The 46,678-nt window shown below is 69.3% G+C and carries 45 protein-coding genes and 1 pseudogene (1 of these 46 only partly in view); 33 read left to right on the forward strand and 13 right to left on the reverse strand.

Annotated elements, in window-relative coordinates; genetic code table 11:
• The 4 genes in view from ACWDEX_RS17535 to ACWDEX_RS17550 are tightly spaced (each overlapping or abutting the next) and all read left to right on the forward strand, a layout consistent with a single transcriptional unit that may run on beyond the window.
• Positions 1-74, forward strand: partial view of an ABC transporter permease gene (locus ACWDEX_RS17535; protein WP_450464367.1) — the final stretch only. It extends 892 nt beyond the left edge of the window; the window shows 74 of its 966 coding nt (coding positions 893-966); the start codon falls outside the window, past its left edge; its stop codon occupies positions 72-74.
• A complete protein-coding gene (locus tag ACWDEX_RS17540; RefSeq protein ID WP_450464368.1) occupies positions 71-949 on the forward strand; it encodes an ABC transporter permease in 879 nt (292 codons plus the stop codon). The genes ACWDEX_RS17535 and ACWDEX_RS17540 overlap by 4 nt, the downstream gene beginning before the upstream one ends.
• A complete protein-coding gene (locus ACWDEX_RS17545; RefSeq protein WP_450464369.1) occupies positions 946-1,746 on the forward strand; it encodes an ATP-binding cassette domain-containing protein in 801 nt (266 codons plus the stop codon). The genes ACWDEX_RS17540 and ACWDEX_RS17545 overlap by 4 nt, the downstream gene beginning before the upstream one ends.
• Positions 1,743-2,507, forward strand: coding sequence for an ABC transporter ATP-binding protein (locus tag ACWDEX_RS17550; protein WP_450464371.1), 765 nt, complete (start codon positions 1,743-1,745; stop codon positions 2,505-2,507). The genes ACWDEX_RS17545 and ACWDEX_RS17550 overlap by 4 nt, the downstream gene beginning before the upstream one ends.
• A gap of 72 nt (positions 2,508-2,579) precedes the next feature.
• Here ACWDEX_RS17550 and ACWDEX_RS17555 read toward each other — a convergent pair whose 3' ends face one another.
• From ACWDEX_RS17555 to ACWDEX_RS17565, 3 genes are read right to left on the reverse strand one after another with little or no spacing between them, the layout of a single operon-like run.
• A complete protein-coding gene (locus tag ACWDEX_RS17555) occupies positions 2,580-3,350 on the reverse strand; it encodes a polysaccharide deacetylase family protein (protein ID WP_450464373.1) in 771 nt (256 codons plus the stop codon).
• Positions 3,351-3,390: 40 nt separating this feature from the next.
• Complete coding sequence (locus tag ACWDEX_RS17560) at positions 3,391-4,317, reverse strand: DMT family transporter (RefSeq protein WP_450464374.1); 927 nt, start codon at positions 4,315-4,317, stop codon at positions 3,391-3,393.
• 7 nt (positions 4,318-4,324) lie between these two features.
• Positions 4,325-5,179 (reverse strand): SDR family NAD(P)-dependent oxidoreductase, encoded by an 855-nt coding sequence (locus tag ACWDEX_RS17565; protein WP_450464375.1) that lies wholly within the window; start codon positions 5,177-5,179, stop codon positions 4,325-4,327.
• 383 nt (positions 5,180-5,562) lie between these two features.
• On the opposite strand from ACWDEX_RS17565, the gene ACWDEX_RS17570 reads away from it, so the two are divergent.
• On the forward strand, positions 5,563-6,627 hold the full coding sequence (locus tag ACWDEX_RS17570) for an MGDG synthase family glycosyltransferase (protein WP_450464376.1): 1,065 nt from the start codon (positions 5,563-5,565) through the stop codon (positions 6,625-6,627).
• Between the two features lie 144 nt (positions 6,628-6,771).
• Here the strand turns inward: ACWDEX_RS17570 and ACWDEX_RS17575 are convergent, their stop codons facing one another.
• Positions 6,772-7,200: an SPW repeat protein gene (locus ACWDEX_RS17575; RefSeq protein WP_450464377.1), complete on the reverse strand. Its 429-nt coding sequence runs from the start codon at positions 7,198-7,200 to the stop codon at positions 6,772-6,774.
• 324 nt (positions 7,201-7,524) lie between these two features.
• Positions 7,525-7,989 carry a hypothetical protein gene (locus tag ACWDEX_RS17580; protein ID WP_450464379.1) on the reverse strand — a complete coding sequence of 155 codons (465 nt, stop codon included), beginning with the start codon at positions 7,987-7,989 and terminating at the stop codon, positions 7,525-7,527.
• Positions 7,990-8,252: 263 nt separating this feature from the next.
• Here ACWDEX_RS17580 and ACWDEX_RS17585 point away from each other — a divergent pair.
• Positions 8,253-8,572 (forward strand): annotated as a pseudogene (locus tag ACWDEX_RS17585) (LysE family translocator); the annotation flags it as partial.
• Positions 8,573-8,926: 354 nt separating this feature from the next.
• Positions 8,927-9,136: a hypothetical protein gene (locus ACWDEX_RS17590; RefSeq protein WP_450464381.1), complete on the forward strand. Its 210-nt coding sequence runs from the start codon at positions 8,927-8,929 to the stop codon at positions 9,134-9,136.
• Between the two features lie 212 nt (positions 9,137-9,348).
• On the opposite strand, the gene ACWDEX_RS17595 is transcribed toward ACWDEX_RS17590, so the two are convergent.
• From ACWDEX_RS17595 to ACWDEX_RS17605, 3 genes are all read right to left on the reverse strand, one after another.
• The gene (locus ACWDEX_RS17595) at positions 9,349-10,143 is read right to left on the reverse strand and encodes a maleylpyruvate isomerase family mycothiol-dependent enzyme (RefSeq protein WP_450464382.1); all 795 of its coding nucleotides are present in this window, start codon (positions 10,141-10,143) and stop codon (positions 9,349-9,351) included.
• Positions 10,100-10,771 carry a TetR/AcrR family transcriptional regulator gene (locus ACWDEX_RS17600; protein WP_450464383.1) on the reverse strand — a complete coding sequence of 224 codons (672 nt, stop codon included), beginning with the start codon at positions 10,769-10,771 and terminating at the stop codon, positions 10,100-10,102. The genes ACWDEX_RS17595 and ACWDEX_RS17600 overlap by 44 nt, the downstream gene beginning before the upstream one ends.
• Before the next feature lie 1,016 nt (positions 10,772-11,787).
• On the reverse strand, positions 11,788-12,960 hold the full coding sequence (locus ACWDEX_RS17605) for an alpha/beta hydrolase (RefSeq protein ID WP_450464384.1): 1,173 nt from the start codon (positions 12,958-12,960) through the stop codon (positions 11,788-11,790).
• Positions 12,961-13,504: 544 nt separating this feature from the next.
• Here ACWDEX_RS17605 and ACWDEX_RS17610 point away from each other — a divergent pair.
• The 9 genes from ACWDEX_RS17610 (at position 13,505) to ACWDEX_RS17650 (ending at position 24,129) form a co-directional block, all read left to right on the forward strand.
• Positions 13,505-14,053: an RNA polymerase sigma factor gene (locus ACWDEX_RS17610; protein WP_450464385.1), complete on the forward strand. Its 549-nt coding sequence runs from the start codon at positions 13,505-13,507 to the stop codon at positions 14,051-14,053.
• Complete coding sequence (locus ACWDEX_RS17615; protein ID WP_450464386.1) at positions 14,053-14,949, forward strand: hypothetical protein; 897 nt, start codon at positions 14,053-14,055, stop codon at positions 14,947-14,949. The genes ACWDEX_RS17610 and ACWDEX_RS17615 overlap by 1 nt, the downstream gene beginning before the upstream one ends.
• 99 nt (positions 14,950-15,048) lie before the next feature.
• Positions 15,049-15,762, forward strand: coding sequence for a hypothetical protein (locus ACWDEX_RS17620; protein ID WP_450464388.1), 714 nt, complete (start codon positions 15,049-15,051; stop codon positions 15,760-15,762).
• Between the two features lie 390 nt (positions 15,763-16,152).
• Positions 16,153-19,242 (forward strand): DUF7507 domain-containing protein, encoded by a 3,090-nt coding sequence (locus ACWDEX_RS17625; RefSeq protein WP_450464389.1) that lies wholly within the window; start codon positions 16,153-16,155, stop codon positions 19,240-19,242.
• Positions 19,243-19,474: 232 nt separating this feature from the next.
• A complete protein-coding gene (gene ypfJ / locus ACWDEX_RS17630) occupies positions 19,475-20,356 on the forward strand; it encodes a KPN_02809 family neutral zinc metallopeptidase (protein ID WP_450464390.1) in 882 nt (293 codons plus the stop codon).
• A 284-nt stretch (positions 20,357-20,640) separates the two neighbouring features.
• A complete protein-coding gene (locus tag ACWDEX_RS17635; protein ID WP_450464391.1) occupies positions 20,641-22,086 on the forward strand; it encodes a glyceraldehyde-3-phosphate dehydrogenase in 1,446 nt (481 codons plus the stop codon).
• A 176-nt stretch (positions 22,087-22,262) separates the two neighbouring features.
• Positions 22,263-23,006, forward strand: a complete 744-nt coding sequence (locus ACWDEX_RS17640; RefSeq protein ID WP_450464393.1) for an SOS response-associated peptidase — start codon at positions 22,263-22,265, stop codon at positions 23,004-23,006.
• Between the two features lie 102 nt (positions 23,007-23,108).
• Positions 23,109-23,588, forward strand: coding sequence for an HIT family protein (locus ACWDEX_RS17645; protein WP_450464394.1), 480 nt, complete (start codon positions 23,109-23,111; stop codon positions 23,586-23,588).
• Between the two features lie 178 nt (positions 23,589-23,766).
• Complete coding sequence (locus ACWDEX_RS17650) at positions 23,767-24,129, forward strand: GNAT family N-acetyltransferase (RefSeq protein WP_450464426.1); 363 nt, start codon at positions 23,767-23,769, stop codon at positions 24,127-24,129.
• Between the two features lie 66 nt (positions 24,130-24,195).
• Here the strand turns inward: ACWDEX_RS17650 and ACWDEX_RS17655 are convergent, their stop codons facing one another.
• The 3 genes from ACWDEX_RS17655 to ACWDEX_RS17665 form a co-directional block, all read right to left on the reverse strand.
• Complete coding sequence (locus ACWDEX_RS17655) at positions 24,196-24,615, reverse strand: TetR/AcrR family transcriptional regulator C-terminal domain-containing protein (RefSeq protein WP_450464395.1); 420 nt, start codon at positions 24,613-24,615, stop codon at positions 24,196-24,198.
• 65 nt (positions 24,616-24,680) lie between these two features.
• Positions 24,681-24,851, reverse strand: a complete 171-nt coding sequence (locus tag ACWDEX_RS17660) for a hypothetical protein (protein ID WP_450464396.1) — start codon at positions 24,849-24,851, stop codon at positions 24,681-24,683.
• Between the two features lie 96 nt (positions 24,852-24,947).
• The gene (locus tag ACWDEX_RS17665) at positions 24,948-25,451 is read right to left on the reverse strand and encodes a MarR family winged helix-turn-helix transcriptional regulator (protein ID WP_450464397.1); all 504 of its coding nucleotides are present in this window, start codon (positions 25,449-25,451) and stop codon (positions 24,948-24,950) included.
• A gap of 78 nt (positions 25,452-25,529) precedes the next feature.
• Between ACWDEX_RS17665 and ACWDEX_RS17670 the strand changes: the two genes are divergently transcribed.
• From ACWDEX_RS17670 to ACWDEX_RS17710, 9 genes are all read left to right on the forward strand, one after another.
• Positions 25,530-26,795: an MFS transporter gene (locus ACWDEX_RS17670; protein ID WP_450464398.1), complete on the forward strand. Its 1,266-nt coding sequence runs from the start codon at positions 25,530-25,532 to the stop codon at positions 26,793-26,795.
• Positions 26,796-27,147: 352 nt separating this feature from the next.
• Positions 27,148-28,497, forward strand: coding sequence for a M20/M25/M40 family metallo-hydrolase (locus ACWDEX_RS17675; RefSeq protein WP_450464400.1), 1,350 nt, complete (start codon positions 27,148-27,150; stop codon positions 28,495-28,497).
• A gap of 45 nt (positions 28,498-28,542) precedes the next feature.
• Positions 28,543-30,402 (forward strand): ABC transporter substrate-binding protein, encoded by a 1,860-nt coding sequence (locus tag ACWDEX_RS17680; RefSeq protein WP_450464401.1) that lies wholly within the window; start codon positions 28,543-28,545, stop codon positions 30,400-30,402.
• On the forward strand, positions 30,395-31,465 hold the full coding sequence (locus ACWDEX_RS17685; RefSeq protein WP_450464403.1) for an ABC transporter permease: 1,071 nt from the start codon (positions 30,395-30,397) through the stop codon (positions 31,463-31,465). The genes ACWDEX_RS17680 and ACWDEX_RS17685 overlap by 8 nt, the downstream gene beginning before the upstream one ends.
• The gene (locus tag ACWDEX_RS17690; protein ID WP_450464404.1) at positions 31,462-32,355 is read left to right on the forward strand and encodes an ABC transporter permease; all 894 of its coding nucleotides are present in this window, start codon (positions 31,462-31,464) and stop codon (positions 32,353-32,355) included. Before ACWDEX_RS17685 ends, ACWDEX_RS17690 begins: the two co-directional genes overlap by 4 nt.
• The gene (locus ACWDEX_RS17695) at positions 32,355-33,404 is read left to right on the forward strand and encodes an ABC transporter ATP-binding protein (RefSeq protein WP_450464405.1); all 1,050 of its coding nucleotides are present in this window, start codon (positions 32,355-32,357) and stop codon (positions 33,402-33,404) included. The genes ACWDEX_RS17690 and ACWDEX_RS17695 overlap by 1 nt, the downstream gene beginning before the upstream one ends.
• Positions 33,401-34,405 carry an ABC transporter ATP-binding protein gene (locus ACWDEX_RS17700; RefSeq protein WP_450464407.1) on the forward strand — a complete coding sequence of 335 codons (1,005 nt, stop codon included), beginning with the start codon at positions 33,401-33,403 and terminating at the stop codon, positions 34,403-34,405. The genes ACWDEX_RS17695 and ACWDEX_RS17700 overlap by 4 nt, the downstream gene beginning before the upstream one ends.
• Entirely contained in the window at positions 34,402-35,346 is a 945-nt protein-coding gene (locus ACWDEX_RS17705; protein ID WP_450464408.1) for a S66 peptidase family protein, read from the forward strand. Before ACWDEX_RS17700 ends, ACWDEX_RS17705 begins: the two co-directional genes overlap by 4 nt.
• A 305-nt stretch (positions 35,347-35,651) precedes the next feature.
• The gene (locus ACWDEX_RS17710; protein WP_450464409.1) at positions 35,652-37,280 is read left to right on the forward strand and encodes an IS200/IS605 family accessory protein TnpB-related protein; all 1,629 of its coding nucleotides are present in this window, start codon (positions 35,652-35,654) and stop codon (positions 37,278-37,280) included.
• Here ACWDEX_RS17710 and lysA read toward each other — a convergent pair.
• On the reverse strand, positions 37,277-38,551 hold the full coding sequence (gene lysA, locus ACWDEX_RS17715; RefSeq protein WP_450464410.1) for a diaminopimelate decarboxylase: 1,275 nt from the start codon (positions 38,549-38,551) through the stop codon (positions 37,277-37,279). The genes ACWDEX_RS17710 and lysA overlap by 4 nt on opposite strands.
• Positions 38,552-38,711: 160 nt before the next feature.
• Between lysA and ACWDEX_RS17720 the strand changes: the two genes are divergently transcribed.
• The 3 genes from ACWDEX_RS17720 to ACWDEX_RS17730 are packed head-to-tail and all read left to right on the forward strand — an operon-like array spanning position 38,712 to position 41,253.
• A complete protein-coding gene (locus tag ACWDEX_RS17720) occupies positions 38,712-38,957 on the forward strand; it encodes a hypothetical protein (protein ID WP_450464412.1) in 246 nt (81 codons plus the stop codon).
• The gene (locus tag ACWDEX_RS17725) at positions 38,954-40,486 is read left to right on the forward strand and encodes an N-acyl-D-amino-acid deacylase family protein (protein ID WP_450464413.1); all 1,533 of its coding nucleotides are present in this window, start codon (positions 38,954-38,956) and stop codon (positions 40,484-40,486) included. The genes ACWDEX_RS17720 and ACWDEX_RS17725 overlap by 4 nt, the downstream gene beginning before the upstream one ends.
• Entirely contained in the window at positions 40,480-41,253 is a 774-nt protein-coding gene (locus ACWDEX_RS17730) for a serine hydrolase (RefSeq protein WP_450464415.1), read from the forward strand. The genes ACWDEX_RS17725 and ACWDEX_RS17730 overlap by 7 nt, the downstream gene beginning before the upstream one ends.
• A gap of 21 nt (positions 41,254-41,274) precedes the next feature.
• Here ACWDEX_RS17730 and ACWDEX_RS17735 read toward each other — a convergent pair whose 3' ends face one another.
• Positions 41,275-42,219, reverse strand: a complete 945-nt coding sequence (locus tag ACWDEX_RS17735; protein ID WP_450464417.1) for a LysR family transcriptional regulator — start codon at positions 42,217-42,219, stop codon at positions 41,275-41,277.
• A 195-nt stretch (positions 42,220-42,414) separates the two neighbouring features.
• Between ACWDEX_RS17735 and ACWDEX_RS17740 the strand changes: the two genes are divergently transcribed.
• From ACWDEX_RS17740 to ACWDEX_RS17760, 5 genes are all read left to right on the forward strand, one after another.
• Complete coding sequence (locus ACWDEX_RS17740; protein ID WP_450464428.1) at positions 42,415-42,888, forward strand: carboxymuconolactone decarboxylase family protein; 474 nt, start codon at positions 42,415-42,417, stop codon at positions 42,886-42,888.
• Positions 42,889-42,938: 50 nt separating this feature from the next.
• Positions 42,939-43,322, forward strand: a complete 384-nt coding sequence (locus tag ACWDEX_RS17745) for a DoxX family protein (RefSeq protein WP_450464419.1) — start codon at positions 42,939-42,941, stop codon at positions 43,320-43,322.
• A 61-nt stretch (positions 43,323-43,383) separates the two neighbouring features.
• Entirely contained in the window at positions 43,384-44,319 is a 936-nt protein-coding gene (locus tag ACWDEX_RS17750) for an RNA polymerase sigma-70 factor (protein WP_450464421.1), read from the forward strand.
• A 177-nt stretch (positions 44,320-44,496) separates the two neighbouring features.
• Positions 44,497-45,210 (forward strand): TetR/AcrR family transcriptional regulator, encoded by a 714-nt coding sequence (locus ACWDEX_RS17755; RefSeq protein ID WP_450464422.1) that lies wholly within the window; start codon positions 44,497-44,499, stop codon positions 45,208-45,210.
• A gap of 420 nt (positions 45,211-45,630) precedes the next feature.
• On the forward strand, positions 45,631-46,678 hold a 1,048-nt coding region (locus ACWDEX_RS17760), incomplete at its 3' end, for an RNA-guided endonuclease InsQ/TnpB family protein (protein WP_450464423.1).

Below are 46,678 nucleotides of genomic sequence, written 5' to 3' on the forward strand. Positions count from 1 at the left end.
GCTTCGGCGCCGACCTGGCCCAGCGGATCATCGACCCGCGGCTGCGCGGCCGGCTCTCCGGAGGTGCCCGATGACCCAGGCAGACGTGCTCAAGCCCGTGCGACCGGCGAAGACGTCGGCGGGCACACGCCGGCCCCGGCGCTCGGCCACGCTCGTCGTCGGCTGCGTCCTGGCCGGTCTCATCGCGCTGCTCGCCCTGGTCTCCCTGGTCTGGCTGCCCTACCCCACCGACGACACCTCCGGGGGACGGCTGGCCGGTCCCGGGAGCGGACATCTGCTGGGCACCGACAAGCTCGGGCGTGACCTGTTCACCCAGGTGATGACCGGCTCGCGGATCGCTGTCGAGGCGGGCCTGGGGTCGGTGCTCATCGCCGCCACCATCGGGGTCACCCTGGGTGTGCTCGCCGCGTTCGCACAAGGCTGGCTCGACGACACGGTCTCGGCGTTCCTCGACATCCTGATCGCCTTCCCGACGCTGCTGCTCGCGATGCTCATCGTCGCCGCACGCTCGGCGACCCTCGGCTCGGCCGTCCTCGCGATCGGCCTGGCGCAGAGCGCCGTCGTCGCCCGACTGGTGCGCATCCTGGTCAAGCGGGTCCTGGCACAGGACTTCATCACTGCCGCCCGTACCTCCGGCACGTCCTGGCCCCGGACAGTGGTGGGCCACGTGCTGCCCAACATCTGGCCCACCCTCGTGGTCAACCTCGCCCTGCAGTTCGGACTCGCGGTGCTGGCCGAGGCCGGACTGTCCTACCTCGGGCTCGGCGCGCCCCCGCCGAACGCCTCATGGGGCCGGATGCTCCAGGAGGCCCAGGCCACCTTCACCACAGCCCCGGTGGGCGCGCTCGCCCCCGGCATCCTGCTCGTCCTGCTCGTCATCGGCGTCAACCTCATCGCCGACGGCCTGCGCGACACCCTCGACCCGGCCACCCGCCGGAGGCGCGCATGACCCTCCTCGACGTACGCGGGCTGACCGTCCGCACCGCCGACGGCCGCACCCTGGTGGACGACCTTTCCTTCACCCTGGCGGGCGGCGAACGGCTCGGCCTCATCGGTGAGTCCGGTTCCGGCAAGTCCCTGACCACGCTCGCCGTGCTCGGCCTGCTGCCCGACGGCATGACCGCCACCGGCAGCGTCGAACTGGCGGGCACTCAGATCGTCGGCGCCCCCGAGAAGCGGCTCACCGCCTTCCGCGGCCGGGACACGGCCGTCGTCTTCCAGGAGCCGCTCACCGCACTCGACCCGCTGATGCGCGTGGGCCGCCAGATCGCCGAACCCCTGCGCAGACGCACCGGCCTGAAGGGCAACGACCTCAAACGGGCCGTGGCACACGCGCTCGACCAGGTACGGCTGCCCGACCCCGAGCGCATCACCCGTGCCTTCCCGCACGAGATCTCCGGCGGCCAGCGCCAGCGCGTGGCCCTCGCCATGGCGCTGGCCTGCGACCCGAAACTGCTCATCGCGGACGAGCCGACCACCGCCCTGGACGTGTCCGTGCAGGCCGAGATGCTCGAACTCATCGACACCCTGGTCCGAGAACGGGAGATGGCCGTGCTGTTCGTCAGCCACGACCTCGCCGTCGTCGCCAAGGTGACCGACCGCGCCCTGGTGATGAAGGACGGACGGGCCGTCGAAGAGGGCGCGGTCCACACCATCGTCGGCGCGCCCCGCGAGGAGTACACCAAGGCCCTGGTGGCCAGCGCCCGGCGACTGGAGGCCGCACTGGACCTGAGGAGCCCGCGATGACCCCCCTACTCGAACTGGCCGATGTCGCGCTGCGCTACCGGGGCAGCGCGGGCAACGTCGTCGAGGACGTCTCCCTCGCGGTCGAGGCCGGACACAGCCTCGCGCTCGTCGGAGAGTCGGGTGCCGGCAAGACCACGCTGCTGCGCCTGCTGTTGGGGCTCGCCCGCCCCACCTCCGGCCGCGTCCGCTTCGACGGCTCCGACCTGTCCCTGCGCGACCTGGAGCAGATGCGCCGCTTCCGTCGTAGCGTGCAGTGCGTCTTCCAGGACCCCTACTCCTCGCTCGACCCGCGCCGTCGGGTGGGCGCCACCGTGGCGGAGCCACTTCGCTCCCTGGGTATCGACACCCGTGCCACGGCCGGGCCGAAAGTGGCCGCGGCTCTGGAGCGGGTCGGCCTGCCGGCCGATGCCGCGGACCGCTATCCGCACGAGTTCTCCGGCGGACAGCGCCAGCGGATCGCCATCGCCCGCGCCACGGTCTGCACCCCGCGTGTCCTGCTGGCTGACGAACCCGTGAGCGCGCTCGACGTCACCACCCGTGTGAAGGTCGTCGACCTGCTGGCCGAACTCAAACAGGAGCAGGGGCTGACGCTCGTGATGGTCTCCCACGACCTGTCGGTCGTCGCCTCCCTGTGCGAGCGAACCGCGGTCCTGGAACGCGGCCGTGTGGTCGAACAGGGTGACACCGGTCAGGTGCTGGGCCGGCCCGCGCACCCGTACACCCGCCGCCTGATCGGCAGCGTGCCGCGTCTGCCCGCCTGAGCCACTGCAGTTCTGGTCCGCGTCACCATGAAGGACACCGACCGGACCCGTGTCGTCACGCGGCCGGGCGGTTCAGCCGATGCCCGGTAGCGGGACGTCCGCTGCCCCCGTACCGTGCTCGGCGAGCGGGCCCACGGACAGTCCCGCCGCATGACAACTGTCGACGATGCCGGGCAGTGCTCCGAGAGTGGAACGCCAGCAACCGGGAGCCGAGAGCCGGTCGGAGTCGTGCAGCAGGAGGGTGCCTCCGCCACGCAGGCCGGCTTCGACCGTCGTCCGTACGGAGGCGGGCGTGGCGTCGGCAGTCCAGTCTCTGCCCCAGGCGGTCCACAGCACCGGCCGCAGTCCGACCCTGCGGGTGGCTGCCCAGCGTCCGGACGTCAGGATCCCGTACGGAGGGCGGTACCAATGCGGCTGACGGCCCGTGACCTGCCATACCGTGTGGACCGCACGCGCCAGGTCCGCCGTGTCGCGTGCGGGAGAAGGCAGCCAGGGCTGGTTGTGGGTCCAGCCGTGCACGGCGAGCTCGTGCCCCCGCTCGGCGGTTTCGAGGGCCAGCGCCGGGTACCGCTCGACACTCTCGCCGAGCACGAAGAAGGTCGCCCGCACACCGAGGCCTTCCAGCGCGTCGAGGAAGTGCGGGGTGGACGTCGGATCGGGGCCGTCGTCGAACGTGAGAGCGACATGGTCGGGGCGGCCGGCACCGGCGAGCCGGGGGAAGAAACGGCGCCGCAGGCTGGGCAGCCAGGTGGCGGCCGGGCCGATGTGCGCGGCCGCGGCCACGGCGACCGGTGCCAGCGCGGTCGCCGCACGCCGGGCGGTGGAATCGGCGGGAAAGGACATCGCTCCTGCGCTCCTTGTCGTCATGCGCCCCGCACCCGGTTCATGACCTCCGCGGTGCCCGCTCCTGCAAGCCGGGGCCCGGTCCGTTTCGCCCTTGGGGCGCTACATCCCAGGAACCGCTGACCGACAGGGCTCTCGTCAGTCCGATGCTGCCCGCCCCGATGAGCGCCACGCCGGTCACCTCGGGCACCACCCACGCCCCGAGAGCGATCTGCTCGTCGAACAGCGCCCACCCCAGCACCACGCTGACCAGGGCGTCTCCCAGAGTGAGAACTGGCTGGGACGCCGCCAGGGTCCCAGCACGGAACGCGCTCTGCAACAGCAGGAAGGCGACCAGACCGGCGGCGACGGTGACGTACGGCGGCCATTGCGCGAGCACGGCGACCGGGCCCTGCGCGAGTCGTCCCATGACCTCCTTGATCAGAGCAGCGGTGGCGGCGAAGGACACGGCGGACGCCAGCCCGAGCAGCGCCGCGCGCGGGGCGCCTCTCACCGGGCGGGCCGCCGCGAGGAGTACGGCGACGACGCATGCCAGCGTGGTACCCGCCACGGGCCAGCGCCCCGGTAGGGCGGTGGGCCTGCCCGGGGAAGGCGAGGCCATGCCGAGGAAGAGCGCGAGGCCGACGGCCAGGGCGGCGAACGCCAGCCAGGTACGCCGGTCCGGGCGGCGGTGGAAGACCAGGCTGCCGACGGCCAGGGTGAACAACAGTTCACTGGCCAGCAGGGGCTGAACGACGGACAGGCTGCCCACGGCCAACGCGGCCGCCTGCAGGACGGTCGACAGCATGAGCAGGCCGGCACCCGCCAGCCAGTGCGGCCGCCGCAACACACGGGCGAGCCACCGCGCCGCATGACGCGGACCGTGACGGTGGTCGTGTTCGTCTGTCGCGGCCCGCCGCTGCAGGACGGAGGCTGATGCGTTGGAGAGCGCCGCGAGCAGGGCGAGCACGACGGTGAGGGCACTCACCCGCCGCTCATCCGAACCGGGCCGCCAGCCGCCGGTACAGCGCCGGCGCCGCGCCGTGCACCCGGGCGGGCAGACGCAGCCAGCCGGGAACGTAGACCTCGTCCCGTCCCCGTGAGATGGCGCACCAGACGGCCTCCGCGACGCGCTCGGGTGGCACCGGCTTCGGTCTGGACCGCCGGTACGGTACGCCACGGCGTTCGAAGAACGGGGTGTCCACCACACCGGGGACCACATGGCTGACCCCCACGCCGGTACCCCGCAGTTCGTAGCGCAAGGCGTCGGCGAACGTGGCCAGCGCCGCCTTGGCCGCGGAATAGACGGCCTCACCGCGCACGCCGACGGTGCCCGCGATGGATCCGATGATCACCACACGCCCCGAGCCGACTTCGACCATGGAGGGAAGCAGGTGCCGCACCAGGCGCATCGTGGCGATCAGATCGACGTCGACCACTTCGTCGATGGCGTCCACGGGCATGTTCCTGAACTCGCCGGCCCAGCCGATCCCTGCGCAGGCCACCACAAGGTCCATCCGGCCGGCGCGGCCGAGGGCGAACTCGGCCAGCTGCCGTTCGGCACCCGGATGGGTGAGATTCGTGGGGAAGACAGTGGCCGACGTCTGGGCGGCGACGTGCGCGAGGCGTGTGGTGTCACGCCCGTTCAGCACCAGGTGCCAGCTGCCCGCCGTGGCCAGTCGGCGGGCAACGGCGGCTCCGATGCCGGAGGAAGCGCCGGTGACGAGCGCCGTCCCCTGTTGATCCCCCTGGTGGTCGCCGCCGGACGGACGCATGGCACCGACGGCCCAGGGCGGCGTGTCCACGGGCAACGCGGGGGCGGACCGGTAGCGGGAGGGAGGGTGTGACATGGCGGCTGACCTCGTCTGCGACGGCGAACACCGGACTCGCGGGCGGGATACGACATCTCTTGGAGGGGCGGGTGGACGAAGCGGACGGAGAGTATCCCGCCCGCCACATTCCGAAACTCGGAAACACGAGGACGCGTTTGGACAGCACAGCAGGAGGCAATCGGTAACGATATGCGCATTTTCTCCCGGTCCTTGGCGACAGGCGACGCGAGCGGCCGGAACCCCTCGCATCGAACGGCCGACGACCGACGCGGCTCCACCCGTGGGACCGGTGTCGCGCGCTTCTCCCGCACCCACTCCTGCGGGTGATGGCCGCCTCCGGCGCTCGCGCCGTGCGGTCCGCGCGGGGGCCTCGTCGTCGGATCCTGATCGTCAGCGCGAGCATGGGGGCCGGGCATGACACGGTGGCAACCGAACTCGCGCGCCGCGCCCGGGAGAGCGGCCATGAAGCGCACATCGTGGACGTTCTCGGCCTGCTGCCCTACGGCATGGGCGCGGGGCTGCGCCGGTCCTACCGGTCGGCCGTACGGCACGTCCCATGGGCGTACGGACTCCTGTACGACACGTTTCTGCGTCGTGGAACCGGCCGCCGCCCCAGCGGGGTCCCGCTGGCCCGACTGGCGGGCGACCGTCTGACGGAGCTCGCGGACCGCACGGCGGCCGACGTGGTCGTCGCTGTCTTCCATCTCGCCGCGCAGTTGACGGGACACCTCAGGTCCCGGGAGCAGCTGAGGGTGCCGAGCACCGTCTTCCTGATCGACTTCGCCGTTCACCGACAGTGGCTCCATCCGGGCAACGACAGGTACCTCTGTCTCACGGAGGAAGCCGCGTACCAGGTGCGCCAGGACATCGCCGTACCCGCTGAGACGACCGGCCCGGTCGTGGCGCCCGGGTTCTTCACCGCCAAGCCCTCGGCGGCACTGTGGTCCCCGAGCCTGACTCGGCTCGCTTCCGGGCGTCCGCCGGTCGTTCTCGCCGCGGGCGCATGGGGGGCCGGTTCTCGCCTTGTCGCCACCGCCGGGCTGCTGGCCGCGCGCGGTTTCCTGCCCGTCGTGCTGTGCGGCCGCAACGAGCGGCTCCGCAGCAGCCTGTCCGTGGTTCCGGGCGTCCTCGCGCTGGGCTGGGTCGCCGACATGCCCGGCCTGATGCAAGCTGCCAGGGCCCTGGTCGACAACGCCGCTGGGCAGACCGCCGTGCAGGCGCTTGCCGCGGGGCTTCCCGTGGTGGGGTACCGCCCCCTGCCGGGCCACGGCGCGGACGGCGTGCGACGGATGGCCGCGCTGGGCCTCTCGGACGTTGCCGAGGACGAGGCCGACCTGATCGTCTCGCTGGGTCGGCTCACGGCTGACGGCCCCGACCGCGAGCGCCGAATCGCTCAGGGTCGCGCGCTCTTCCGGCACGACGTCCTGGGGCGGGTGGTGGAGCTGCTCGACACCGCCGTCATGTGAGCCGCGAACTGCCGCGGGTCTGGGCCTTCCGGTCGACGCCGTCGGTTCGGCCGCCCATGACGAGGGCCCCGCCCGGATGCGTACGTCCGGTCGGGGCCTGCCGTGTATGGGCACGGTGTTGGGGTGCCCTGCCCTGTGGACTCATCAGTGGGTGGTGCGCCGTCGAGCGAGGCCGACGGTCAGGCCCATGGCGGCGAGCCCCAGGAGGAACGTCACCGCGCCCACGAGGCAGTTGCTCCAGATGATGCCGGCCCGTGCGCCGTGTGCGGCGGTGACCACCCACGGGGAGATGATGAGCCACAAGCCGAGCGGCGCGACCATCCACGCCACACGGAGCATGCGGTCCGGGGCCAGGGTCAGAGCGAATCCGATCAGCGCGACGGTGATGCCGACGATCAGGTTGTTGGCCGTGAGGTTGGGCTCAGCCGCTGAGAAGTGGATGACCCAGGGCGATATCGCGGCGTAGACGCCCGCAAGGAGGATCAGGCCCTCGACGGCGATCGCCGAGTTGCTGCTGGAGCCCGTGCGTTCGAGCCACTCCCGCATCTCCGCCAATTCGGGATGGAGACCCATTGCGCCGGGATGATGCGTGCCCATTTCGGGGTGGTGCGTGCCCGTTCCGGTGGACTGCTGCGGATGCATTCCACTGGGTTGCTGCGGTTGCGCCATCGCTCTAGCTCCCCTCCGTGAGGGCTTAGACGTTCTTTATATTCAATTTTCCCCTGATTGGGGGGTTTATGCACCTTTCGTCCCGTCATTACTCGGGGTTCGCGGGGCTGTCTGCGTAGGAGTGTCGTGAGAAGGGATCCAGTAGCGTGGCCGCATCTCCCTCGTGATCGTCCGTGCGCGCCCGTGACTGCTGTCGCCTTTTGCGGACAGGGCGGACCTTGGTACGCGTCAGCTCCACAGCGGATAGGTGACCACCTGTGCGAAGCCCTCCGGTTTCGCATTGGTGTAGACCAGGCTCATCTGGGTGTAGTGCCGCAGCTGCGGGTGCGTCTTCCAGGGCTGCGGGTGGTCGAGCCGAACGACGACCGGGTACGAGTGGAACGTGCCTGCCGCGCAGTACGGCTTGCAGTCGTTCACCACGTTGAAGCCTTCACCCACCGCCGAGTTCGAGTCCCAGCGCGACCAGTGGAGCGAGGTGAGACGGCTGTTGCCGTCACCGCAGGCGATCATGAAGTCGCTGGGGTGTACTTGGGGGTGCCAGAAGCAGTCGACGAGGACGGTGTTCCCTGTCTGCTGTCGCGCGACGGGCGGGGCCGGTGGTGACGCCGGGGCGGCGGAAGCCGATCCCATGCCTGCTACGAGTGATGCAGCGGCACAGACTGTGACCGCCGTACTGATCCTGTGAGTGCGCATGTCCGCTCCCCGGCCGCGTGTCTAGGGACCCGTGGCCCCATGTCTGTACTTCTGGTCTGCCCGCCGGGCGATGTTCACCTGCGGGGGCGGGCGCCGGACCGCTGTGCCGTCCGTTTCGCCTGCCATTGTGTCTGTAATGACGCTAGGGCCGTGGGAGGGGATGCACCAGTCGGCCATTCGTGCCGCGCTGCGAGTGAGGTTGACGACCCGGTGGCACTTCCTTGGCGCGTGTGTTCGAGTACCGCGTGCGTCAATGCGTGGCGGCGGCGCAGGGCGGCCTGCGCACGCTGTGGGAGGGGTTCGCGGTGGGTGTGGCCAACCCCAGACCATCGTGTTCTTCGCCGCCGTACTGCCGCAGTTCGTCGATCGCGGCCAGGGTCACGCCGCGATGCAGATGCTGGTGCTCGGGCTTGTCTTCAACCTCATCGCGGTGGCTTCCGACAGCGTGTGGGGGCTGGTCGCGTCCACCGCACGGGACTGGTTCGCCCGCTCTCCGCGCCGACTCTCCCTGGTCGGTGGCGTCGGCGGGCTCGCGATGATCGGTCTTGGTGTCACCGTCGCCGCGGCGGGCCGCAAGGACTGAGTGCGGGGGAAGGCACCGGTGGTGGCGCCGGTGACCACGTCGGGCAGTTCCCTGTTGGGTCGGTGAGTGCGTGAAGTGCTGGAAGCATGCGCCGACGCGCGGGATTTGCATCACTCCCCGCCAACCGCGATGTCCGTCAGGCCGGGGGACGCGGCGTCGGTGCGCCGGGGCGGCCCATGCGCCAGGCCAGGCGTGGCCCACTGGCCGTGCGCATATGACGCGCGTGCGATAAGCGTAGAAACTGGGATGTATCAGAGCGATGAGGCTGTCATGAGGCGGCCGGCACCTCAGCAGGCTCTCTCCTGGGCGAATCAAGGAGGCCCCGGACCCTTACCACCCCCCGAGGAGACACGCATGACTCGGCAACCCTCCCCCGAACCCGACGCCGCACCCGGGCTGGAAACCCGGCTGAGTCGACTGGAGGCGCAGGTGGCGACCCTCGCCGACGCTATCCGAGCACTCGCCCGTGGCCTGGAGAACATCCCGTCGCAGGACCCTCCGCCCGAGGAAACGGCCCGGGGCGCGCGACTCGCCCATGAGCTTCTGCTGTCCAAGGACCTGTAAGACCCGTCGTCGGGCCGGAAGAGGTGCGGCGGCCCTGGTCGACTCGTACGCCGAGCCGACCTCTGCGGTGGCCGGGGCGTCGTCGGTCCACCACGAGGGGAAGCCTCCGGTGACTCACGCCTTCGGCCGTCCGCGTCGCTCACCCACCTCCCTGGCCGTCAGTGACGTGGGCCTCCTTCGCTCTGCCGGTGCCCGTAGGCAGGCCGCGGAATTCAGAAAACGATTCTGGCCTCGCGGGCGGCTGCGAGTGCGGGATCCGCTCCTGACACCAGTTCCAGCGTCACATCGCGATCACGGCCGGCCAGGGCGCGCATGTACGCCACCGCGTCGGCCCGGACGACCGCCACCGGCTCTCCCGAGCCGATCAGCCAAGCGCCGCCTGCCGGCCCGGTGAGTTCCAGTGCCATCGGGGCCTCGGACCAACCCAGGGCCAGGTCACGAACGACCTCCTCGACGATCTGCCGGTCGTGGTCGCCCACAGTGACGGACTGCCCCGTTGCCCGGGCCAGGTCGACGCGATGCATCCACAGGTCGCGGTTGTAGATGGTGTCGAGCAGGTAGCCGATGGACATCCGCGGCGCCCCGGGCATGCCACTGTCGATCCTGGCGCGTCGCATCAGTCCCGGTCGGCGCCGGCGGGCTCGTACCGCGCGGGGCCACAGCAGTGCGAACCGTTCGACCAACGCGGGCCCCGACGCGGAAGCATGCTCGTCGACCTGGGCCGCCATGTGGGCATCCACCGAGCCCTTGCCGGGGTGGCGCCGCCTTCCTGTGATCTCCCGGCGCAGCATCGTGGCCAGGCTGATGTTGTCCTCACACTGGGCGACGAGGTGGGAAACCAGCGTGCGCACGTCCCATTTGACGCAGTCGGTGGGGCGGTGCCAGTCCTCGTCGCGGAGCGCTTCGAGTACTTCGAGTGCCGCTCGGCCTTCTGCCTCGGCGAGCACGGCCGAACGGTCGCGGTCAGTCTGCGGCAGTCGCGCGGCCTCCATGAAGGTCTGATCCATCGGACTCGCCCTCCTCTGGGGCGTAGAAGCGGAAGAACATGTCCACTGCCGTCTGCGTGAGTCGGGCGAAGCGGCCCGTTTCGACCTGCGCGGACGGTTCGTTGGCGAGTTGCTGGCTGATCACACCCGACATCAGCGCCGTATACAGGTTCACCCCCTCCTCGTCGGCGGCGGCGGGCGACAACTGTCCGGCGTGCACGGCCGCCCGTAGCGCTGCCCGCAACAGTTCCAGTTGCTGGAGCGCCGGCTCGAAAGCCCGTGGGGTCGGTTCGAATCCGGGCACCGGCCGCCAGTACAGAAGCTGTGCCAGCACCGGATGGGTCATCGCCCAGGCGACGCTGGCCCGTTGACCCTCCGTGATCGCCGTTCGCGGATCGTCGATGAGTCGGGCCTGGTACGGCGTCAGGATGTCGACCGCCTCGCGCATTCCCCGCTCGAACAGGGCGTCGTAGACAGCCAGCTTCGACGGGAAGTACTGGTAGAGCGAGGGCGGACGTATCCCCACCCGTCGAGCGACCTCCGCCATGCTCAGCGCGGCCACACCCTCCTCGGCCATTACTTCGATCGCGGTGTCGAGGATCTCCCGCACCGTCTCGTCGCGCCGCCGAAGCCTCCGATCGCCCCTCATGCCATTAAGAAAACCTAACGGCCGTAGGGAAGTCAACACCCCTTCGTCATCAGGGAGTTGGGTGAAGAAATCCTTCCGGGATCTCGTCCGCGTACAGCGGGCCGAAGCGCACCCTGGAGAATGCGACCCTGCCGATCAACGACGCTTCTTCCTTCGGGTACGTGCCTTCGCGCCTGGTCAGTCGGCGCCGGGGCGTCGCCCCGGCGCCCCGGCAGCCAAAGGCGCGCCCTCGGCACGCTCTGTAGACGCCTGCTGGTCGGATCCTCGCCCGGCTGGAGCCGAGGGAAAGTGTCGTAATCACCCGCGGATCAAGGGCCTCACCCAAACCACGAGAACGTACAGCGATAAGATCAAGAGCTCATGTGAATCATCAGTAAGTTTTGGGGGTGAACTGGCAGTACGTCACCAGACCACAGCACAGAAACAGGTGTCCGCGCACCGTAGTTCCTGTGAACGGTGATGTCCGTGCCTGCCCCCACAGTCGGCAGCCGCCGCGCCGCGGAGTGAAACCGCCGACAGGAAGGTCTCGTTGTTACATGTTCCAAGACGCCCCCATCTATCACCAGCTCGTCGCCGAGCGCGGTGACGTACCGGCACAGGTACGCGACGCGGCGGAAATGATACGTCGCCAACTTCAGGGGGTGATCAGACTGGAGCAGCCTCCCAGTGGTTTCGAGCCCGGCCCGTACGCCGGCCACGCGAGAGCGCAACAACGCTCCGCACTTCCCCCCGGCCCGCAACTAGGCTGACGACGCCGGTGACGGTCTGTGGTGCCGGAGGGGCAGGGCACAGGACGGTGGCGCCACGGGCAACGCCGTAGCCGAGAGCCCCGACCCAAGCTTCGGTTCCACGCCATACCCGGCCAGGGTGTCGAGCCCGGCGACCCGGGTGTTCTCCGCCCGCTCTCGCCGGGCACCGTGCGACACGGCCTCGATGGGGGAGGGGCCGCGCCGTGGCCCGGAGGGTCATATCCGCGCGTTCCGGGTGCGCCCGCTACCAGCGCGATGCTGTTGTCGTCACGAGGTCGCGACGTCGGGGGCGGCCTCGGCAAGGACGGGGTTGATGCGCGGGGCCTGCAACTGCCGACCCAGCCACGGCAGCGCCTGGGGAAGTTCGCGACTCCAGGTCGCGAAGTTGTGACCGCCGGACGGAAGGATGATGGACGCCGTCTTCAGCGGCGGCTTGGCAGCGGCCAGGAAGTCCTGCGTGGCCTGGTAGTCGGATTCCCCGCGTCGGCTGGTGGTGACCAGGACGGAAACGTCGGGGGCGGGCAGGTGCCGCAGGCGCCACATGAGGTCGTTCTCACGCCGGAGTTGCCTGCTACCGCCGAACAAGTCGCCGGTGGTGGCGTCGACTTCAGGCTTGTAATAGCCGGAGAGAGCAACGGCTGCGGTGTACGTGCCAGAGTGGCGCATGGCGAACTTCAGCGCGCAGTAGCCGCCCGTGGAGTTGCCGATGACCCCGCGGTACGCGGCGCTGTCACCGATGCGGTAAACAGTCCCCAATGCGGTCGGCAGGTCCTGGGTGAAGAAGGATTCCACCTGCGGGCCGCCTGGGATGTCCATGCACTCGGTGTCCCTCGGCGGTGCCAGCGTGGGCCGCATGAGCACCACGATGGTGGGCGGCATCTCCTTGTGCGCGATGGCTCTGTCGGCCAACTCGGGGTATTTGAGACGGGTGATGAGATTCTCGGTGGTGCCGGGGTAGCCGGTGAGCGCGACGATCAACGGGAACTGCACCTGTGCGTAACGAGGTTGACCGTACTGCGGGGGCAGGTAGACATACGCCTTGGTGCTCAGGTGGGACTTGGCCCCCCTGATCTCCACCGTCTCCAGGCTGCCGCCCGCCGTCGCGGTCGTACCCTTGGGCGCGGGCAATTTCTGGTGACGCAGAACACGGACCGCGTTGCTGTGGCTGACCGCCGCAGTACCATCGGCGATGGTCGCGGTGCCGTCCTCGCCGGTGCCCAGCAGGTCGTTCCAGGAGCCGTAGAAACCGAAGTAGTTGTTGACTGCCAGGGCGAGCGCGGCCAGGCAGGCGAGCTGGATGCCAAGCAGTACCCCGATACGACCCAGCACCGAACGCCAGGTATGCCGGCTCAGGTATGGCCACAGCCACACCGCGACGCCGAAGGCCGCCGAGGTCAGGCTGACAGTCAGCACGAGCAGGGTCTGACTGGTGATTCCCACGATCTGGTGATACTTCCTGTGCGTTTACGGTGGCCGCATCGCCGTACGGCAGGCAGAGGTGCCGGATGTTCGGCAGTACAGGCGATACACCAACGCTGGATGAACGTCGGTGAAAGAATGGCGCTCCACAGGGTGAATACCTTAACGGGCCGGTACGCAAGGGGTTGTACTGGGCTCGACTCGGTAGCGGTTTCGAGCCATCGGTGAAACGAGTGAGCGGCACTCCGCGGCCGACTCCACACCGGACACCGCGGCTTCGCTGATCGTGCACGTGCCGACGGTGATGCTCGCGCACCCACCGCCGTGGACCGCGCCCGCCCATGGCAATCCGCGCTGAGCCGGAGGAGAACACCGCGGCTCGATCACTTCACCCGGGCGTGGGCCGGCGGAAACGTACTACCGCATCCACTCCCTGTTCTCGGGGGTCCTCACTGGTCGGGGAGCTGTCCGGAACTGGTCGGGAACAGGTGGGAACCGATCTGCCTTCGGCGGTGTAGACAGGTGTGGGAACGCGGGAGGGGACCGCATCGTCGATGAGGCCGCAGTGATCGCTCGCGTGCGCGCCGGAGAGCCGGAGGCGTACGCCGAACTGGTGCGGGCTCATACGCGCATCGCACTGCGGGCGGCCGCCGCGCTCGGGGCGGGTGCGGATGCGGAGGACGTGGTGCAGCAGGCCTTCGTGAAGGCGTACTGCGCGCTGGGGCGGTTCAAGGACGGTTCGGCGTTCAAACCGTGGTTGCTTGCGATCGTCGCCAACGAGACGCGGAACACGGTGCGCGCGACGGCCCGGCAGCGCACACTCGTCGGTCGCGAAGCGGCCTTCGCGCAGGCGGAACCGCTGATACCGGACTCGCGGGACCCGGCCGTGGCGACGCTGGAGACCGAGCGCCGCGCAGCCCTGCTCGCTGCGCTGGAGAAGCTGAGCGAGGAACATCGCCTGGTCGTCACCTATCGCTATCTCCTCGAGATGGACGAGTCCGAGACCGCTCAGGCCCTCGGCTGGCCCCGCGGCACGGTGAAGTCCCGCCTCAACCGCGCGCTGCGGAAGCTTGGCCGCCTGCTGCCGGATCTTCAGCCACCGGAAAGGAGGTGATGAGCGTGAGTGAGTCCCATGACGGTGTGGGCGCTGGTCGCAGTCGGCGCACGACGGCGGCACGACTGTCCGAGGAGTTGTCGGCGCTCGGGCGGTCGCTGGACTCGGCGTCGGCCGGTGGTTCCGAGCCGATGGCCGAGCGGGTCATGGCGCAGATACGCGGCGAGCGTCTGCCGGTTCCGGTGGCCGAGCCGCCGGGTGCCGGTGAGCGGCTGCGAGCGGTCCGGCACTGGACGCGGACGCGGTGGCGTTCGCTGACGGCGGCGCTGTGCGGCCTGCTGATGGTGCTCGCGCTCACGTCTCCGGTGCGGGCGGCGGTCCTCGACTGGTTCGAATTCGGTGGGGTCCAAGTGCGTCACAGCCCGTCGACGAGGCCGTCGCCCGGTGCCGAGGTGCCCGGCTGCGGCCGATCGGTGTCGCTCGCGCAGGCACGGCACCAGGCCGGCTTCGCACCGGTGGTGCCGGACGCGCTCGGGCCGCCCGACACGGTGACGGTGACCGGCGAGCCGCACCGACGGTTCCTGGTGAGCCTGTGCTGGCGCGAGCACGGGCACACGATCCGGTTGGACGAGTATCCGGCGCAACTGGACGTCGGCTTCGCCAAAACGGTGAGCGAGCCGCCGGAGTGGATCCTGCCGGACGACAACACCTCCGACCCGGACATGCCCCATCCCCTCCTGTGGTTCCCGCGGCCCCATCTGCTCAGCTTCTGGCTGGTGGACGCGGACGGGAAACGCTACACACGCAAGGAGCGGACAGCGGGGCCGACGCTGCTGTGGACCCATCAGACACCAGGACGGGAGGTGACGTTGCGTTTGGAGGGAGTGGCATCGAAGAGCCGAGCTGTGGACATCGCGAGGTCCCTCGCCAAGAAATCCGGCGCGTCCTCGAAGTAGGGCGCGAAGAGTGGGAACCCCGAACCATCGAGCGGTGTACCGGAAGTGACACGCGGCTCAGGCAAGAGCCGCCCGGGAATCGGCCGACTTGGGGGTCGAATGCTCAGGTGCAAAGGCGGTATTCGTGAATGGGGCGCGCTGCTGGGCGCGTTGACCATGATGCTGGCACTCACGGTGTGGGGCGCGTCCTCGGCCGCGGCAGGCGGGCCGACGAGCGTACTCGTGGTCTCGCCGACGAGCGGGGAGGCCACCGGGCTGTACTACTCCGACAAGAAGTACGACGAGCTTCAGCAGTTGCTCGACCGACCGGCCACCGAAACCGGCGACAATCCGCCGGAGACCAACCTGGCCGGCACCCGGCAGATCACCGTCACCTGGCTTGTGCACGACATCACACCATGGCGACTCGACCAGGTCCTGGATACCGGCAGCGACGGCGTCTGGATCCACACCGCGGCGAACACGCCCGAATCGACGAAAGGCTACTGGCACCGCGCCGCGGATCCCACCCGACTGCGCACCCTTCTCAAGAAGCTCGGAGTAATGGGCAGAGCCTCCGACTCGGGATATGCCGGCCTCATTCCGGTTCCCTGGCAGTCGAGCAGCGCGGCTACGCCGGACGCGGCCACGGGGACCACACCCCCGCTGGTCGCCGCGTCGGCGAGTGGCGGCACCGACTGGTGGTGGACGATACCGGGAGCGGTGGCCGGTGCCGTGCTGGCGCTGGTGCTGCGTTCCCTCGTCGCGAGGGCGCCGGGCCACTTGCGCCGTAAGCACGAGCCAGGGCCCAGGCAGGAATTGCGGGACGTATGAGGTGGTGCGGCGCGGGCAGGACAACAGGGCGTGGGGATCGACCCCTGGAGTATGAAGTGGAAGGCATGTTTGCCATTGTGATGATCATCATCGATGTCACACCCGCAACGCGCCGCCAGTGCCGGGCGGTCCGCTCCGGTGCCCAAGCCCCTCCCATGCGCCCGCACCGATTAACCCCTGACGGCTCGTCATCATTTCGGAAATGACATGCCGTAGAGTTTGCAGGTCAAACCATGAGTGCCGGACGGTGTGTCAGTATGGTGTTGCGTGATGCTGCGCGGCGGTGAGCTACGAAAGTGCGTGTGTGTCTGCGGCTGACCGGGTTCTTGGAGATGAAAAGCGGCTTGTCATCAAGTTGCAACAGCAACGTGACTGCTATCAATGCTGCGCATGAAACGAAGGCAATCGTTGTCCGGCCTGCAGGCACGGACTTCCCGACTAGCCGCGGCAGCACTGAGCCTGGTCGTCAGTGCTGGCGCAACGCTGGCGCTGAACGCCGGCGACATCGCTCAGGCGCAGCCACGCCAAGGTGTGGGTAGCACCTTGGTCAACGAGACGTTTACGCACGCCACCGCCCCGGAGTTCATCGGGGTGGGGGATGCCTGCCTTACCGGAGCACCGGCCACCACCACGCCTCCTCCTCTGGGAGACCACCCACTCGGTGGTTGCAACCCTGGTGTCAATTCGCCTCCCCCCAACGCCGACCCGCACGGTTACCTTCGGCTGACTGATGCGTCCAACGACAAGTCCGGGGCGGCCCTCTACAACCAGGCGATTCCCGCCTCCCACGGTCTCGACGTCACGTTCGACCAGTGGCAGTACGGAAGCACCACCCCGAACACCCCCGCCGACGGTATTTCGTTCTTCCTGGTGAACGGCGACGTCTCACTGACCCAGCCGGGCGCTTTCGGCGGCAGCCTCGGGTACGCGCAGAAGCAGGAGACCGGCGCCTTCCCGTTCCTGCCCGGTGTGGAGGGTGGCTATCTGGGCATCGGCCTTGACGTTCTCGGGAACTTCTTCGGTGACTGGGAACGCCGCGGCAACGGCTGCCCCCCGGGCCAGCGCTCGCCCGCAGGGACGACGATCCACGTTCCCGCGCCCGGGGAAAACATGGTCACGGTACGCGGCCCCGGCCAGGGGACCGAGGGCTACTGCTTCCTGACCGCCACCACCAGCAACTTCACCACCACCGGACCTTGGCCGTCGACCCTCCCGGGGAACCTGCAGGGGCCGCTGGCAACGCTTCCTCCGGGTCTTACCCCGCAGGCGGCCGAGGCCCTGCTCGAGCCGTCGCGTCGCCGGGTGCACGTGGTGCTCACCCCGGTGCCGAACCCGCAGTTGACCGTGTCCATCGACTTCAACGATGGCAAGGGCTTCCAGCAGGTGCTCAGCACGGCGGCTCCGACGCCGGTTCCCGCCACCTACAAGTTCGGTTTCGCGGGTTCCACCGGTCTGTTCACCGACGTGCACCTCATCCGCAACGTGGTCGTCGCCACTGAAACGCCGCTCCCGCAGTTGGAGCTCGTCAAACAGGCCAGGCAGCCGCTGCCCGGTGAGCTGACGGTCGGTGATCTGATTCCCTACGACTTCGTGGTGACCAACTCCGGTGCAACGAACATCACGGGCATCACCGTCACCGATCCGAAGGTCGGTCCGGTGAACTGTCCGCAGACGACCCTGGCGCCAGGTGAGACGGTCACCTGTAGTGCCGTCTATCGCGTCACCGCCGAAGACGTGGCCCACGGCTCCGTCGACAACACCGCTACGGCGTCGGGCACCTCGAACGGCGAGACAGTCAATTCACCACCCTCCTCGGAGAGAGTGCCGGTCGTCCAGCCACCCAGCCTGGAGATCGAGAAGGATGTGCAGACGCCCGGCCCCTACTTCGTGGGGCAAACGGTCACCTTCTCCTACCGCGTCCGTAACACGGGCGGGCTGACGATCAACAACGTCAGGGTGAACGATGACCGAGTCAGCAACGTCACCTGCCAGACGACCACGCTGACACCGTTCGAGAGCCCCGGCGACACCACCACCTGTACCGGTACGTACACCTTCACCGCGGCCGACGGTCAGGAGGGTTTCGCCACCAATACCGCTACGGCGACCGGTACGGCGTCGAACGGCACGGAGGTCACCTCCGAGCCGTCCGTGCTGACCCTGCCGGTCGGAGTGCCGCACCTCGACCTGGAGAAGAGGGTGGTCTCGCAGGGACCGTTCCAGATCGGGTCCCCGGTGGAGTACTCCTACACCGTCACCAACACCGGCCCCGTTCCCCTGACCAACGTAGTGATCCATGACGACCGAGTCGCCGACGTCACCTGTCAGACAACCACGCTCGGTCCCGGTGCGAGCACCACCTGCACCGGTACCCACACGATCACCCAGGCCGACGTCACCCCCTGCCACCCGCCCACCGCACGCGGCGCGAACAAGGGCAGGGTCAAGGAGAACACCAGGCAGATCACGCTCTGCGAGGTCACCAACATCGCGCGCGCGGGCGGCAACCCCCCGCAGGGCCCCCAGATTGTCAGCGACCAGGCTGCGGCCACCATCATCGTCGAGGTACAGCAGGCGGTCGAGCTCTCCCTGGCGAAGCGGGTGGTCTCGTCGGGTCCGTTCCATGTGGGGTCGCAGGTTGAGTACGAGTACACGGTCACCAACACAGGCAGCACCGCGCTGCACAACGTGGCGGTGAGCGACAACCTGGTCGCCAATGTCACCTGTCAGGCGACGACGCTGGCGCCCGGTGCGAGTACCACCTGTACCGGTACGCACACGATCACCCAGGCCGATGTCACTCCCTGTCACACTCCCTCCGTGCGCGGTGGGGGCAAGGGCAAGGGCAAGCAGCAGGTTGTGCGTTGTGAGGTCACCAACACGGCGCAGGCGACGGCCGTCGACCAGCAGGGCAACCAGGTCGCCAGCAACCAGGCCAGGGCCACCATCATCGTGGAGGTGCAGCAGGTGGTCGAGCTCGCTCTGAAGAAGCGGGTGGTCTCCAAGGGGCCGTTCCGTGTCGGGGACACCGTCAAGTACGCCTACACCGTGACCAACACGGGCAGCGTCGCGCTGAACAACCTGGTGGTCACTGACAACCTGGTCGCCAACGTCACCTGTAAGGCGGCCACGCTGGCCCCCGGTGCGAGCACCACTTGCACCGGCACCCATCGGATCACCAAGGCCGACGTCACTCCGTGCAAGCAGGTCAAGGAGCGCGGCGGGGACCACGGCAAGAACAAGAACAAGGTGATGCGCTGCGAGGTCACCAACACGGCGCAGGCGACGGCGACCGACCCGCAGGGCAACAAGGTGACCAGCAACAAGGCCACGGCCACCATCACAGTGAAGGTGGAGAAGAAGAAGGAGAAGGAAAAGGAGCACTGCCGCAAGCATCACAGCGGTCACGGGAAGGCGTACGGCGGAGACCGCTGCGACGAGCACGACGGTCATCACCGCCGGGTAGCCCAGGAGGCGTAAGGGGCACGCTGCACAGATCGCTGTTCCGCGCCCCGCCCCGGACCTTCCGGAGCGGGGCGCAAGGCTTGTCCGGGCTGGACAGAACGACCTCCGAGGCATCCGGCCTGTCCTGCACGCCGCCCATGCCCTTCCCGCAACGCCCGGCAGGGGGAGGAGTACTGCGCGACGGCATGTGGCGTTCCGGGCCGGGGCACAATGAAGCCAAGATCAACTCCCAGAAGACTGAGGACCGATGGAATTCCGTGACGATGTGGACCTTGATGCCTCCCAGGTGGAGGACCGCGGCAGCGGGGGCGGCTTCCCCGGAGGCGGGCTCGCCATCGGTGGTGGTGTCGTAGGGATCGTCGCCTTGGTCGTGGCCTTGCTCCTGGGTGTCAATCCCGCCACCCTGCTCGACGGGGGTGACCACTCGCGTTCCGCCGCGACGCGGGGTTCAGACCTGGGTGCGCAGTGCCGCAAGGGCAGCGACGCCAACCAGTCGGAGAAGTGCCGTGTGGTGGGCGTCGTCAACAGCATCCAGGGCTACTGGCGGGCCACGTTCACCCAGCGGGGCGAACAGTCGTACGACGCCGCTCGGACCGTGCTGTTCTCAGGCGGTGTGAACACCAGGTGCGGGCAGGCCAGTTCGGCGGTGGGCCCGTTCTACTGTCCGGCCGACCACCAGGTCTACCTCGATCTCGGTTTCTTCAGCGAGTTGGAGAGCCGGTTCGGAGCCCGAGGCGGCCCGTTCGCCCAGGCATACGTGATCGCCCACGAGTACGGCCACCACGTGCAGAACCTGCTGGGTACCACGAACCGCGTCGGACGGGATCGTAAGGGGGCGAAAAGCGCCTCGGTTCGGCTGGAACTGCAGGCCGACTGCTACGCAGGGGTCTGGACCAAGAACGCCGTTGACACCGGCTTCTACAGCAAGCCGTTCACCGAAGGCGACATCCGCGAAGCCCTCGACGCCGCCGCGGCGGTCGGTGACGACCGTATCCAGGAGCGCACCCAGGGCCGGGTCAACCCGGACGGCTGGACCCACGGCAGCGCACAGCAACGGGTGAACTGGTTCACCACCGGGTACACCACGGGCGCCCCCTCCCGCTGCGACACCTTCTCCGGGGCCATCTGACGCCGTCGGCAAACCGGAGCGGCACCAGAAGAGATGTGAGCCCCGCCTCACTCGGATCCGTGCGGCGTGTGGCCTGTGGCGTACTTCACAAGTGCGCCAGGTCGGCGCCCTCACCGCCGCGACGACCCTTCGCCGGCCTGCCCGGAGGCCGGTCCGGGCGCGAGGTGGCGGCGGTGCGAAGGCGTTGATCTCGGCGTCCCGATCGGGTCGGGGGGCACCGTTTGGATGATCATAAGGAGAGGGGGGTTAGCATATGAGCGCCGCCTAGCTCGAAAGATAAATCTGTGACTGTCAATGAGGACTCGTTCACTAACTGGAAGAAGCGCGAGGAGATCGCGGAGTCGATGATCCCGGTCATCGGGAAGCTGCACCGTGAGCGGGACGTCAACGTCCTGCTGCACAGCCGCTCCCTGGTGAACAAGTCGGTCGTCAGCATCCTCAAGACCCACCGCTTCGCCCGGCAGATCGCCGGTGAGGAACTCTCCGTCACTGAGACGCTGCCGTTCCTGCAGGCTCTCACCACGCTCGATCTCGGCCCTTCCCAGATCGACATCGGCATGCTCGCCGCGATGTACCGGACCGACGACCGCGGTCTGTCGGTGGAGGAGTTCACCGCCGAGGCCGTCGCCGGTGCCACGGGTGCCGAGAAGATCGAGCGCCGCGAGGGACGCGACGTCGTCCTCTACGGCTTCGGTCGCATCGGCCGTCTCGTGGCCCGCCTGCTGATCGAGAAGGCCGGCTCCGGTAACGGCCTGCGGCTGCGCGCCATCGTCGTCCGCCAGGGCGGCGACCAGGACATCGTCAAGCGTGCTTCGCTGCTGCGCCGCGACTCCATCCACGGCCAGTTCCAGGGCACGATAACCGTCGACGAGGCGAACAGCACGATCATCGCCAACGGCAACGAGATCAAGGTGATCTACGCCAACGACCCGTCGGAGGTCGACTACACGGCGTACGGCATCAAGGACGCCATCCTCATCGACAACACCGGCAAGTGGCGTGACCGCGAGGGCCTGTCGAAGCACCTGCGTCCCGGCATCGACAAGGTCGTCCTGACCGCGCCGGGCAAGGGCGACGTCCCCAACATCGTCCACGGTGTCAACCACGACACCATCAAGCCAGACGAGCAGATCCTGTCCTGCGCGTCCTGCACCACCAACGCGATCGTTCCGCCGCTGAAGGCGATGGAGGACGAGTACGGCGTTCTGCGTGGCCACGTGGAGACCGTCCACTCGTTCACCAACGACCAGAACCTTCTGGACAATTACCACAAGTCCGAGCGTCGGGGTCGCTCTGCGCCGCTCAACATGGTGATCACCGAGACCGGTGCCGCCTCCGCAGTCTCCAAGGCGCTGCCCGACCTCAAGGCCAAGATCACCGGCAGCTCGATCCGCGTCCCGGTGCCGGACGTCTCGATCGCCATCCTCAACCTGCAGCTCGCGCGTGAGACCACCCGCGAAGAGGTCCTCGACTACCTCCGTAACGTGTCGCTGACCTCGCCGCTCAAGCGTCAGATCGACTTCATCAGCGCCCCCGACGCGGTCTCCAGTGACTTCATCGGCTCGCGCCACGCTTCGATCGTCGACGCCGGTGCCACCAAGGTCGAGGGCGACAACGCGATCCTCTACCTGTGGTACGACAACGAGTTCGGCTACTCCTGCCAGGTCATCCGCGTCGTCCAGCACGTCTCCGGGGCGGAGTACCCGACCTACCCCGCTCCGATGGCCTGATCTCGGCGTAATGTCCGTGTCCGGCAGGTAGGCCGGCGGTGGGCGGCAACCGGTTCCGATCGATATCCGGTTGCTCTCCCGCCGCCACCCGCCTGCCGGCACGCAGGGCCGACGCGTCTCCCGACACGACCGCCGGCCGTTGCCCTGGCCGACGCCGCCGGTGGCACAGTGGCTGCATGTGTGGCCGCTACGTCTCCACCCGCAGCACCGACGACCTGGTCCAGCTCTTCCGGGTCACTGACTGGCCTGCAGCGGACGCGCCGGCACCGAGCTGGAACGTCGCTCCGACCGACGACGTGTGGGCCGTCCTCGAACGCACGCCACGTGACAAGGACGCCGTCGCGCCAGTCCGGAGGGAGTTGCGGCCGCTGCGCTGGGGCCTGGTTCCGTCCTGGGCGAAGGATGCGAAGATCGGCGCCCGGATGATCAACGCGCGCGTGGAGACCCTGCACGAGAAGCCCGCCTTCCGCCGCGCGTTCGTCAAGCGCCGCTGCCTACTGCCGGCCGATGGCTTCTACGAGTGGCAGCAGACCAAGGGCCCGGGCGCGGGCAAGACCCGTAAGCAGCCGTATTTCGTCCATCCCGAGGACGGCCAGGTGATGGCGCTCGCCGGCCTGTACGAGTATTGGCGCGACCCGTCGGTCAAACAGGACGACGACCCCGCCGCCTGGTTGATGACCTGCACAATCATCACCACTGACGCCACCGATGCGGCCGGTCGCATTCACCCTCGCATGCCGCTGGCGCTCACCCCGGACCGCTACGACACCTGGCTCGCTCCGGCGCACCAAGCCCCCGACGAGCTGCGTGCGCTCCTGACCCGGCCCGCAGGCGGCCACCTGGCCGCACGGCCGGTCTCCACGGCCGTCAACAACGTCCGGAACAACGGCCCCCAACTCCTCGAAGAAGTAACCCCGTAGTCGCAGCCGTAGCGGGTGATCGGCGGCCGTGAGGAGTGGGGTCCCAGGTCGCAAGTGGGGAACGAAGAGCGGGCCTTGATCACCCGCGGGTAAGTTCGGGTCATGACGAATGACTGGCGGACGGATCGGATCGGGGCGGCTCTGCGGGGCGAGAACCCGACTGTGCTGCGGCGGCTCGAGTCGGGTTTCGCGGTGATCGGCGATGTTCAGTTCTTGCCGGGCTACTCGGTTCTCCTCGTTGACGAACCCGGCGTTCAGCGGTTGTCCGACCTACCGAAGGGCAAGCGGCTGTCGTTCCTGTCCGACATGGACCAACTCGGAGAGGCGGTCGAGCGGGCCTGCCGGCGCCTTGACCCCGAGTTCCGCCGGGTCAACCTGGAGATCCTGGGGAACACCGACCCGTTCTTGCATGCCCACGTCTGGCCGCGGTTCGAATGGGAGCCGACCGAGCTGGTGGGCAAGCCGGTGTGGCTGTATCCGCGGGACCGGTGGAGCGACGAGAGGTTCAGGCTCGGTCCCCGGCATGACGGGCTGCGGGATGCGATCGCGTGCGAACTGGATCGGCTGCGTTCGATGGCCTGACGGCGTGACCCGTCGACGCTTGGGCACGGGGAGCTCGACTGAAACCGGGGAGTTTCGCTGTGGCCGGCGAACCAGAGGAAGCCGATCTGAAAGGGCGAACTGGTGTCCGGTCGGCGTTGCTGGCAGAGTGAACGAAGTGATCTCTTACACATGGCGTGACCCCATCACGGACGACGAAATGGTCGATCTCGTCCGGTCGCACGGCGGCAATGCCGTCGTCGGTTGGTGGAGCAGAATTCAGCAGTACAGCCTTGGCTGGGTGACCGCCCGTGATGGTGATGGACTCCTTCTCGGATTCGTGAACGTGGCCTGGGATGGTGGAGACCATGCCTTCTTGATCGACACGAAGACCCGGGGCTCGCATCAACACCGTGGTATCGGTACGGCAGTCGTGCGCCTTGCGGCGACTCGTGCGCGTGCGGCGGGCTGCGAGTGGCTGCACGTCGACTTCGAACCCGAGCTGAGAACCTTCTATTTCGACGCCTGCGGCTTCCGCTCGACGGAGGCGGGGCTGATCCATCTGCCTTCGAGCAACGCTTAGAGGTTGGTCAAGGTTGGTGTCGGGGTGGGGAGGGGAGACCTGGGGCTGTTTCAGGGTGTTTCCCGCTCAGGAGTGAGGGCAACGGGCCGCGTCGAACCCGGACAGCATGGCGTCGAGCGCGAAATCGAACCGGGAGTTCGGACCGGACGGTCGGCGTTCGGTGCGCGCGGCCTCGGTGAGCAGGGGGAATTCCTCCGGGTCCAGGTCGAGCAGTGGATGCAGCGGGTCGACGGCGGTCGGCTGGTCTGCGTCGGCACCGCTGGGAACGGTGGCGATATGGCCGACAACGAATCCGGAGACGGCGTACAGGACGTCCAGTGCCCTACCCAGGGGGAATCCCGCCGCCCGCAGCGAGGCGAGCGCGTTTTCCATGAACCCCAGGTTGCGCGGGGTGATGGCGGGTCGCGAGACCACGAGTTGCTGACCGCGATCGCCACACTCGTGCCACTCGTCGACATCGCAACCATCGACAGCCTGGCCCAGCATGTGCGCTCCGCCCACCCCGGTTGGTCCGCCGATCTGGTGGCGGGCGACCGCAACGCCATCGTCATCTACCTGACCGTCGTCGGTATGCTCGGCCTCGCCGCCTGGTCGTGGGTGATCCTGGGCATCTCGAAGCGCAGGAGCTGGTCACGCGCGACCGCTACCGTGCTCTTCGCTCTGGGGGTGTCGACCGCGGCGTTCGACCTGACGTACTCAGGGGGTGCGTACACCACCGTCATCCCTCGACTGTACGGAGTGCTGGGCGTTTTGCCCGCCTGCACGGAGGTGGTGTGGCCGCTTCCGTCGCCCACCGGCGCCCGGAGGTGTCGACTCCGTCAGGTGGACTCGGCGGCCAGCATCACGCGGCGCAGCAATGCCGCCAACTGCCCCCGCTCTTCCTTGGTGAGTACTCCCAGCAGCCGTTCCTCCTCGTGCCCGACGGCCCTCAGCGCCTGACGCCAGGCTGTGCGCCCGGCATCCGTCAGTTGGACATCGACGCGGCGGCGGTCGACGGACGAGGGCGTGCGGTGAACGAACCCGCGGTGTTCGAGGCCGTCCAGCCGTCCGGTGACCGAGGCGGGGGCGAGCCCCAGGTCGGCCGCGAGCTCGGAGGGCGTGGCCCGGCCGCCGCGGCCGGCGAGTTTGTGCAGGGTGTCGTACTCGTGCCGGTCCAGCCCGGAGGCGGCGAGAGAGCGTTCCTTCGTTCGACGCAGATGCCGAGTGAGCAGCATGGCGCGGGTGACGGCGCCCTCGGTGTCGGGATCCAGGTCCGGCAGCACGGGCAGCCAGCGTGCCACGTGTTCGTCGGTCGCGTCGCGGGGCAGTGGAGGCTCGGCCATGGAGTCATCGTAGCCCCGATGCTTTGACGGCAGATATTTCATTGCCGAATAATTCGGCGTCGAAGTATCTTGCGAGTCATGACCGCCTTGAGGATCGACACGACCACAGCCACAGCCACCCATCCGCTGCGGACCCGCCGCTTCCAACTGCTCTTCACCAGCCGCTCGCTCGCGCTACTCGGCGATGCGGTGGTGCCCGTCGCGCTCGGTCTCGCCGTGCTGGAGGCGACGGGCTCGACCGGCGCCCTGGCGTTGTTGCTGGGCTGCGCCATGGTGCCGCGGCTGCTCCTCCTGCCGGTCGGGGGCGTGGCCGGGGATCGCATCAACGTCCGTACGGTGGCATTGACCACCGCGCTCGTCCGGTCCGCTGCCCAGATCTTCGTGGGGGTGCAACTGCTCGGCGGAACGCCTGCCCTGTGGTATCTGGCGGTGGCCGAGGTTCTCGGCGGGGTGGCCACGGCCTTCGCCCAGCCGGCCTTCTCACCCCTGATCACCGGTACGGTGCCGGAGGAGGGTCGGCAGCGGGCCAACGCCGCGGTGGCCGCGGCCTCCAGCGCCGCGCGGCTTGCCGGGCCACCGCTCGCGGGGGCGTTGCTGTTCATCGGGTCGGGTTGGGCGTTCATCGCGGTCGGCTGCGGCTATGCGGTGAGTGCCGCGCTGCTGTTGCCGCTGCGGGTTGCGCATGTGCGGCCGCAGCGACGGGCGTTCCTGGCCGATCTGCGCGAGGGCTGGGCCGAAGTACGCTCCCGCGACTGGTACTGGACGAGCCTGATCGCGCACGCGGTGTGGAATGGCGCCGCCGCCGTGCTGGCGACGCTCGGCCCGGCGATCGCGCTCGATGAACTGGGCGGCAGGAACGTCTGGGTGGCCATGTCGACGGTCGCGGGCGTAGGCCTGCTGCTCGGCTCGCTGACGGCCGGCCGGGCCCGGCTGCGCAATCCCGTACTGACCGGCAATCTGGCGCTGGCGAGTTACGCGGCACCGCTCGCCCTGCTCGCCATCCCCGCGCCGGCGACGCTGGTCATCTCGGTCTACGGCCTTGCGATGGCAGGGCTGGGCTTCCTGAACCCGGTCTGGGAGACGGCCGTGCAACAGGTCGTCCCAGGGCCGGTGCTGGCCCGGGTCACCTCCTACGACTGGCTGCTGTCACTCGCCGCGATGCCGGTGGGCTACGTCCTGGGCCCGCTCGCGGCCGACGCCTGGGGGCCGGAGGTGCCGCTGGCCGTGGCCGCGGCACTGGTCGGCGCGGCATGTCTGGCGACGGCGGCGGTGCCTGGAGTACGCCATTTCCGGATGCCGCAGGAGGGCCGCGTGCCCGTCGAAGCCGCTGCCGGTCTCGGCTGACTGACCGCTCCGTGAGGGGGACCGCCGCGACCTGCAAGAAGACCCATCAGGCGGAGGCCGTCTGCCTCCTTTGCCGTGTGCCCGTGGCTCAACCACTGCCGCGAGCGAAAACATCCCACCTGCCCGGACTTTCTCGGATTCGGGCACGGTCGTGGCATCTGCGGGAGAGAGGTCGGTGGTGTCCGCAGGAAGCGGCCCGACGAAGCCGTTCTCAAGGCATCGAAGATTTCGAGGCTGAGGATCGCAAGCCCTCAGGGGATCTTGCCGTGGACAAGCCCTCAGGGGACCTTGCCGTGAAACACACGCTTGCCCTTCAAGCACCCCAGCCCCAGTTGATCAGGAGGTGCCGGCCATGCCCAGAAGAGCCGTGCCATCGGCGCCCGTCCCCACGGCAGCCGAGTCCGAAGTACTCGCAGCCGATGCCGTCGCCCTGTGCTCCCGGCTGATCCGGTTCGACACCAGCAACTTCGGCGCCGGGGACAGTCGCGGCGAGCGCGCCTGCGCCGAATGGGCCGCCGAGGAGTTGACGGACGCCGGACTCGCCCCGGTCGTCCTGGAGTCCGCTCCCGGCCGCGCGAACACCGTGGTCCGCATCCCCGGTGCCGACGCCACCGCCCCCGCGCTGCTCGTCCACGGCCACCTCGACGTCGTACCCGCTGAGCCCGCCGACTGGAAGAGCTACCCGTTCTCCGGCGAGATCCGCGACGGCGCGGTCTGGGGCCGCGGCGCACTGGACATGAAGGACATGGACGCGATGATGCTGGCGTTCGTCCGGCACCTGGCGCGCACCGGCACCCGGCCGCCGCGCGACCTGGTGCTGGCGTTCGTCGCCGACGAGGAGGACACCGGCGAGTTCGGCGCTCGCTTCCTGGTCGAGCAGCACCCTGATCTGTTCGAGGGCGTGACCGCGGCCATCAGCGAGTCCGGCGGCCACTCGGTCCACCTGCCCGGCGGCGGCCGGCTCTACCCGATCGCGGCCGGCGAACGGGGCAGCGCCTGGATGACCGTCACCGCGCGCGGCACCGCCGGCCACGGCTCCCGCCGTAACGACGACAACGCTCTGGTGAAACTGGCCGCGACGCTCGGCCGGTTCGCCGCGCACGAGTGGCCGGTCCGCCTCGTCCCGATCGTCGAAGCGCTGCTGGACGGCCTCTCGCAGCACCTGGGCATCGAGATCGACCCCGCCGATCTCAGCCCGCTGGGAGCCGCCGCACCGCTGGTGGCGGAGACGCTCGCCAATTCTGTGAACCCGACCATGCTGCGCGCCGGCTACAAGCACAACGTCATCCCCAGCGAGGCCGCCGCCTCCCTGGACGGGCGCATCCTGCCGGGCGCCGAGGCCGAGTTCTTCGAGACGGTCGACGCCCTCCTGGGTCCGGACCTCACGCGCACCGGTGACTACCAGGCGCCGGTGAGCGCCGACCACACCGCGCCCGACTTCGCCGCGATGGCCGCCGCCGTCCGCGCGCACGACCCGGACGCCCTGGTGCTTCCGTACTGCATGACCGGCGGCACCGACGCAAAGGCCTTCGCCGCCCTCGGCATCCCCGGCTTCGGCTTCGTGCCCGGCCTGACGCCCCCGGACTTCGACGCCTGGCAGTACGTCCACGGCGTCGACGAACACGTACTCACCGACAGCCTCGGCTTCGGCGCGCGTGTGCTCACCACGTACCTCATGACCGATCCCCGAGTGTTCGCCTGAGGCGACCCGGTCACCCCTTCCCTCCTCATTCCCCGGAGACCCGACTTGGCTCTGCGCGCGACCCCTCGATCCCGAACGGCCCTGGCCGCTGCCGTCGCCGGTGGCCTGCTCCTGGCCGGCCCCGCCGCCCCCGGCGTGACGACGGCTGCCGCGGCAGCCCCCTCGACGAGTGCCTCGTCCGGCAAGACCCTGCGGGTCGCGATGGACAGCTCCGGAGTGGACACGCTGAACCCGTTCACCTCGTACTTCAACGGCTCGCTCGACATTTTCGCCGGCATCTACCCGACGCTCACCTCGATCGACGACAAAGGTGCCCCCAAGCCGTACCTGGCCACGTCGTGGACCCTCTCGGACGACCACCTCACCTGGACCTTCAAGCTGCGCGACGGCCTGAAGTGGAGTGACGGCAAGCCGCTGACCGCCGCCGATGTGGCCTGGACGCTGCACCTCATCATGACCAACGACGTCGCCGCGACCGCGAACGGCACCCTGGTCGCGGGCTTCGACACGGTCACCGCGCCCGACGCCACGACGCTGGTCATCAAGACCAAGAAGCCGAAGGCGAACGTCACTTACAGCAGCATCCCCTTCTCCGGTATCCCGATCGTGCCGAAGCACATCTGGGAGTCGCACGTGGCGGACCTGAGGACCTACAAGAACGACTCCTTCCCGGTCGTCGGCTACGGTCCGTGGGTTCTCACCGAGTACAAGAACGGTCAGTACGCAAAGTTCGACGCCAACAAGTCCTTCGTCCTCGGGGCACCGAAGTACGACCACCTGATCGAGCAGATCTACAAGGAGACCGACGCGGCCGTCGCCGCGCTGAAGTCCGGCCAACTGGACTACATCAGCGGCATCAACGCGACCGAGTACTCCTCGCTGCAGCACGCCGACGGCATACGCACGGCACAGGCCGTCGGCCACGGCTGGGTCGGTCTGGAGCTGAACCCGGGCGCGAAGACCCGTACCGGTAAGCCCATCGGCACCGGCAACCCGGCCCTGCATGACCCCGTGCTGCGCAGAGCGATCGCCCTGAGCATCGACAAGAAGACCCTCGTGACCAAGGTGATCAACGGGCAGGGGCAGGTCGCGGAGGGTTACCTGCCTCCGGCATGGCCGCAGTGGAGCTGGCAGCCGGCTCTCGGTAAGAAGCAGTCCTACGACCCTGCGGCCGCCAACAAGCTCCTGGACGACGCCGGCTACAAGGTGGGTCCAGGCGGCACCCGCATCGACCCGAAGACGGGCAAGCCGCTGGACCTGCGTCTGGGCATTCACTCCGATGACGCCGCCGACGCGGCGATCTCCCGCTACCTGGTGGGCTGGCTCAAGGTCATCGGTGTCAACGCGAAGATCCAGGCGATGAGCATGAGCGCGCTCAACAGCGACCTGGGCAAGGGCAACTGGGACATGCTGATGGACGCGTGGACCACCGGCCCGGACCCGACCTACCAGCTCGGCATCCAGAGCTGTTCGACGCTGCCGAAGGACGACGGCACCGGAGGCAACACCGACTCCTTCTTCTGCGACCCCGCCTACGAGAAGCTGTTCGCCAAGCAGGCGAGCCTCTTCGACCCGGCCGAGCGGGCCAAGGTCGTCGGCCAGATGCAGAAGATCCTCTACGAGGCCGACGTGGACGTGATGTTCTACAACGCCACCACCAAGATCGCGGTCTCCTCGAAGGCCGACGGCCTGATCACCGGCAAGCCGAACGCCGACGGCTTCTACCCTGCCCAGCAGACGTTCTGGAGCTACCTCAAGGCCGCCCCCGCGTCCGCCGGCGCGTCCGCCTCCTCCTCGGGCGGCGGCAGCACGGGCCTGTGGCTGGGCATCGCCGGCGCGGTGATCGTGCTCGGAGCGGGCGTCGCCGTCGTCCGCCGCCGGGCCGGAGCGGACGACCGTGAGTAGCCGCACCGCCCTCACCGAGCCGCAGGCGGCCGAGGCACCGGCCCCGGCCCAGGCCCGCGCCGGCCGGCGGCCGCTGCGTCTGCCCAGGCCCGGCTTCCTGGTCTCCAAGCTCGTCGCAGCGGTCGTCAGCTTCGCGGTCACGCTCGTCATCGGCTTCGTCCTGTTCAACCTGATGCCCGCCGACCCGGTCCGCACCATGACCCGCGGCCGGCCCGTGAGCGAGGCCGAACTGCTGCGACTGCGAGTCCAGTTGGGACTGGACAAGCCGATCTGGGAACGGTTCCTCGACTTCGTCAACGACACCCTGCACGGCAACCTCGGATACTCCTGGGAGTACCAGCAGTCCGTCGCGTCGCTGACCATGCACCGCCTGGGGCCGACCCTGCTGCTCATGGGCACGTCCTTCGTCATCTCGGTGCTCCTCGGCCTCTGGCTCGGGCTGCGCAGCGGATGGCGCGCGGGCAGCCTGTTCGACCGCATCACCTCAGCCACCGCACTGACGCTGTGGTCGGTGCCGACGTTCTGGCTCGGCATGATCCTGCTGATCGTGTTCAGCGTCGGTGTCGGCCCGTTCCACGGGTTCCTGCCCACGGCCGGGATGAGCGATCCCACCCTGCCTCAGACAGGGATGACGCACTACCTGGATGTCGCCAAGCACCTGATCCTGCCCGCGCTGACCATGGTCCTCGTCGTCTACGCGCAGTACGTGACGATCATGCGGTCCTCGATCATCGAGGAACTCGGCAGCCCCTATCTGCTGACCGCGCGGGCCAAGGGCCTCATGGACGCCGCCGTGCGCCGCCGCCACGCCCTGCCCAACGCCCTGCTGCCCTCCGTGACCATGATCTTCATGCACCTGGGGACGCTGATCAGCGGCGCGGTCACGGTGGAGGCCATCTTCTCCTGGCCGGGCCTGGGTGACCTGACCTTCGAGGCCCTGAAAATCCCCGACCTGCCGTTGCTGCAGGGCACCTTCATCGTCTTCAGCGCGAGTGTGATCATCATGAATCTTCTGGCGGACCTCGCCTACCGGTTCCTCGACCCGCGGGTGCGTGACCAGTGACCGCCGCACAGACCGCCGCGGCTCTCCCCGCCCGGTTCGCCGGAGCCCGCCGCTTCGCTCGTTCCTTCCGCGGTCGGCCCTCCGGCGTGGCAGGGCTGGTGATCCTGATCGCCTTCTCCCTGCTGGCCCTGGCCGCACCGCTGTTCATCGGCGACGAGCAACTCGACGTCACCAAGGTCGACGGGCCCCTGCTCGCACCGCCCAGCGCCGACTACCCGCTCGGCACCGACCAGTCCGGCCGCAGCGTCCTGATGCTGCTCATCTGGGGATCCCGGGAGTCACTGCGCATCGGCGTCATCGCCACTGTCCTGACGGTCGTCTTCGGCAGCGCGGTCGGGATCATCGCCGGACACTACGGCGGATTCGTCGGCCGGATCCTGATGCAGGTCACCGACTGGTTCATCGCCCTGCCGAGCCTGCCCCTGGCGATCTCGCTGGCCGCGGTCCTGGGCCAGGGCTCGATGTCGATCACCATCGCGATCGCCGTGACCTCCTGGACCGCGACCGCGCGCCTGGTCCGCGCGCAGACGCTGGCCGTCGAGGCCCGGCCGTTCGTCGAGCGGGCCCGCGCCCTCGGCGCCGGAGACCGGCAGATCATGACGCAACAGGTCCTGCCGAACGTCATGCCGCTGATCCTCGTGTCCAGCACGCTGACCGTCGCCGGATCGCTGCTGTCCGAGGCGACGCTGACGTTCCTCGGCCTGGGCAACCCGGCCAACGTCACCTGGGGCGAGATGCTCCACGAGGCCTTCTTCGGCGGCGCGTTCACCGCCGGCGCCTGGTGGTTCCTGCTGCCACCGGGCCTGGCGATCCTCGCGGTGGTGCTGGCCTTCACACTCACCGGCCGGGCCGTGGAGTACGTCCTCGACCCGCGGATGGAGAAGAAGTGATGACCACCGACACCACACCGACCGAATCCCGGGGGACCGAGGACGCCAGGGACGAGAGCGCCAGGGACGAGAGCGCACTGCTCGACGTCCGCGACCTGCACGTCAGCTACCGGCAGGGCGGCCGGACCGTTCCCGCCGTACGCGGCGTCAGCTTCGCGCTCGCCCCCGGCGACACCCTCGGCGTCGCGGGGGAGTCCGGGTGCGGCAAGTCGACCATGGCCCTCGGCCTGCTCCGGCTGCACGGCGCCAACACCCAGGTCAGCGGCGAGGTGCTGTTTCGCGGCGAAAACCTGCTGACGACGACCTGGGCCCGGTTGCGCGCGGTGCGCTGGGCCGGGGCGTCGGTGGTGTTCCAGGGCGCGATGAGCGCGCTGAACCCGGTGCGGACCGTACTGGAGCAGATCGTCGAACCGATCGTGCTGCACGACAAGGTGAGCGTGAAGGAAGCCGAGCGCCGCGCCGCCGAACTGCTGGACAGCGTCGGTATCCCGTCCCGGCGCATGCGCAGCTATCCGCACGAGTTCTCCGGCGGGCAACGGCAGCGGGTGATGATCGCCATGGCGCTGGCCTGCCGCCCGGACCTGATCATCGCCGACGAGCCGACGACCGCCCTGGACGTCATGGTCCAGGCGCAGATCCTGGAGCTGCTGGCCGAGTTGGTCCGCGAGTCACGGATCGCGGTCATCATGATCACCCATGATCTGTCGCTGCTGGCCCACACCTGTGACCGGCTGGCGGTGATGTACGCGGGGCGGATCGTCGAACTCGGCCCGTCCAGGCAGGTCCTCGACCATCCGCAGCACCCGTACACCCGGGCCCTGTCCCGAGCGTTCCCGACGATCGGCGACCCGGCCTCCCGACTCGCCCCGGCCGGCCTGGCCGGCGACCCGCCGCGGCCCTCGGAGGTCGGCGACGGCTGCGCCTTCGCGGCGCGCTGCTCCGAGGCCACCGAGGCATGCCGCACCGGGGAGATGCTGCTGTGGCCCGCCGGGCCCGGCCGCTCCGCCGCCTGCCTGCGCGTCCGACCCGACCACGGAGGTACGTCGTGACCGACAACGACACCCGGACACCCGCCCTGGAGGTCCGCGACCTGTCCGTCGTCTACCCGGCATCCGGCGGCCGGGGGCCGGCGCGCGCCGTCGACGGCGTCAACCTGCGCGTCGGCCAGGGCGAGATCGTCGCGCTGATCGGCGAGTCCGGATGCGGGAAGTCGACGCTCGCCCGGGCGCTGGTCGGGCTGGTGAAGCCGACCGCCGGCCAGGTGCTGTACCAGGACACGCCGCTGGACTACTCGGCGGCGGCCCTGAAGCGCTACCGCCGCCACACCCAACTGGTCCTCCAGGATCCCGGCGGCGCACTGAACCCCAAGCAGAACGTCTATGACGCCGTGGCCATGGGGCCGCGTCTGCACGGAATCACCGACCGGCTCCCCGAGACCGTGCACAACGCCCTGGCCCAGGCCGGACTGCGGCCGCCGGAGGAATTCTTCCGCCGCTACCCGCACGAACTGTCCGGCGGACAGCAGCAGCGCGTCGTCATCGCCGGCGCGCTGGCACTCAATCCCTCGGTGATCGTCGCTGACGAGCCAGTGGCCTCACTCGACGCCTCGGTACGCGGGGAGATCCTCAAACTCATGCTCCGGCTGCGCGACGACCTCGGCCTCTCGGCCCTCGTCGTCAGCCACGACCTGGGCCTGGCCTGGAACATCGCGGACCGCGTGGCGGTGATGTACCTGGGCCGGATCGTGGAGCAGGGCACCGTCGAGGAGGTCCTGCTGCGGCCGCAACACCCCTACACCAAGGCGCTGTTGTCCGTCATCCCCAGCGGCGCCGAGGACTGGCGCCCGACGCTGCTGACGGGCGAGCCGCCGGATCCCACCGCGATCCCGGCGGGCTGCCGCTTCCATCCGCGCTGCGGGCGCTGGGCCGCCGCATCGGCCGACGAGCGCGCGGCGAGCGCCTGCGAGAGCCGTGAACTTCCTGTGCTGGCGGCTGACGTGTCCGCCGCCGCGTGCCACCTTCTCCGCTCGACCGCCTTGGAGACCGCATGACCCTGCTTCGCCCGCCCGCGCTCAGGCCCGGAGACACCGTCGCCGTGCTCTGCGCGAGCTCGCCCGTCGACAACCAGGAGCACCTGGAGTCGGGACTGCGCGCCCTGAGGTCCGTGGGCCTTCAACCGGAGGTCTTCGAGTCGGCCCGGGACACCGGCAGCATGTACGACTACCTCGCAGGCGACGACACCCGCCGAGCGGAGGACCTGACCCGGGCCCTGACGGACCCCCGGTACGCGGGAGTCTTCCTGGCCTGCGGCGGCTACGGCTCGCAGCGGACCCTGGAGCTGATGGACTGGGACAAGGTCGACGCCGCCGCACCGAAGGTCGTCGTCGGCTACTCCGATGTGACGGCGCTGCTGGAGGCGCTGGCGGTCAAACTCGGCTGGGTGTCGCTGTTCGGGCCGATGGTCGCGTGCGGGGGCTTCTGGGAGGGGCCCGAGGAGTACGACTTCAAGGAACTGATGCAGCTGCTCTACGTGCCGTCGAGCGTGAAGGAGCTGACGTTCCCGGGAGCACGGACACTGGTCCCAGGTGTCGCCGAGGGGCTGACGCTGGGCGGGACCGCGACGCTCATCGCGGCCAACTTCGGCACCGACACCTCGTATCCGGCGCGCGACGCGATCCTGTTCCTGGAGGACGTCGACGAATTCCCGTTCCGCATGGACCGCATCATCACCCAGATCCGGCGCTCGAAGAGCTACCTCGACGGCGTGGCCGGGATCGTCCTGGGCACGTTCACCGAGTGCGGCGACCCGGAGCACATCGACCGGATGCTCGCCGAGCGCTTCGGCGACCTCGGCGTGCCGGTACTGACCGGAGTGAACATCGGGCACAACACACAGATGCAGACGTACCCGATCGGGGTGCGGGCACGGCTGGACGCGGACAACAGGACGCTGACCTTCCTGGACCAGGTGCTGACCGATCCGGAGGCGTGACCGCGTCGCACAGTTCGGGGCCTGAGTACGCGTACTCAGGCCCCGAACTGTTTCGGACGGAAAGAACACGGCTGCGGAGGCGATGGTTCCCGGCCCCCGCGGCCGGCACTGATGGTGCTAGCGGTTGTGAACTGCTGCCGCTTGACAGCGCTTGAGTGCGTTCTGGTGTGCGTGAGTGAGTGTTGTGGCTCAGGTGCGCTGGTTTCTGGGGATGGGAATGGGAGTTCTTGTGTCGAGTGCGTGACCTGTGCGGGCGGGTGCTCGTTGACTGCGGTGATGGGGGTCTTCAGTGGTGGGGGTGGGATGTGGGCGGGTTGCGGGAGGTGGCGGCGTCGTTCGTGGTGCCCGGACCGTTGGGGGTTGCCGTCCGTACCCGTCTCAAGGGGCTGAGTGCTCAGGACGAGAGGGTGCTGCGTGCTGTTGGTGGGCTGCTCGGCTCGCTGGGCTCCCGTGATCTGAAGGCGCGCTGTGCGGCCGGCCTGGAACACGACAGCGGGCAGTGGGCGCGGCGCAAGCGCGCCCTGACGGGGGAGTCTTCCTCGCGGTGGGCGGGGAGTATCACCAAGTCCACGCATGACCAGTGGGCACTGGCACGACGCGGACAGCACGCCCACATTCAGAACCTTCAGGCGGGCGTCGACGTGATCGCGCGCCGGCTTGCGCAACCGCTTGGGGCGAAGGGCTCCAAGGGGGCGCCGGGTGGTTACCGCTCGAAGCGGGAGTGGTATGCCAAGTCCCGGCGTCTGCACGTATTGAAGGACCGGTTGGAGCGTGAGCGGGCCGAGTGGGAGGCCGGACGCGTGCGGGTGGTGCGTGGCGGGAAGAAGCTGCTGCGCACCCGGCATCACCTCGAAGCCGCCCGACTCACTGAGGGCGAGTGGCGGCTGCGGTGGGAGGCTGAGCGCTGGTTTCTTCAGGCTGATGGGGAGTCGGGGAAGCGGTACGGGAACGAGACGGTCCGTGTCAGCCCGGACGGCGAGGTCAGCATCAAGCTCCCGGCCCCGCTCGCCGATTATGCCAACGCCGATAACGGCCGGTACGTGCTGGCCGCAACCGTGCGGTTCGCCCACCGTAGCCAGGAGTGGGCCGACCGTGTGGCCGCGAACCGGGCCGTGGCCTACCGCATCCACTACGACGTCACGCGCGCACGCTGGTATCTGACCGCCTCCTGGCAGCTCCCACCGATCAAGACCGTGCCGCTGGAGGCAGCCCGCACGGGCGGATTGATCGGTGTGGACATGAACGCCGACCACCTGGCCGCCTGGCGCCTCGACAGCCACGGCAATCCGGTCGGCGCACCCCGCAGGTTCGACTACGACCTCACGGGCACCGCGACGCACCGCGACGCCCAGGTGCGGCACGCCCTCATCCGCCTCCTGCACTGGGCCAAGCGCCACGGCCTGTCGATCGCGATCGAGGACCTGGACTTCGGCGCGGAGAAGACCCGGGAGAAGCACGGGCAGCGCAAGCGGTTCCGCAAGCTGATCTCCGGCATGCCCGTCTCCAAGCTGCGGGCCCGGCTCGTGTCGATGGCCTCCGAACTCGGCATCACCCTTGTTGCCGTCGATCCGGCCTACACCAGCCGTTGGGGCGCCCAGCACTGGCAGAAGCCCCTCACCACGAAGACTCGCACCACCACACGCCACGACGCTGCCGCCGTGGCGATCGGCAGGCGCGCCCTGGGACACCCGATCCTGCGACGGACGACACCGCCCCGCACCCACCAGAGTGATGGGTGCGGGCATCGGACCGTCCAGGCCCGACCAGGCATCCCAGGGCGTGAGGGAAACCGCCCCCGCATCCCCGGACCACGGACACGATCCGCCGGAACCGGACGCGGAGCGAACGCGGTGGACCAGAACGCCCAACACCGTTCGGAGCGTTCGACTGAGCATGGGCCCTGGCAACAGGACTCACCCCCGCTCAGTCTTTAGGAACGGTACAGGCGCAGCAGGTCTTCCTCGGTCTCGCGGCGTACGATCGTGCGTGCCGCGCCGTCGCGTACGGCGACGACCGGCGGTCGCGGGAGAAGGTTGTAGTTGCTCGCCGCCGAGCGCTGGTAGGCACCGGAGCAGGGAATCGCGATCAGGTCGCCGGGACGTACGTCGCCCGGCAGGTCGACGCCGTCGACCAGGATGTCGCCGCTCTCGCAGTGCTTGCCGACGATCGTGAAGTTCTCGGCTGCCGCGTCGCTCGTGCGGGACGCGAGGACGGCCGTGTACGCCGCGCCGTAGGTCGCCGGACGCGGGTTGTCGCTCATGCCCCCGTCCACGCTGACAAAACGGCCCTTGACCGTTCCGACCTCGTAGACCGCGACCGTCGTCGGCCCGACCACCGACCGACCGGGCTCGACGGCGATCCTGACGTCCGCCGGCACCGCCGCCCGCAGAACCTCGGCGAGCTCCGCCGGGGTAGGGGCGGTGTTCTCGCCGGGCAAGTAGGGGACACCGAGGCCGCCGCCGAGATCCAGCTTGCCGATCGTGACGCCGTTCTCCTCCTCGACCTCCCTCAGGAAGCCGACCATGCGGTGCGCGGCCGTGGCGAAGGAGCCGAGGTCGAAGATCTGCGAACCGATGTGCGAGTGCAGGCCGACCAGGTCCAGGCTCGGCTCGGCCAGCACCCGACGCACCGCCTCAGCCGCCTCACCGGAGGCCATGGAGAGCCCGAACTTCGTGTTCTCGCCGCCGGTCGCCCACGAGGCGTGCGTGTCCGCGTCCACGCCGGGCTTCACTCTGATCATGACGGCCTGCCGGGTACCGCAGGCCCGTGCGACCTCGGCCACCCGCTCCAGTTCCTGGAACGAGTCGAGAACGATGCAGCCGATGCCCCACTGGACGGCACCGCGGATCTCGGCCACGGACTTGTTGTTGCCGTGGAAGACCACACGCTCGGCGGGCATCCCGCCCCTGCGCGCCACGGCCAGTTCGCCTCCGCTGCACACATCGAGCGACAGCCCGAGATCCCGCAGCCAGCCGACCACCATCGGGGCCAGGAAGGCCTTGCCGCCGTAGTGGACGTCGCCGTCGGGGAACGCGGCCGGCCAGGCCGCGCAGCGCGCGCGAAAGTCGTCTTCGTCGAGAACGTAGACCGGCGTGCCGAACTCCGCTGCGAGTTCCCGTACGCCGAGCCCTCCGAGGCGGAGTTCACCCTCGGCCCAGGCCGCCGTGCGCGGCCACACCTGGTCCATCACTGTGTTGCTGCCCATGCCGCCAAGCTAGGGAACGCACCGGCACGGACCGGTGGAGCGTCGAGGAACTGCTCGCTGAGAGTCGATTCCATCGCCGGGGCGGCAGATGTGCGGCGGCGTGGGCCGTCACCATGGATGCCGCCGACCGCCCGGCAAACAGCCGCACAGGAAATGGTGCGTGAGCCGCGAGGTTTTCGACGCTCCCGGCGAGCGCGCCACCTGTCGCTGCACGCTGGGTCCGTCCGTGCCGAGCACTCCCGTGAGGAAAACCATGCCCCCGAACCCGACCGCGGTCCTCGCGCGCAAGACGCGCCGGGACCGGGCCGTCCGCGCCTTCGCCGGCCCGCACCAGACACCGGGCGCGGCGTGCGAGAGCGCGCGCACCGGCGCCGCACAGGTCGCCGACCTCGGGCCGGTGCGATGAGCGAGCGCCACTTCGAACTGCTGCTGCGTGGCGGCGAGATCGCGGACGGCACCGGTGCGCCACTGACGGCCGGGGACATCGGCGTCGTCGAGGGGAGGGTCCAGATCGTGGCGCCGGGCACGGCCGCCACGGCCGACCGGGTCGTCGATGTCTCGGGGCATGTCGTCGCACCCGGATTCATCGACGCGCACACACACTCCGACGAGACGACCCTCAACGGGACCGGTAACGAGCAGGCGCACGCGGCCGTGCTCCAGGGCGTGACCGTCGAGGTCTGCGGCAACTGCGGCGACAGCGCGTTCCCCGGGCCGTACAAGGACTTCGCGGACTTCGCCGACGCGCACGCCGCCTCCGGCCGCGCCAACCACCTGGTCTCGCTCGTCGGACACGGCACGCTGCGCGCAGCCGTCGTCGGCTACGCCGCACGCCCGGCCACGGCGGCCGAACTCGCCCACATGTGCAAGGTGTTGGACGAGAACTTCAGCGCCGGTGCCGCCGGGCTGTCGACCGGTCTGATCTACACGCCCGGCTCCTACGCGGACACCGCCGAGGTCACCGCGCTCGCGACGGTGGCGGCCCGGCACGGCAAGCCGTATGTGACGCACCTGCGCGACGAGATGTCCCGCGTCGAGGAGGCGCTCGACGAGGCGGTGGCGATCGCGCAGGCCAGTGGCGCGGCCCTGCACGTCTCGCACCACAAGACCGCGGGCAAGTACGGCTGGGGCGGCACGGAGCGGACGCTTCCGCGACTGGAGCGGTTGCGCGCCGAGGGCATGGACCTGACCTGTGACGTCTACCCCTACACCGCCGCCAGCACGGCGCTCGCCGCGATGCTGCCGCCCTGGGCGCACGACGGCGGCCCGGCCCGGATGCTCGAGCGACTGCGTGACGCCGGGCAGCGGGCACGTATGCGCGCGGCGATCGCCGAGGGCGTTCCCGGCTGGGAGAACACCGTCGGCAACGGTGGCTGGGACCGCATCTCGGTGGCCGGTGCCGCGCGGCACCGCGACCTTCAGGGCCGCACGATCGCGTCCATCGCCGAGGAGCGCGGGGCCGATGCCCTGGACGTGGTGGCCGAGTTGCTGCTCGCCGAGGACGGGGACGTGACCATCATCAGCCACTCGATGCGCGAGGACGACGTCCAGCGGGTGCTGAGCACGCCGTTCGCGATGATCGGCTCGGACGGCGTACCCAAACCCGGGCTCCCGCATCCGCGCTGGGCCGGGACGTTCACACGGGTCCTCGGCCACTATGCTCGCGACCTCGGACTGCTGTCGATCCCGGAGGCCGTACGCAAGATGACCGGAGCAACAGCGGCGCGGTTCGGCCTGACCGGGCGAGGCGTGCTGCGCGACGGCGCGCACGCCGACCTCGTGGTCTTCGACCCGGCAACGGTCGCCGACCGTGCCACCTTCGCCGAGCCGCTGCTGACGCCCGTCGGCATCCGAATGGTCCTCGTCGCCGGGACGATCGTGGTTCGGGACGGTACGGTCACCGGCGCGCGACCCGGGCAGGTGCTGGCATGCTGACTGCCTTCCCACCGCCGGAACTCCCCGGCACGCTGACGGTCGTGGTACCCGGTCTGCTGGAGCACCGCGCGGACGAGCAGTTGCCCCTGGCGAGCGTCGGAAAGCTGCTCCTGCTGGCGGAGGTCGCGCGCGGCCTGACCGGTGGCGCTCTGGAGGCCGGCGAGCAAGTCGAGTTGCTCGACGAGGACTACTGCGGCGGCTCGGGCCTGCTGGCCAGGCTCTCGCCCCGGCAGTGGACCATCGCCGACCTGGCGCGGCTGACCGCGGCCGTCAGCGACAACACCGCGACCAACGCCCTGATCCGCCGGGTCGGCCTCGACCGTGTCAACAAGGGCGCCGCGGAACTCGGGCTGACGCGGACGCGGATCCTGGACCTCATCCGCGAGCCCCGGCTGCCGGAGCACCCCCCGACCTTCGCGGTCGGCACGGCACGAGAACTCGCCGCCCTCGCACAGCAGATCGCCGGCCCCGCGCCCTGGGCGCGCCTCCTGCTCGGCTGGATGGCCGCGTGCAGCGACCGGAGCATGGTGGCGGCGACGATCCCGCACGATCCCGAGGACGACTCGGTCCAGGAAGTGCCCCTCGATCGTCTCTGGGTCGCGAACAAGACCGGTACCGACATCGGGATTCGGTGCGACGTGGGCGTCGTACGCGGCGCGCGGGAGGTCTGCTACGCGGTGCTCACCAACTGCGCGCCCGGCCGCGAGTTCGAGATGGTGCAGGCCATGCGCACGATCGGGACACGGATCGCAGCGTTCACCGGGTGACGTCCGCCCGGAACACGGGACTCAAGGACGCGCGCCTGCGGAGCGCCCCGGCCCCCCTGGGATGCTCCGCAGGTTCGACGCCGCGCTCACCAGGTACGCGATGAACGTGCCGAGCACCGGGTTCGCGTTCCCGGGCCGCGAGGCGACGCCGATCTTCCGGTACAGGCGCGGCCCGGACACCCGGGTCGTCTCCAGCCCGGTGGTGTCGTTGATGCCGAGGCTCGGTACCAGGGCGATCCCCATCCCCGCCCGTACCAGGCCGACGATGACCTCGTAATGGTCGCTGCGGCAGCGGATGTTGGGGGCGAAGCCCTCCAGGGCGCAGGCACGTTCCAGCACCGACCGTACCGGACTGCCCGTTCCGAACGACGTGATCCACTGCTCGCCGGCCAACTCGTCGAGTCGGACCTGGCTGCGCCGACCCGCCGGATGCCCGCTCGGCACCACCAGCAGTTGCGGCTCGCGGATCAACTCCCGGACCTGCACCCCCTCCGGCGGAGTCCATGGGTCCAGTGCGTGCTCGAACACCACCAGCACGTCGATCTCGCCCTGCTGCACACTGAGGGCCAACTCGTGCGGCTGCCCCTCGACGAGGTCCAGTTCGACACCGGGATAGCGGTTGGAGAACCGCGACAGTGCCTGCGGCAGCAATCGGTACCCGGCCGAGGCGAAGAACCCTATCCGCAAGTGTCCGGCGTCGGCCCGCGACTGTGCCAGGAGGTCCTTCTCGGCGGCGTCCAGCAACGCCAGCACCTCCTGCCCTCGCAGCGACAGACGCCGCCCCGCGGACGTCAGTCGCAGACTCTGGGCGCTCCGCTCGACGAGGCTGACTCCCGCCTCCTTCTCGAGCTGGGAGAGCTGGTGGGACACCGCGGACGGTGACAGCTTCAGCTCGCGTGCCGCCCCGGCGATGCTTCCACTCCGATGGACTTCGGTCAGGATGCGCAGGCGGTGCGTGTTCAGCATGTCGGCAGACTAACCAGCTCACGCGCGGTTGGCGATCACGCGTCGGAGCCTTATCCGACCGCCGGCGAGACACGGCCGTTGCCGACGGCGCCGGGCCGACGGGCAGGAGACGTAGGTCACATAGGGCCGTGTCACAGGGGATCGGGCTACCTCGTCTCAGGGGTGTAACCACTGATGACCACAGAGGAGCACACCATGGACGCGCGACTGAACTTCTTCGCCGACCCGACCGCCGGCAAGGTCCTCAAGCACTTCATGTCGGCGGGCAAGCTGCTCAAGGAATCGCCGCTGCCCGCCGCCACGCAGGAACTGGTGGCGCTGCGCGTGAGTCAGATCAACGGCTGCGCCGTGTGCATCGACATGCACACCAAGGATGCCGCCGCTGCCGGCGAGACCTCGGTGCGGCTCAACCTGGTCGCGGCGTGGCGGGAGGCCACGGTCTTCACCGAGGCCGAGCGTGCCGCGCTGGCGCTGGCGGAGGAGGGCACCCGGGTCGCGGACGCGGCTACCGGAGTCAGCGACGAAGTGTGGGCCAATGCCGCCAAGCACTACGGCCAGGAGCAGCTCACCGCCCTGGTGATCCTGGTCTCCTTCATGAACACGGCGAACCGACTGAACATCATCACCCAGCAGCCGGCCGGCAGCTACGAGGTCGGGCAGTTCCACTGAGGGGTGCAGGAAACATCAGGAAACATGTCGGGCAACAGGAGTACGACCTCATGAACGTTGCACTGTGGGTCGGTGCCGGACTGCTGGCCGCGGTGGCTCTGTTCGGCGGCCTTGTCAAGACATTCGTGCCCACGAGGAAACTGGCCGCGGCCCAGGGCGGGGAATGGATCGAAGACTTCGGCTTCGGCTTCGTCAAGGCGCTGGGCGTCCTTGAGGTCCTGGCCGCGATGGGCTTGACCCTGCCCGCTGTGGTCGACATCGCACCGGTCCTGGTGCCGGTGACCGCCGTGTGTTGGGTCTTGCTGATGGTCGGCGCGATGATCACGCACGGCCGACGCGGCGAGTCCAAGTTGGTCGCGGTGAACGTGGTCTACCTCGCGCTCGCGGCATTCGTGGCATGGGGCCGCTTCGGCCCCGAGTCCTTCATCAGCTGAGAAGATGCCCGCGCCGGCTGGTACAGCCGGTGTGAGGGCGTCGGGGGGGAAGGGGTTCGGTGTGAGCAAGGTCGAGGAGTTCGAGGAGCTGCGGCCGCTGTTGTTTTCGATCGCGTATCGGATTCTGGGCAGTGTGGGTGAGGCCGAGGACGCGGTGCAGGAGACATGGCTGCGCTTTGACGGCTCGTCGACCCGGCCCACGTCGGCCAAGGCGTTTCTGTCGGCCGCGGTGACGCGGATCTCGATCGATGTGCTGCGTTCGGCACGGGTGCGGCGGGAACAGTACGTGGGCCCGTGGTTTCCCGAGCCGCTGCTGAGCGATCCGTATCAGGATCCGGCGCGGGCGATGGAGCTGGCCGACTCGGTGTCGATGGCGGCGCTGCTGCTGCTTGAGCGGCTCAGCCCGCTGGAGCGGGCGGTGTTCGTGCTGCGGGAGGTGTTCGCCTTCGGGTTCGACGAGGTCGCCGCGGCGGTGGGGCGGTCGGAGGCGGCATGCCGGCAGTTGCTGGTGCGGGCGCGGCGCCACATGGAAGCCGGGCGGCCGCGGTTCGCGGCGGACCAGCAGGAGCGGCAGGAACTGGCGACGCGGTTCTTCGACGCGCTGAAGGGCGGTGACATGGGCGGGCTGCAGCAACTGCTGGCCGCCGATGTGCAGCTGGTCGGGGACGGTGGCGGCAAGGCCCCGCAGCTGGCCAAGGCCATCATGGGCGCGAAGAACGTGGCCCGGGTGCTGTGCACGGTCCTCCCCTTGATGAGCCGGGTCGACGTGACGTTCGAGCCGCACGAGGTCAACGGCCAGCCCGGCGCGATCTTCCGCGACCGGGACGGCAAGGTGCTGTACGCCTTGACCCTCGATGTCCTTGACGGACAGATCCAGACCATCCGCACGGTGATCAATCCTGACAAGCTCGGCCACATCGGGCCGGTCGCCGACGCCTGGGCCCTTGACCGCGAGGTGAAGCAGGCCCGTCGGCTGTCGAACGCGCCTCGGGAGTAGTGCGGGTCGGCTCGTTCACCAGGCAGCTCGGATTCCGCGACCGCACGGCACCTGTCCGCGGTGGCACGAACTCCCTGTTCGTCGTGCGGATGAGGAGGCGTACCCCGGCGTGGATACAACGCCCCGCGACCTCGTAAGGTCGATGCTGTTGGCATAAGCCTGGGCAAGGAGGTCGCGATGCCGAAGCAAGTCGTGCCCGAGGAGAGACGGCGCCGGCGTCGCCCCACCAAGAGCGGCACCGTGCTGTCGGAGGGTCTGATCGTCCAGACGGCGCTGCGGATGCTGCGCGAGCACGGCAGCGCCGGACTCACCGCGCGGCGCCTGGGCGCGGCGCTCGACTGCGACCCGAGCGCGCTCTACCGCTACTTCCGTGGGATGGACGACCTCACCCTCGCCATCGGCGACGCCCTCATCGGACAGGCGCTGCGGGGCTGGGAGCCATCGGGGGACTGGCGGGCCGACCTCAGGGGCCTCGGACTGCGTATTCACGCGGCCTATCTCGCCCATCCGCAGGCGGCCCAACTCACCACCAGCCGCGTGACCGGCCGGGCGAACGAACTGGCGGCGGACGAGGCGGTCCTGGAGGTACTGCGCACGGCCGGGTTCCCGCTGCCCGACACGGTGCGGATCTACCACGCGTTCATCGACCAGACGCTCGCCTTCGCCGCGCTCGACGCCGCCTCCCTGGCCCTGCCCAGCGCCGCGTTGCGCGCCGACGAGGACATGTGGCGCTCGACGTACGCCCGACTGCCGGCCGTGACCCACCCGCGCATCGCCGAGGCCGCGCCCCTCCTCGCCACCCGCATGGTCACCAGCGCCTACCCGACGGCGCTGGAGATGCTGCTGGAGAGCGCGGCCGCCCAACTCGCACTGGCGCCCGGCCAAGCCTGAACAGGCGTCTTTGGCACATGTGCGCGCGCTCGGGCGTGGCCGCTCTGCTGTGTCGCCGCACACGTCGGGCCGCGAGGTTTCTCGCGGCCCGGCGTCGGCGACACGTGGGTACGCGCTACCGGGATTCATTCGCAGTGCGCCGGGGTTTCACCCCGGTGGTGAAGCCAATCTGAAAGGGGCGAGGCGGAGCGTCGCGGTGGTCCTCCGGCGGAGCCGGACAGGGCTTCGCGTGGGACGGTTGCTGTTCGATGTCCGGCACCGCCCGCATGATCTGCCCGTGCGCCGTAGATGAGCATCCGTGGACACCTTGTGCCGGGACTTGGTCACGAAGTCCAAGTGAATGTGCATCACAGAGCACATTGCCGACCAGTCCGGATGTTCTGCTTATAAGGCATACCCCACATACGTAGAGTGACCTGCGTGCAGCTTCGGTACAGCTTCCGCCTGTACCCGCAGCCAGGCCAGCGCACCGCGCTGGCCTGGGCGTTCGGGTGCGCCCGTGTGGTGTTCAATGACGCGGTGCGCGCCCGCGAGGACGCCCGCAGGCAGGGCCTGCCGTTCCCGACGGCCGCGGTCCTGTCCCGCACTCTGATCACCCAGGCCAAGCGCACACCCGATCGCGCGTGGCTGGGGGAGGTTTCCGCGGTGGTGCTGCAGCAGGCGCTGCGGGATGTCGAGAGCGCCTACCGCAGCTTCTTCGCGTCGCTGAAAGGGGAGCGCAAGGGCCCGAAGCTGGGCGCGCCGCGCATGAAGTCGCGTAAGGACGCTCGGCAGTCGATCCGGTTCACGGCGAACGCCCGCTGGTCCCTCACCCCGTCCGGGCGGTTGAGCCTGCCGAAGATCGGTGAGGTGCGGGTGAAGTGGTCGCGCACCCTGCCGGCTGTCCCGTCCAGCGTGACCGTGATCAAGGATGCGGCGGGCCGGTACTTCGCCTCCTTCGTCATCGACACCGACCCGGCCGCCGACGCGGCCCGTATGCCTGACACCGACCAGAGCATCGGCATCGATCTCGGACTGGCCCATTTCGCGGTCCTGTCCGACGGTACGAAGATCGGCTCCCCGCGGTTCCTGCGCCGCGCGGAGAAGAAGCTCAAGAAGGCGCAGCGGGAGCTGTCCCGCAAGCAGAAGGGATCGAAGAACCGGGCCCAGGCCCGCCTGAAGGTCGCCCGCGCCCACGCGAAGGTGGCCGACGCGCGTCGTGAGTTCCAGCACCAGCTCTCCACCCGGCTGATCCGTGAGAACCAAGCGGTGGCCGTGGAGGACCTGGCGGTGGGCGGTCTGGCGCGTACCCGGTTGGCCAAGAGTGTGCACGATGCGGGCTGGTCCCAGTTCGTGGGCATGTTGGAGTACAAGGCGGCCCGGTACGGGCGGGCCTTTGTGAAGGTCGGACGGTTCGAGCCCACCAGCCAGGTGTGCTCCACCTGCGGACACCGCGACGGTCCGAAACCCTTGCACGTGCGGGACTGGA

This window comes from Streptomyces sp. NPDC001020, assembly GCF_053599115.1.

Coding starts and splice junctions, on each gene's coding strand:
- lysA (WP_450464410.1), bottom strand. CDS start 38,551: ATGGGCAGCAACACAGTGATGGACCAGGTGTGGCCGCGCACGGCGGCC.
- ACWDEX_RS17725 (WP_450464413.1), top strand. CDS start 38,954: ATGAGCGAGCGCCACTTCGAACTGCTGCTGCGTGGCGGCGAGATCGCG.
- ACWDEX_RS17745 (WP_450464419.1), top strand. CDS start 42,939: ATGAACGTTGCACTGTGGGTCGGTGCCGGACTGCTGGCCGCGGTGGCT.
- ACWDEX_RS17600 (WP_450464383.1), bottom strand. CDS start 10,771: ATGAGGGGCGATCGGAGGCTTCGGCGGCGCGACGAGACGGTGCGGGAG.
- ACWDEX_RS17675 (WP_450464400.1), top strand. CDS start 27,148: ATGCCCAGAAGAGCCGTGCCATCGGCGCCCGTCCCCACGGCAGCCGAG.
- ACWDEX_RS17555 (WP_450464373.1), bottom strand. CDS start 3,350: ATGTCCTTTCCCGCCGATTCCACCGCCCGGCGTGCGGCGACCGCGCTG.
- ACWDEX_RS17540 (WP_450464368.1), top strand. CDS start 71: ATGACCCAGGCAGACGTGCTCAAGCCCGTGCGACCGGCGAAGACGTCG.
- ACWDEX_RS17625 (WP_450464389.1), top strand. CDS start 16,153: ATGAAACGAAGGCAATCGTTGTCCGGCCTGCAGGCACGGACTTCCCGA.
- ACWDEX_RS17665 (WP_450464397.1), bottom strand. CDS start 25,451: ATGGCCGAGCCTCCACTGCCCCGCGACGCGACCGACGAACACGTGGCA.
- ACWDEX_RS17650 (WP_450464426.1), top strand. CDS start 23,767: ATGGTCGATCTCGTCCGGTCGCACGGCGGCAATGCCGTCGTCGGTTGG.
- ACWDEX_RS17655 (WP_450464395.1), bottom strand. CDS start 24,615: ATGCTGGGCCAGGCTGTCGATGGTTGCGATGTCGACGAGTGGCACGAG.
- ACWDEX_RS17735 (WP_450464417.1), bottom strand. CDS start 42,219: ATGCTGAACACGCACCGCCTGCGCATCCTGACCGAAGTCCATCGGAGT.
- ACWDEX_RS17595 (WP_450464382.1), bottom strand. CDS start 10,143: ATGGATCAGACCTTCATGGAGGCCGCGCGACTGCCGCAGACTGACCGC.
- ACWDEX_RS17590 (WP_450464381.1), top strand. CDS start 8,927: ATGACTCGGCAACCCTCCCCCGAACCCGACGCCGCACCCGGGCTGGAA.
- ACWDEX_RS17570 (WP_450464376.1), top strand. CDS start 5,563: ATGGGGGCCGGGCATGACACGGTGGCAACCGAACTCGCGCGCCGCGCC.
- ACWDEX_RS17550 (WP_450464371.1), top strand. CDS start 1,743: ATGACCCCCCTACTCGAACTGGCCGATGTCGCGCTGCGCTACCGGGGC.
- ACWDEX_RS17580 (WP_450464379.1), bottom strand. CDS start 7,989: ATGCGCACTCACAGGATCAGTACGGCGGTCACAGTCTGTGCCGCTGCA.
- ypfJ (WP_450464390.1), top strand. CDS start 19,475: ATGGAATTCCGTGACGATGTGGACCTTGATGCCTCCCAGGTGGAGGAC.
- ACWDEX_RS17670 (WP_450464398.1), top strand. CDS start 25,530: ATGACCGCCTTGAGGATCGACACGACCACAGCCACAGCCACCCATCCG.
- ACWDEX_RS17620 (WP_450464388.1), top strand. CDS start 15,049: ATGCTCAGGTGCAAAGGCGGTATTCGTGAATGGGGCGCGCTGCTGGGC.
- ACWDEX_RS17730 (WP_450464415.1), top strand. CDS start 40,480: ATGCTGACTGCCTTCCCACCGCCGGAACTCCCCGGCACGCTGACGGTC.
- ACWDEX_RS17575 (WP_450464377.1), bottom strand. CDS start 7,200: ATGGGTCTCCATCCCGAATTGGCGGAGATGCGGGAGTGGCTCGAACGC.
- ACWDEX_RS17695 (WP_450464405.1), top strand. CDS start 32,355: ATGACCACCGACACCACACCGACCGAATCCCGGGGGACCGAGGACGCC.
- ACWDEX_RS17660 (WP_450464396.1), bottom strand. CDS start 24,851: ATGACGGTGGTGTACGCACCCCCTGAGTACGTCAGGTCGAACGCCGCG.
- ACWDEX_RS17640 (WP_450464393.1), top strand. CDS start 22,263: ATGTGTGGCCGCTACGTCTCCACCCGCAGCACCGACGACCTGGTCCAG.
- ACWDEX_RS17615 (WP_450464386.1), top strand. CDS start 14,053: ATGAGCGTGAGTGAGTCCCATGACGGTGTGGGCGCTGGTCGCAGTCGG.
- ACWDEX_RS17545 (WP_450464369.1), top strand. CDS start 946: ATGACCCTCCTCGACGTACGCGGGCTGACCGTCCGCACCGCCGACGGC.
- ACWDEX_RS17645 (WP_450464394.1), top strand. CDS start 23,109: ATGACGAATGACTGGCGGACGGATCGGATCGGGGCGGCTCTGCGGGGC.
- ACWDEX_RS17755 (WP_450464422.1), top strand. CDS start 44,497: ATGCCGAAGCAAGTCGTGCCCGAGGAGAGACGGCGCCGGCGTCGCCCC.
- ACWDEX_RS17565 (WP_450464375.1), bottom strand. CDS start 5,179: ATGTCACACCCTCCCTCCCGCTACCGGTCCGCCCCCGCGTTGCCCGTG.
- ACWDEX_RS17740 (WP_450464428.1), top strand. CDS start 42,415: ATGGACGCGCGACTGAACTTCTTCGCCGACCCGACCGCCGGCAAGGTC.
- ACWDEX_RS17705 (WP_450464408.1), top strand. CDS start 34,402: ATGACCCTGCTTCGCCCGCCCGCGCTCAGGCCCGGAGACACCGTCGCC.